General features: G+C 53.3%; 54 protein-coding genes and 3 tRNA genes (2 of these 57 running past the window's edge). 38 read left to right on the top strand and 19 right to left on the bottom strand.

Going from position 1 to position 57,671, the window contains the following annotated elements; genetic code table 11:
* Together pgm and I2123_RS17545 are read left to right on the top strand one after the other, a co-directional pair.
* A protein-coding gene (pgm, locus tag I2123_RS17550; RefSeq protein ID WP_213051133.1) for a phosphoglucomutase (alpha-D-glucose-1,6-bisphosphate-dependent) crosses the window boundary here: on the top strand, nt 1-1,052 show its 3' portion. The gene continues 592 nt to the left of window position 1, outside the view; 1,052 of the gene's 1,644 nt are visible here — the last part of the coding sequence; its start codon lies beyond the left edge, outside the window; the stop codon is at nt 1,050-1,052.
* 172 nt (nt 1,053-1,224) lie between these two features.
* On the top strand, nt 1,225-1,956 hold the full coding sequence (locus I2123_RS17545) for a PadR family transcriptional regulator (RefSeq protein WP_213051132.1): 732 nt from the start codon (nt 1,225-1,227) through the stop codon (nt 1,954-1,956).
* On the opposite strand, the gene kdpE is transcribed toward I2123_RS17545, so the two are convergent.
* The 6 genes from kdpE to I2123_RS17515 are packed head-to-tail and all read right to left on the bottom strand — an operon-like array spanning nt 1,946 to nt 9,889.
* Nucleotides 1,946-2,635 (bottom strand): two-component system response regulator KdpE, encoded by a 690-nt coding sequence (gene kdpE / locus I2123_RS17540; protein ID WP_112168997.1) that lies wholly within the window; start codon nt 2,633-2,635, stop codon nt 1,946-1,948. The genes I2123_RS17545 and kdpE overlap by 11 nt on opposite strands.
* A complete protein-coding gene (kdpD, locus tag I2123_RS17535; protein ID WP_213051131.1) occupies nt 2,632-5,331 on the bottom strand; it encodes a two-component system sensor histidine kinase KdpD in 2,700 nt (899 codons plus the stop codon). The genes kdpE and kdpD overlap by 4 nt, the downstream gene beginning before the upstream one ends.
* A 54-nt stretch (nt 5,332-5,385) precedes the next feature.
* Nucleotides 5,386-5,979: a potassium-transporting ATPase subunit KdpC gene (kdpC, locus tag I2123_RS17530; protein ID WP_112168996.1), complete on the bottom strand. Its 594-nt coding sequence runs from the start codon at nt 5,977-5,979 to the stop codon at nt 5,386-5,388.
* 21 nt (nt 5,980-6,000) lie between these two features.
* Nucleotides 6,001-8,067 (bottom strand): potassium-transporting ATPase subunit KdpB, encoded by a 2,067-nt coding sequence (gene kdpB / locus I2123_RS17525; protein ID WP_213051130.1) that lies wholly within the window; start codon nt 8,065-8,067, stop codon nt 6,001-6,003.
* Between the two features lie 43 nt (nt 8,068-8,110).
* The gene (gene kdpA / locus I2123_RS17520) at nt 8,111-9,799 is read right to left on the bottom strand and encodes a potassium-transporting ATPase subunit KdpA (RefSeq protein WP_213051129.1); all 1,689 of its coding nucleotides are present in this window, start codon (nt 9,797-9,799) and stop codon (nt 8,111-8,113) included.
* Complete coding sequence (locus I2123_RS17515; RefSeq protein WP_101075733.1) at nt 9,800-9,889, bottom strand: K(+)-transporting ATPase subunit F; 90 nt, start codon at nt 9,887-9,889, stop codon at nt 9,800-9,802.
* 304 nt (nt 9,890-10,193) lie between these two features.
* Between I2123_RS17515 and I2123_RS17510 the strand changes: the two genes are divergently transcribed.
* The 5 genes from I2123_RS17510 (at nt 10,194) to I2123_RS17490 (ending at nt 14,770) form a co-directional block, all read left to right on the top strand.
* Complete coding sequence (locus I2123_RS17510) at nt 10,194-10,409, top strand: YbfA family protein (RefSeq protein ID WP_112168993.1); 216 nt, start codon at nt 10,194-10,196, stop codon at nt 10,407-10,409.
* A gap of 182 nt (nt 10,410-10,591) precedes the next feature.
* A complete protein-coding gene (locus I2123_RS17505; RefSeq protein ID WP_112168992.1) occupies nt 10,592-11,545 on the top strand; it encodes a YbgA family protein in 954 nt (317 codons plus the stop codon).
* 10 nt (nt 11,546-11,555) lie between these two features.
* The gene (gene phrB, locus I2123_RS17500; RefSeq protein ID WP_213051128.1) at nt 11,556-12,986 is read left to right on the top strand and encodes a deoxyribodipyrimidine photo-lyase; all 1,431 of its coding nucleotides are present in this window, start codon (nt 11,556-11,558) and stop codon (nt 12,984-12,986) included.
* 35 nt (nt 12,987-13,021) lie between these two features.
* A complete protein-coding gene (locus tag I2123_RS17495; protein WP_213051127.1) occupies nt 13,022-14,002 on the top strand; it encodes an MBL fold metallo-hydrolase in 981 nt (326 codons plus the stop codon).
* 24 nt (nt 14,003-14,026) lie between these two features.
* The gene (locus I2123_RS17490; RefSeq protein WP_213051126.1) at nt 14,027-14,770 is read left to right on the top strand and encodes a type 2 GTP cyclohydrolase I; all 744 of its coding nucleotides are present in this window, start codon (nt 14,027-14,029) and stop codon (nt 14,768-14,770) included.
* Between the two features lie 116 nt (nt 14,771-14,886).
* Here the strand turns inward: I2123_RS17490 and I2123_RS17485 are convergent, their stop codons facing one another.
* The gene (locus tag I2123_RS17485) at nt 14,887-16,275 is read right to left on the bottom strand and encodes an MFS transporter (protein WP_414060274.1); all 1,389 of its coding nucleotides are present in this window, start codon (nt 16,273-16,275) and stop codon (nt 14,887-14,889) included.
* Between the two features lie 289 nt (nt 16,276-16,564).
* Between I2123_RS17485 and pxpB the strand changes: the two genes are divergently transcribed.
* The 6 genes from pxpB to I2123_RS17455 all read left to right on the top strand — a co-directional run bounded on the left by pxpB (nt 16,565) and on the right by I2123_RS17455 (nt 21,974).
* Entirely contained in the window at nt 16,565-17,230 is a 666-nt protein-coding gene (gene pxpB / locus I2123_RS17480) for a 5-oxoprolinase subunit PxpB (RefSeq protein WP_112168987.1), read from the top strand.
* Nucleotides 17,224-18,153 carry a 5-oxoprolinase subunit PxpC gene (gene pxpC, locus I2123_RS17475; RefSeq protein ID WP_213051124.1) on the top strand — a complete coding sequence of 310 codons (930 nt, stop codon included), beginning with the start codon at nt 17,224-17,226 and terminating at the stop codon, nt 18,151-18,153. Before pxpB ends, pxpC begins: the two co-directional genes overlap by 7 nt.
* Nucleotides 18,143-18,877 carry a 5-oxoprolinase subunit PxpA gene (gene pxpA, locus I2123_RS17470; protein ID WP_112168985.1) on the top strand — a complete coding sequence of 245 codons (735 nt, stop codon included), beginning with the start codon at nt 18,143-18,145 and terminating at the stop codon, nt 18,875-18,877. Before pxpC ends, pxpA begins: the two co-directional genes overlap by 11 nt.
* Before the next feature lie 55 nt (nt 18,878-18,932).
* On the top strand, nt 18,933-19,583 hold the full coding sequence (gene pcp / locus I2123_RS17465) for a pyroglutamyl-peptidase I (protein ID WP_213051123.1): 651 nt from the start codon (nt 18,933-18,935) through the stop codon (nt 19,581-19,583).
* Nucleotides 19,583-20,377: an endonuclease VIII gene (nei, locus tag I2123_RS17460; protein ID WP_213051122.1), complete on the top strand. Its 795-nt coding sequence runs from the start codon at nt 19,583-19,585 to the stop codon at nt 20,375-20,377. Before pcp ends, nei begins: the two co-directional genes overlap by 1 nt.
* A 151-nt stretch (nt 20,378-20,528) precedes the next feature.
* On the top strand, nt 20,529-21,974 hold the full coding sequence (locus I2123_RS17455) for a CBM96 family carbohydrate-binding protein (RefSeq protein WP_213051121.1): 1,446 nt from the start codon (nt 20,529-20,531) through the stop codon (nt 21,972-21,974).
* 73 nt (nt 21,975-22,047) lie between these two features.
* Here the strand turns inward: I2123_RS17455 and I2123_RS17450 are convergent, their stop codons facing one another.
* On the bottom strand, nt 22,048-23,331 hold the full coding sequence (locus I2123_RS17450; protein WP_112168981.1) for a citrate synthase: 1,284 nt from the start codon (nt 23,329-23,331) through the stop codon (nt 22,048-22,050).
* Between the two features lie 757 nt (nt 23,332-24,088).
* Here I2123_RS17450 and sdhC point away from each other — a divergent pair.
* From sdhC to pnuC, 24 genes are all read left to right on the top strand, one after another.
* Nucleotides 24,089-24,478, top strand: coding sequence for a succinate dehydrogenase cytochrome b556 subunit (gene sdhC / locus I2123_RS17445; protein WP_101077384.1), 390 nt, complete (start codon nt 24,089-24,091; stop codon nt 24,476-24,478).
* On the top strand, nt 24,472-24,819 hold the full coding sequence (sdhD, locus tag I2123_RS17440; RefSeq protein WP_112168980.1) for a succinate dehydrogenase membrane anchor subunit: 348 nt from the start codon (nt 24,472-24,474) through the stop codon (nt 24,817-24,819). Before sdhC ends, sdhD begins: the two co-directional genes overlap by 7 nt.
* A gap of 3 nt (nt 24,820-24,822) precedes the next feature.
* Entirely contained in the window at nt 24,823-26,589 is a 1,767-nt protein-coding gene (gene sdhA / locus I2123_RS17435) for a succinate dehydrogenase flavoprotein subunit (protein ID WP_213051120.1), read from the top strand.
* 19 nt (nt 26,590-26,608) lie between these two features.
* Nucleotides 26,609-27,325, top strand: a complete 717-nt coding sequence (locus I2123_RS17430) for a succinate dehydrogenase iron-sulfur subunit (RefSeq protein ID WP_112168978.1) — start codon at nt 26,609-26,611, stop codon at nt 27,323-27,325.
* Nucleotides 27,326-27,754: 429 nt separating this feature from the next.
* Entirely contained in the window at nt 27,755-30,562 is a 2,808-nt protein-coding gene (gene sucA / locus I2123_RS17425; RefSeq protein ID WP_112168977.1) for a 2-oxoglutarate dehydrogenase E1 component, read from the top strand.
* 46 nt (nt 30,563-30,608) lie between these two features.
* A complete protein-coding gene (odhB, locus tag I2123_RS17420) occupies nt 30,609-31,841 on the top strand; it encodes a 2-oxoglutarate dehydrogenase complex dihydrolipoyllysine-residue succinyltransferase (protein WP_112168976.1) in 1,233 nt (410 codons plus the stop codon).
* 100 nt (nt 31,842-31,941) lie between these two features.
* On the top strand, nt 31,942-33,108 hold the full coding sequence (gene sucC, locus I2123_RS17415; RefSeq protein ID WP_213051119.1) for an ADP-forming succinate--CoA ligase subunit beta: 1,167 nt from the start codon (nt 31,942-31,944) through the stop codon (nt 33,106-33,108).
* Nucleotides 33,108-33,980, top strand: a complete 873-nt coding sequence (gene sucD, locus I2123_RS17410; protein WP_056771654.1) for a succinate--CoA ligase subunit alpha — start codon at nt 33,108-33,110, stop codon at nt 33,978-33,980. Before sucC ends, sucD begins: the two co-directional genes overlap by 1 nt.
* A 718-nt stretch (nt 33,981-34,698) precedes the next feature.
* Nucleotides 34,699-36,267: a cytochrome ubiquinol oxidase subunit I gene (gene cydA / locus I2123_RS17405; RefSeq protein WP_112168975.1), complete on the top strand. Its 1,569-nt coding sequence runs from the start codon at nt 34,699-34,701 to the stop codon at nt 36,265-36,267.
* Nucleotides 36,268-36,281: 14 nt separating this feature from the next.
* Nucleotides 36,282-37,421, top strand: a complete 1,140-nt coding sequence (gene cydB, locus I2123_RS17400; RefSeq protein ID WP_112168974.1) for a cytochrome d ubiquinol oxidase subunit II — start codon at nt 36,282-36,284, stop codon at nt 37,419-37,421.
* Nucleotides 37,422-37,431: 10 nt separating this feature from the next.
* A complete protein-coding gene (gene cydX / locus I2123_RS17395) occupies nt 37,432-37,545 on the top strand; it encodes a cytochrome bd-I oxidase subunit CydX (RefSeq protein ID WP_013576433.1) in 114 nt (37 codons plus the stop codon).
* On the top strand, nt 37,545-37,838 hold the full coding sequence (ybgE, locus tag I2123_RS17390; RefSeq protein ID WP_112168973.1) for a cyd operon protein YbgE: 294 nt from the start codon (nt 37,545-37,547) through the stop codon (nt 37,836-37,838). Before cydX ends, ybgE begins: the two co-directional genes overlap by 1 nt.
* Before the next feature lie 138 nt (nt 37,839-37,976).
* Complete coding sequence (gene ybgC / locus I2123_RS17385; RefSeq protein ID WP_112168972.1) at nt 37,977-38,381, top strand: tol-pal system-associated acyl-CoA thioesterase; 405 nt, start codon at nt 37,977-37,979, stop codon at nt 38,379-38,381.
* Nucleotides 38,378-39,067 carry a Tol-Pal system protein TolQ gene (tolQ, locus tag I2123_RS17380; RefSeq protein WP_056771666.1) on the top strand — a complete coding sequence of 230 codons (690 nt, stop codon included), beginning with the start codon at nt 38,378-38,380 and terminating at the stop codon, nt 39,065-39,067. The genes ybgC and tolQ overlap by 4 nt, the downstream gene beginning before the upstream one ends.
* Before the next feature lie 11 nt (nt 39,068-39,078).
* Nucleotides 39,079-39,510 carry a colicin uptake protein TolR gene (tolR, locus tag I2123_RS17375; RefSeq protein ID WP_112168971.1) on the top strand — a complete coding sequence of 144 codons (432 nt, stop codon included), beginning with the start codon at nt 39,079-39,081 and terminating at the stop codon, nt 39,508-39,510.
* Nucleotides 39,511-39,625: 115 nt separating this feature from the next.
* Entirely contained in the window at nt 39,626-40,870 is a 1,245-nt protein-coding gene (gene tolA / locus I2123_RS17370) for a cell envelope integrity protein TolA (protein WP_120078215.1), read from the top strand.
* A gap of 129 nt (nt 40,871-40,999) precedes the next feature.
* Nucleotides 41,000-42,292: a Tol-Pal system beta propeller repeat protein TolB gene (gene tolB / locus I2123_RS17365; RefSeq protein WP_112169559.1), complete on the top strand. Its 1,293-nt coding sequence runs from the start codon at nt 41,000-41,002 to the stop codon at nt 42,290-42,292.
* A gap of 47 nt (nt 42,293-42,339) precedes the next feature.
* The gene (gene pal, locus I2123_RS17360) at nt 42,340-42,849 is read left to right on the top strand and encodes a peptidoglycan-associated lipoprotein Pal (protein WP_056771674.1); all 510 of its coding nucleotides are present in this window, start codon (nt 42,340-42,342) and stop codon (nt 42,847-42,849) included.
* Between the two features lie 9 nt (nt 42,850-42,858).
* Nucleotides 42,859-43,656, top strand: a complete 798-nt coding sequence (gene cpoB, locus I2123_RS17355; protein ID WP_213051118.1) for a cell division protein CpoB — start codon at nt 42,859-42,861, stop codon at nt 43,654-43,656.
* Between the two features lie 197 nt (nt 43,657-43,853).
* Nucleotides 43,854-43,929 (top strand) — tRNA-Lys (locus I2123_RS17350).
* A 68-nt stretch (nt 43,930-43,997) separates the two neighbouring features.
* A tRNA-Lys gene (locus tag I2123_RS17345) sits at nt 43,998-44,073 on the top strand.
* A 65-nt stretch (nt 44,074-44,138) separates the two neighbouring features.
* A tRNA-Lys gene (locus I2123_RS17340) sits at nt 44,139-44,214 on the top strand.
* 296 nt (nt 44,215-44,510) lie between these two features.
* Entirely contained in the window at nt 44,511-45,575 is a 1,065-nt protein-coding gene (nadA, locus tag I2123_RS17335; protein WP_213051117.1) for a quinolinate synthase NadA, read from the top strand.
* Nucleotides 45,576-45,614: 39 nt separating this feature from the next.
* Nucleotides 45,615-46,337, top strand: a complete 723-nt coding sequence (gene pnuC / locus I2123_RS17330; RefSeq protein WP_213052553.1) for a nicotinamide riboside transporter PnuC — start codon at nt 45,615-45,617, stop codon at nt 46,335-46,337.
* A 63-nt stretch (nt 46,338-46,400) separates the two neighbouring features.
* Here pnuC and zitB read toward each other — a convergent pair whose 3' ends face one another.
* Nucleotides 46,401-47,354, bottom strand: a complete 954-nt coding sequence (gene zitB, locus I2123_RS17325; RefSeq protein ID WP_213051116.1) for a CDF family zinc transporter ZitB — start codon at nt 47,352-47,354, stop codon at nt 46,401-46,403.
* A 129-nt stretch (nt 47,355-47,483) separates the two neighbouring features.
* Nucleotides 47,484-47,825, bottom strand: a complete 342-nt coding sequence (locus tag I2123_RS17320; RefSeq protein WP_112166647.1) for a protein YbgS — start codon at nt 47,823-47,825, stop codon at nt 47,484-47,486.
* A 200-nt stretch (nt 47,826-48,025) separates the two neighbouring features.
* Here I2123_RS17320 and aroG point away from each other — a divergent pair, with 200 nt between their 5' ends.
* Nucleotides 48,026-49,078: a 3-deoxy-7-phosphoheptulonate synthase AroG gene (gene aroG, locus I2123_RS17315; RefSeq protein ID WP_213051115.1), complete on the top strand. Its 1,053-nt coding sequence runs from the start codon at nt 48,026-48,028 to the stop codon at nt 49,076-49,078.
* Nucleotides 49,079-49,145: 67 nt separating this feature from the next.
* Here aroG and I2123_RS17310 read toward each other — a convergent pair whose 3' ends face one another.
* From I2123_RS17310 to galK, 9 genes are all read right to left on the bottom strand, one after another.
* Nucleotides 49,146-49,619 (bottom strand): GNAT family N-acetyltransferase, encoded by a 474-nt coding sequence (locus tag I2123_RS17310; protein WP_213051114.1) that lies wholly within the window; start codon nt 49,617-49,619, stop codon nt 49,146-49,148.
* Between the two features lie 101 nt (nt 49,620-49,720).
* Nucleotides 49,721-51,376 (bottom strand): methyl-accepting chemotaxis protein, encoded by a 1,656-nt coding sequence (locus I2123_RS17305; RefSeq protein ID WP_213051113.1) that lies wholly within the window; start codon nt 51,374-51,376, stop codon nt 49,721-49,723.
* 427 nt (nt 51,377-51,803) lie between these two features.
* A complete protein-coding gene (gene arsC, locus I2123_RS17300; protein WP_213051112.1) occupies nt 51,804-52,244 on the bottom strand; it encodes a glutaredoxin-dependent arsenate reductase in 441 nt (146 codons plus the stop codon).
* A 26-nt stretch (nt 52,245-52,270) separates the two neighbouring features.
* Nucleotides 52,271-53,563, bottom strand: coding sequence for an arsenic transporter (locus I2123_RS17295; protein ID WP_213051111.1), 1,293 nt, complete (start codon nt 53,561-53,563; stop codon nt 52,271-52,273).
* A 57-nt stretch (nt 53,564-53,620) separates the two neighbouring features.
* The gene (locus tag I2123_RS17290; RefSeq protein WP_213051110.1) at nt 53,621-53,956 is read right to left on the bottom strand and encodes a metalloregulator ArsR/SmtB family transcription factor; all 336 of its coding nucleotides are present in this window, start codon (nt 53,954-53,956) and stop codon (nt 53,621-53,623) included.
* 176 nt (nt 53,957-54,132) lie between these two features.
* Nucleotides 54,133-54,885, bottom strand: a complete 753-nt coding sequence (gene gpmA, locus I2123_RS17285) for a 2,3-diphosphoglycerate-dependent phosphoglycerate mutase (protein ID WP_112166632.1) — start codon at nt 54,883-54,885, stop codon at nt 54,133-54,135.
* A gap of 206 nt (nt 54,886-55,091) precedes the next feature.
* On the bottom strand, nt 55,092-55,424 hold the full coding sequence (locus tag I2123_RS17280; RefSeq protein WP_112166630.1) for a PsiF family protein: 333 nt from the start codon (nt 55,422-55,424) through the stop codon (nt 55,092-55,094).
* Nucleotides 55,425-55,566: 142 nt separating this feature from the next.
* Nucleotides 55,567-56,613 (bottom strand): galactose-1-epimerase, encoded by a 1,047-nt coding sequence (gene galM, locus I2123_RS17275; RefSeq protein ID WP_112166628.1) that lies wholly within the window; start codon nt 56,611-56,613, stop codon nt 55,567-55,569.
* Nucleotides 56,607-57,671 carry the 3' portion of a galactokinase gene (gene galK / locus I2123_RS17270; RefSeq protein ID WP_213051109.1) on the bottom strand. The gene runs 84 nt beyond the window's last position, so the window shows 1,065 of its 1,149 coding nt (coding positions 85-1,149); the start codon falls outside the window, past its right edge; its stop codon occupies nt 56,607-56,609. Before galK ends, galM begins: the two co-directional genes overlap by 7 nt.

The raw sequence follows: 57,671 nt of genomic DNA, 5'->3' as shown, positions 1-57,671 counted from the left end.
AAAGCAGTCATCTGGTCGAACAGGATTTGGTTCAGCCGTTTATCGAAGGCCTGACCGAAATTGTCGACATGGCCGCGATTCAGAAAGCCGGTCTGAAGCTGGGTGTGGATCCGCTCGGTGGCTCCGGTATCGAATACTGGAAGCGTATCGCTGAGCATTACAAACTGGATCTGACGCTGGTGAACGATCACGTCGATCAGACTTTCCGTTTCATGCATCTCGACCACGACGGCGTGATCCGCATGGACTGCTCGTCTGAATCCGCAATGGCCGGTTTGCTGGCGCTGCGTGATAAATTCGATCTGGCCTTTGCCAATGACCCTGACTACGACCGCCACGGTATCGTGACGCCTGCTGGTCTGATGAACCCTAACCATTATCTGGCCGTGGCGATTCAGTATCTGTTCCAGCATCGTCCGCAGTGGGGCAAAGACGTCGCCGTCGGTAAAACGCTGGTTTCAAGCGCAATGATTGACCGCGTTGTCGAAGATTTGGGGCGTAAACTGGTTGAAGTACCGGTCGGTTTCAAATGGTTCGTTGATGGTCTGTTTGACGGCAGCTTCGGTTTTGGTGGCGAAGAAAGTGCAGGGGCTTCTTTCCTGCGTTTCGACGGTACACCGTGGTCGACCGACAAAGACGGCATCATCATGTGCCTGCTGGCCGCGGAAATTACCGCAGTGACCGGCAAGAATCCGCAGGAACATTACAACGAACTGGCCGCCCGCTTTGGTGCGCCAAGCTACAACCGCATCCAGGCGCCTGCGACTCACGCTCAGAAAGCCGCGCTGTCAAAACTTTCCCCTGAGCAGGTGAAAGCCGACACGCTGGCCGGTGACCCGATCACCGCCCGTCTGACCAATGCACCGGGTAACGGCGCATCGATCGGCGGTCTGAAAGTGATGACCAAAAACGGCTGGTTCGCGGCACGTCCGTCCGGTACAGAAGAAGCCTACAAAATCTATTGTGAAAGCTTCCTTGGTGCAGAACATCGTGAGCAAATCGAGAAAGAAGCCGTAGAAATCGTCAGCAAAGTGCTCGCCGACGCAAAATAAGCCGGTTTCTTCATCTCATCAAAAGCGCTGATTACTCAGCGCTTTTTTTTGTCTGCGATTTAGGAAACAAAAAAGATATATCTAAATGCGTCTTCCCGCTTGCCACATCTTAAAATTCGATCTAGTTTAGATATATCGAAATAATTCGATATATCTAAATAGGACATAAAATATGTTTAGCAAAATGTTTGAAGGCCGTCATCGCGGTCACACAAGCAGGGAAGAAGGGCACCGCGGCCATTGCCGTCATGAATCAGACATGAGCGGTCACAGCGAACGTCATGCATTGCGCCGTGACGGACGTCATCGCGGTGAAGAGCATGGAGAAGAAGGGCGTGCGCGTCGCGGTGGTCGTGGCGAAGGTCGCCGGGGCGGTCCTCGCGGCGAACGCGGTGTGCATCGTCTGTTCGAGCATGGTGATTTACGCCGCGTTCTGCTGGCGCTGGTGGCCAAGAAACCGAGTCACGGGTATGAGCTGATCAAAGCCATCGAAGAAGCTTCTTCTGGCCTGTATGTGCCAAGTCCAGGGGTGATTTATCCGACGCTGACCCTGCTGGAAGAACAAGATTTTCTGGAAGCCGTGGCCACCGGAAATGGTCGCAAAAGCTATCAGTTAACCGAGGCCGGTAAAACCGAACTGGCGCAGCATCAGGATGCGGTGGACGTGATCTTTGCCCGTCTGGCCGGAGCTACCCGACCGAAGGAAAACAATCTGGCGGAAAGCATTCATGAGACCATGCATCGCCTGAAACATGCACTGCGCGGCAACATGATGCGTGATGATTTAACACCGGAGCAGGTACTGCGCGTGAGCGCGATTTTGCAGCAGGCGGCAGAAAGTATTGAAGCGGAATTTGCGCCCGTTAAAACCGACAATGACGCACCCGAAGCCCCTACGGCATAAAGCGATAGCCAACGCCGGTTTCCGTCAGTAGATGACGCGGACGGGTGGCGTCGGCCTCCAGTTTCTGGCGTAAATGCCCCATGTAGATGCGCAGATAATGGCTGTGTTCGACGTAATTCGGGCCCCAAACGTGGCTCAATAACTGACGCTGAGTAATGACTTTGCCGCTGTTTGCCAGCAACTCGGCCAGCAGGCGAAACTCGATCGGCGTCAGATGACAATCTTCACCGTTACGCTGAACGCGGCGGTTGATCAGATCGACAGTCACATCGGAAAACGTCACCAGCGGGCTTTCCTGCGAGCTGTTTGCCTGACGGCGCAGCGCCACGCGAACACGCGCCAGCAGTTCACCGACGCCAAACGGCTTGGTGAGAAAATCATCGGCACCGGCATCCAGCGCGGCAATCTTGTCTTCTTCGCGGGTGCGTGCGGACAACACAATGATCGGGATGGCGCTCCAGTGGCGCAAATCGCGAATATAGGTCAAGCCGTCACCGTCCGGTAAACCGAGATCGAGAATAATCAGATCCGGTTTTCGCGTGCCGGCCTCAATCAGCCCGCGCTGCAATGTTTCACTTTCAAACACCCGTAAGCCTTCCGCTTCCAGCGCTGTGCGCACAAAGCGGCGGATTTCTTTTTCGTCTTCAACAATCAAAATATTGATGTGGGATGCGGTCACGGGGCCTCGCCGATGTCTTTTTCCATGTCATTCTCCATATCAGGCAAAGCTTCCAGCGGCAGCCTGAAACGGAAACGCGCACCGCCGTTCAGGCCGTTTTCTGCCCAGATCCGTCCGTCGTGCACCTCAATAATGGCACGACAAATGGCTAATCCCAACCCCACGCCCGGAATGGCCGATTCTTTATTCCCGCGTGCGAATTTCTCAAAGATTTTTTGCTCGGTTCCCGCCGCAATGCCGGGGCCGTTATCCCAGACTTCGATCTCCAGCCATTCCTCCAGCGGCGTGGCTTTGATACCGATGGTTGCGCCGATCCCGGCGTATTTATGGGCGTTCTCCAGCAGATTGATCAGCACCCGCTCGATCAGGCTGGCATCGCAGTTCACCAGCACCATTTCTGGCGGTAAATCGATTTTGATATTGTCGTTCGCCAGCACCGGTTCCAGCATCCGTAACGCGCTGCCGGTGATCTCTTCAACCGACTGCCACTCTTTGCGCAGATTAAACCCGCCCGACTGAATACGCGCCATATCCAGTAAATTGTTCACCAGCCGTGTAGTGCTCAGCACCTGCTGGCGGATCTGGCTGGCCTGCGGTGCGTGCTTCGAGCCTTCCGATGCCAGATCCAGCGTCAGGATTTCCGCCTGTCCGAACAGAACGGTGAGCGGCGTGCGTAAATCGTGAGAGAGGGCCGAAAGCAGTGAGTTGCGCAGCTGCTCGCGCTCGGTTTCCAGCCGTGCAGATTCCGCACGTGCAGCCAGATGCAGGCGGTCGAGGGCATTGGCGATAAGCACGGTAAAGGTCTGCAACAAACGCTGCTGTTCCGGCACCAAGAGCTGGCGAATATTGGTGGGCTCCACCGCCAGCAGCCCGCAGGATCCGCCGGACGCCACCAGCGGCAGTAACTGATACGGCACGCCGGGCAGGGTATCAGTGCCTGCACCGGCGGGCAGTTTCTTATCGAAACTCCAGCGCGCGATGGCGTCGTCTACGACAATCGACGTGACTTCTCCGGCAGGCTGCGCCAGTTCGCCATTTTCCTGCGGCAGCAGAATGGCGGTTTTAGCGTGCAGGCTGGAGGAGATAAAGTGGCGGCTGGTTTGCGCGATGGCTTCCGGCGTCAGCGCCTGACTGAGGCTTTTCGACATCTCATACAGATGTTGTGCGCGTTTTTCGCGGTGGCGGGCGATACGCGCCTGATAACGTACACCGGCGGTGAGATTCCCGATCAGAATACCGACCAACAGCATCACGCCGAAAGTCACCAGATATTGCGCGTCGGTGACGGCGAGCGAGCCGCGCGGCTGCACAAAGAATAAGTCAAAACTGACGACGTTAATCACCGCCGCCAATACGGACGGCCAGCGGCCATAAAACAGTGCGACGATCACCACGCCGAGCAGATACACCATCACCAGGTTGGCCTGATCGAAGGCCGGGATAAGCCACTGTGACAGCACGGTGATCAGCGCACACAGCGCGACGGCCAGCGAACAGCCCCACAGCTGGCGGCTGAACCGGTCGGCAAACGTGCGTGAATCCTGCTCTTTACGTACCGGCGTGGCAGGGGAATCTTCCAGCCCGACGATAATCAGATCGAGATCCGGGCCGATATCCGCCAGCTTGTCGGCAAAGCTGCCGCCGGGTTTCCAGCGTTTTTCACGCCGGCGGCCCATCATGATTTTGCCCAGGCGATGTTCGCGGGCATAGCGCAAAATCGCCTGTTCTTCGTGCGGCTCGGAAAGCGTGGCAGTTTCAGCGCCCAATTCCTGCGCCAGTTTCAGTGAATGTAAAATCGCGCGGCGCTGGCCTTCCGGTAACCGGTGCAGACGCGGCGTTTCGACATAAACAGCGTGCCAGACGCAGCCGAGGCGCGCCGCCAGACGGGACGCGACGCGCACCAGTTTTTCGTTGCCGCCGCCATGCCCGATGCATAACAACAGCGCATCACGGGTGTGCCAGACGCGGTTGACGCCCTGATCGTCGCGGTATTCCCGCATCTGATCGTCAACGCGATCGGCGGTGCGGCGCAGGGAAAGTTCGCGCAGGGCAATCAGATTGCCTTTGCGGAAAAAGTGCTCGATGGCGCGTTCGGCCTGACCGGGAATATAGACTTTGCCTTCTTTCAGGCGCTGACGCAGGGAGTCGGGGGGTAAATCCACCAGCACCACTTCGCTGGCATCATCAAACAGACGATCGGGGACGGTTTCACGAATAATAATGCCGGTCACGCCGCTGACCACGTCGTTCAGGCTTTCCAGATGCTGAACGTTTACGGTGGTAAAAACGTCGATACCGGCATTGAGTAATTCTTCAATATCCTGCCAGCGCTTAGGATGGCGCGAACCGGCGGCGTTGCTGTGCGCCAGTTCGTCCATCAGGATCAGGGCAGGGCGGCGGGCCAGCGCGGCGTCGAGGTCAAACTCCTGCACCTGACGTCCGCGATGGTGAATGCGTTTGGGTGGCAATAGCGTCAGCCCCGGCAACAGAGCCTGCGTTTCCTGCCGCCCGTGGGTTTCCACCACACCGACCAGCACATCGAGACCGGTGGCGCGCAACCTCTGCGCTTCCTGCAACATGGCGTATGTTTTCCCGACGCCTGCGCAGGCGCCGAAAAAGACCTTCAGTTGCCCGCGCGGCTTCTCATTGGCGAGCGCCAGTAAGCTGTCAGGGTCGGGGCGGTTATCTTCTGTCATATTATCCTTCATACTTCGGGCCGCCTTCCTGCGACCCGAATTATTTTGGCTACATTAGTTGGCTTTCAGTTTATCCAGCGCCTGATTGAGTTTCAGCACGTTGACCACCGTCGGGCCGAGGTAACCTATCAGCGGTGATGATGTATTATCATCAATCAATTTATTCACTTGCGCCAGTGGCAACCCGCGGGCGGTGGCAATGCGCTGCCCCTGCCATTGCGCCGCTTCCACGGATATCTGCGGATCCAGCCCGCTGCCGCTGGCAGTGACCAAATCGACAGGCACCGTGGCGGAGCTTTGCGGGTTGGCTTTACGCAGCGCCGCGATACGGTCTTTCACCGCCTGATCCAGCGCCGGATTACTGGCCGCCAGATTGCTGCCCGCTGACGCCATCGGGTTATACGGCGAATCGGACGTGACTGACGGACGGCCCCAGAAGTACTCGTTGCGGGTAAAATTCTGCCCGATAAGCTCCGATCCGATCACTTTGTCGCTGCTGCCATTGATGAGTGAACCCCGTGCCTGCGAGCTGAACACCAGTTCGGAAACGCCGGTGGTCAGCAGGGGATAGGCCACGCCGGTGGCCAGCGTCAGCAGAACGGTCATCACCAGAGCCGGGCGAACATACGCAATACGTGTAACAGACATAATGGTCTTCCTTTTAATCAATCAGCTCAGGTGTAAAACGGTCAGGATCATGTCGATAAGCTTGATACCAACAAACGGCACCAGCAGACCGCCCACGCCATAAATCCACAGGTTACGGCGCAACAGCGATGCGGCGCTCATGGCTTTATAGCTCACGCCTTTCAGCGCCAGCGGGATCAGGAACACAATCACCAGGGCGTTGAAAATAACTGCCGACATGATGGCCGAAGACGGTGAGGTCAGGTGCATCACGTTCAGGGCATTCAGCTGCGGATAAGTTGCCGCGAACGCTGCCGGAATGATGGCAAAATACTTGGCGACGTCGTTGGCGATACTGAACGTGGTCAGCGAGCCGCGGGTCATCAGCATCTGTTTACCGATGTGCACCACTTCAATCAGCTTGGTCGGGTTGGAATCCAGATCCACCATGTTCCCGGCTTCTTTCGCAGCCTGAGTACCGGAGTTCATCGCCACCGCCACGTCAGCCTGTGCCAGCGCCGGGGCGTCGTTGGTGCCGTCGCCAGTCATGGCCACCAGACGGCCTTCCGACTGGTACTGGCGGATCAGCGCCAGTTTGGCTTCCGGCGTCGCTTCGGCCAGAAAATCATCGACGCCCGCTTCGGCGGCAATGGCTGCTGCGGTCAGACGGTTATCGCCGGTGATCATTACCGTTTTGATGCCCATCTTGCGCAGCTCGGCGAAACGTTCCTTGATGCCGCCTTTAACAATGTCTTTCAGTTCGACCACACCCAGCACTTTCGCGCCTTCGGCCACCACCAGCGGCGTACCGCCTTTACGCGCGACGGTTTCCACCAGCCCGTCGACGACTTTCGGGAACGTGCCGCCGTTGGATTCCACATGACGACGGATAGCGTCTACCGCGCCTTTACGGATATTGCGGTCGCCGACGTTCACGCCGCTCATACGGGTTTGTGCCGAGAAAGGGACGAAGGTGGCATTGAGCGAATGAATGTCGCGTTCGCGCAGATTAAAGCGCTGTTTTGCCAGCACCACGATACTGCGGCCTTCCGGCGTTTCATCGGCCAGCGAAGATAACTGCGCGGCATCGGCCAGTTCCTGTTCCGTCACCTGAGGGGCGGGCAGGAACTGCGATGCCTGGCGGTTACCCAGTGTGATGGTGCCGGTTTTATCCAGCAACAACACATCCACGTCACCGGCGGCTTCCACCGCACGGCCGCTGGTGGCAATCACGTTGGCTTCCAGCATGCGGCTCATTCCCGCCACGCCGATAGCCGACAGTAAACCGCCAATGGTGGTCGGGATCAGGCATACCAGCAGCGCGACCAGCACGGTCACGGTGACAGGAATACCGGCATGACTGGCGTCCACACTAAACAGCGAGAACGGATAAAGCGTGGCGGTTGCCAGCACGAAGACCAGCGTCAGGGCGACCAGCAAAATAGTCAGCGCCACTTCATTGGGTGTTTTGCGACGTTTTGCGCCTTCAACCATGGCAATCATGCGGTCGAGGAAAGTGTCGCCGGGGTTGGCGGAACATTGCACCACCAGCCAGTCGGAGAGCACGCGCGTCCCGCCGGTCACCGAGGAGAAGTCGCCGCCGGATTCGCGGATAACCGGCGCAGATTCGCCGGTGATCGCACTTTCATCCACCGACGCGCCGCCGACCAGCACTTCACCGTCGCACGGCACGGTATCCCCGGCTTCGATCAGCACCATATCGCCTTTACGCAGCTCGTCCGCCGCGACTTTAATCACCGGCGAATCCGGGCGCGGTTCATAAATTTTCTTCGCCCAGCTGGTTTTCTGCACGCCTTTCAGGCTCTGCGCCTGCGCCTTACTGCGGCCTTCCGCCAGCGCTTCGGCAAAGTTGGCAAACAGCACGGTGAACCACAGCCACAGCGACACGCTGCCGGTAAAGGCGGCGCTGCCGTCGGTGCGATGCATCAGGATCGCCAGCCAGATAACCGTGGTCAGAATACTGCCCAGATACACCACGAACATTACCGGATTGCGCCACTGAACGCGTGGATCCAGCTTTTTCGCCGCATCCCACAGGGCAGTGCGGATCAGGCGTGGTTCAAACAGCGCACGTTGTTTACGAGTCATTTTATTAATCTCTATATTCATTAATTCAACGAATTACGCAGCATTATTGTGCTGACCAGACCTGCAGATGTTCCGCGACCGGCCCCAGCGCCAGCGCCGGAATAAAGGTCAGCGCACCGACTAACAGTACGGTCCCGACCAGCAGGCCGATAAACAGCGGACCGGAGGTCGGCAGCGTGCCGTTGCCTGCCTGCTGACGTTTTTTCGCCACCAGCGAACCGGCAATCGCCAGCACCGGCAGGATCACGCCAAAGCGCCCGAAGAACATGCAGAACGCCAGCAACAGGTTATAGAACGGCGTGTTGACGCTGAGCCCGGCGAACGCGCTGCCGTTGTTGTTGGCGGCGGAAGAGACCGCATACAACACTTCGCTAAAACCGTGCGCGCCGGGGTTAAGAATACCCGCGCGACCTGCATCGGTGACCAGCGCCAGCGCGGTGCCGAGCAGTACCAGCGTAGGAGTGACCAGGATCGCCAGCGCAGTCATCTTCATGTCATAAACGTCGATTTTCTTGCCGAGATATTCCGGCGTGCGGCCAATCATCAGCCCGGCGATAAACACCGTCAGCAGAACGAACAGCAACATGCCGTACAGGCCTGAACCCACGCCGCCGAATACCACTTCACCAATCTGCATCAGCCACATCGGCACCATTCCACCGAGCGCGGTGAAGGAGTCGTGCATCGCGTTGACCGCGCCACAGGAGGCTGCCGTCGTCACCACCGCATACAGGCTTGAGGCGAGAATGCCGAAGCGACTCTCCTTGCCTTCCATATTGATGTTGCTGCTGGCTCCGAGCGCCGTGAAGTGCGGGTTACCCTGCAATTCGGCGTACATCACCACCACCACCGACACCACAAAAATCACCGACATCGCCCACACCAGTGCGTTGCCCTGACGGTTGTCACCAACCACGCGACCGAACGCAAAGCACAGGGCGCAAGGGATGATGAAGATCGCCAGCATCTGCACCATGTTGGTCAGCGCTGTCGGGTTTTCAAACGGATGCGCCGAGTTAGCGCCGAAGAAGCCACCGCCGTTGGTGCCCAGCATTTTGATCGCTTCCTGCGACGCCACCGGCCCCATAGGCAACGTTTGTTGCAGGCCTTCCAACGTGGTGATGTGCTGATAAGCTTCAAAATTCTGAATCACGCCCTGACTGACGAAGAACAGTGCCAGCAGGAAGGCCACCGGCAGCAGCAAATACACCGTGATGCGCCATAAATCCGTCCAGGCGTTACCGATGGTTTGCGCAGAAGGGCGCGCAAAGGCGCGGATCAGGGCAAACGCCACGGCGATACCGGTCGCAGCCGACAGGAAGTTTTGAACGGTCAAACCGACCATCTGGCTCAGATAGCTCAGCGTGCTTTCGCCGCTGTAGGCCTGCCAGTTGGTATTGGTGACGAAACTGACGGCGGTATTAAACGCCAGATCCCACGACAATCCGCCAAAATGCTGCGGGTTCATCGGCAACGCACCCTGAGCCATCAGCATGGCCATCAGCACGATAATCCCCAGAATGTTGAACACCATGATCGCCAGCGCGTACTGCCACCAGTTCATTTCAGCATCGCTGCTGCCAGATGTGCGTAATACCCCGTTTTCTACGCGCTGCAAAAATGCGCCAGGCTGTCCTTCAATAAGTTGAGCAATAAAGTTACCCAGTGGTTTTGCCAGCAGCAAAAGCACCAGCATAAAACTGGCAATCAGTAAGAATCCGGTTGCGGCCATTTAAAAATCCTCCGCATTCAGCAAGGCATAAACCAGATAGCCGAGCAGCAGAAGAACCAGCAATGCGCCGCAGATTACGCCAACAGTCACAATCCACCTCCACAGGTGTGTTTTTATGTTGGGAGGAGAATAAGAAAACGCGGGCAAAGATCCTGAAAAGAAAGGGGGCTTCGGTGTAAAGAAAGTATAAAAATGCGCAAATAAAAAACTAAATAGAAACGTTATAGCTGTATTTGGTTAACCATTTTGTAACTCAATTACACCGTCAGGTGGAAAATGGCGAAAATTTACACTTTAAAGTGGTCAGATGAGTGGTAAAATTTCAGCAATTGCCGTAAAATTTTTCACAACTTCCAGTTTCCATAAACTTTCCAAATTTCACAGGAGCAACGCGATGAAAGCTACGTCTGATTACACGCCTTACACCATGACCCGTATTTTGGCCCGCCGCGCTTTTGTGCTGGCCGCCGGTCTTCTCGCCTTACCGGTCATGCTGTTCCGCGCCGATCGCGCCCGTTTTTACAGCTATTTACACCGCGTCTGGATGAAGACCAGCGATAAACCGGTCTGGCTGGCACATGCTGAAATGGCAACACAAGATTTCTACTGATTTGTGAACTGAATCGATTTAACACACAGCCTTTTTAAACCCCGTCCTCCAGACGGGGTTTTTTATTGCCCTTTCGGAAAACCTGTACAACATTATTTTTATGTATAACTTATACTGAGTAATACATGAGAGTGATGAATCACTGACACTCCCTTTTTTCACTTCAACGTCGGGAGCTGACAATGACAAAAACAATCCCTATCGGCATCAGCGCATGCCTGCTGGGCGACAAAGTCCGCTTCGATGGCGGCCACAAGCGGTACGCCTTTGCCGTAGAGCAGCTGGCGCCTTATGTTCGCTTCGAACCGATCTGCCCGGAAATGGCTATCGGACTGCCAACACCGCGCCCTGCATTGCGGCTGGTCAGAATGGACGAAGGCGTCGCGATGCGCTTCAGCAATGATGAAACCATCGATATCACTGAAAAAATGCAGAGCTACGCTGAAAAGCGCGTCGCGCCGTTAACGCAGCTTTGTGGTTATATCGTCTGCGCCAAATCTCCGAGCTGCGGCATGGAACGCGTGCGGGTTTACAGCGCCAACGGCAAAGATGCCAAGAAGAGTGGCGTGGGTATCTATACCGCCGAGCTGATGAAACAGCATCCGTGGCTGCCCGTGGAAGAAGACGGGCGGCTGAACGATCCGGTCATTCGCGAGAATTTTGTCGAGCGCGTATTTACCCTTTTCGAGCTGAATCAGCTGCGTGAAAGCGGCCTGACACGCGGCAAACTGATGGCGTTCCACAGCCGTTACAAACTCTCTTTACTGGCGCATTCGCAGCCGGCATACCGGGAACTGGGGCGTTTTGTCGCCGCGATGGCCGAATGGACATCGCTGGAAGATTATTTCGTCGAATATCGCCAGCGGCTGATGACTCTGCTTAATCACAAAGCCACCCGACGTAATCACACCAATGTGCTGATGCATGTGCAGGGCTATTTCCGTAAACAGCTCACTTCTGCACAGCGTCAGGAACTGGCGGGGCTTATCGACCGCTATCGTCAGGGAATGCAGCCGCTTCTGGCCCCAATCACGTTGCTCAAACATTACATGTCCGAATACCCGGATGCGTATCTGGCCGATCAGCGATATTTCGAGCCCTACCCGGAAGCTCTGCGCTTGCGTTACGGACACTAAAGGGAATGTTATGACCACGCATTTAGTCTGGTTTCGCAATGACTTACGTATTACCGATAACCGCGCGCTGCACGCCGCCTGTGAGGATCCGCAGGCGCGGGTGATCGCTCTCTTTATCGCCACGCCTGAACAGTGGAAACAGCATGAAATGGCACCGCGTCAGGCGGCGTTTATTTATCAGCATCTTCAGTCGCTACAACATTCTCTGGCGGAACGCGGGATCCCGCTGCATTACCATCAGTGTGATGACTTCGCGGCAAGTGTGAACTGGATGAAAGGTTTCTGCGAAACGGAAACGGTGGATGCGCTGTTTTACAATAAACAGTATGAAATCAATGAGCGTCTGCGCGATGACGCGCTGGAAAAAGCCGTCGGCGCTGACGTTTTATGCCACGCATTTGACGACAGCCTGCTGCTGCCACCGGGATCGGTTACCACCGGCAATAACGAGATGTACAAAGTCTACACGCCGTTTCGTCGTGCCTTTTTATCCCGCCTGACGGAATCCGACAGCCGCTCCCTGCCCGCACCAAAAGCGCGAGAGCACGGGCAGAAAACGGTGATGCATAAGCTGATGCCGTTCGATTATCCGCTGGAAAACATCGACGAGAATTTTGCTGTCGGCGAAGACGCGGCGCGCAATCAGTTGCGCAGTTTTTGCCGTGAGCAGGTGCAGGATTATCTTCAGCAGCGCGATTTACCCGCCGTTGATGGCACCAGTTCGCTCTCGCCCTATCTGGCGATTGGCGTGCTTTCGCCACGTCAGTGTTTCAACCGGCTGCGCACCGAATGCCCTGACGTGCTCGACAGAACTGACGGCGGCGCGTTTGGCTGGCTGAATGAGCTTATCTGGCGCGAGTTTTACCGGCACCTGATCGTCGCATGGCCGAAACTCTGCAAACATCAGCCGTTTGTCGGCTGGACCGACGGCGTGCACTGGCGGCACGCGCCGGAAGAGTTACAGGCGTGGAAAGAGGGGAAAACAGGCTATCCGATAGTCGATGCGGCGATGCGCCAGCTCAACGCCACCGGCTGGATGCACAACCGTCTGCGCATGATCGTCGCCAGTTTTCTGGTGAAGGATTTGCTGATCAACTGGCGCGAAGGCGAACGCTATTTTATGTCGCAGCTGCTCGACGGCGATCTGGCCGCTAACAACGGCGGCTGGCAGTGGGGCGCGTCGACAGGGACCGACGCCGCACCGTATTTCCGCATTTTCAATCCGACAACGCAGGGCGAACGCTTTGACAAAGCGGGACGATTTATCAAGGCCTGGATCCCTGAACTGTCGGACGTGCCGGAAAAAGACATACACACACCGCATCGCTGGGCGGAAAAACAGCATCGCGTGCTAGACTACCCGTTGCCGATCATTGATCACGCAAGGGCACGCAAAGACACGCTTGCGGCGTTTGAGGCGGCAAAAAACCGGTCAGACTGACCTTTTTGCTAATCACCACGACAAGGAGCGATGTGATGAAAAAACACCTGCTGGCGCTGATGCTGGCGTGCTGGGCGAGCCAGGCCGTGGCGGCCTTTGATGTGGTCGCACTGGGTGTCAACGGTGGCGTTGAGGAAGGAAATCTGACGTCATATCTGGTGCGCAGTGACGATCAAAAACTGTATCTCGGGCTGGACGCCGGTTCCGTATTGCCGGGCATCCGTAAAGGGCTGGAGAAAGGCAGTTTCCCCGAAGTGACGACTGAAAATGCCGCCCCCTACACTCCGCAGGGCGCGGTATTTCGCAACCTGATCGGCGGCTACTTTATCAGCCACGGTCATCTCGACCATCTGGCCGGGCTGATCATCAGCTCGCCCGAAGACACCAAAAAACCGATTTATGGCACCGCCGACACCATCGGCACGCTGCGTCAGCATTACTTCAATGGCCGCGTCTGGCCGAACTTTACCGATTCCGGCAGCGGCCTGCGTATCGGCACTTATCGCCTGAACTTACAGCGTCCGGATCAGCGATTCTCCCTTGGCCTGACCGGTCTCGATGGCCGCATTTACCCGCTCAGCCACGGCGGTACGCCTTCGAGCATGATTCTGGTCAGCCGCAATAATCAGTCCTTCGCCTTCTTTGGCGATACCGGCCCGGATGAGGTCGAGAAATCAAAAAATCTCGACGCCGTCTGGCGCGTGCTCGGCGATGAAATCAAAGCAAAACGGCTGATGGGACTTATCATCGAAACCTCATATCCCGATGACGTACCCGACAGCAAACTGTTCGGCCATCTCACGCCGCACTGGCTGCTGAAAGAGCTTGGCAATTTGCAACAATACGCCGGTGGTGAAGGGGCGCTGAAAGATCTGACGGTGATCATCAGCCACGTGAAACCCAGCCTGAAAGCCGGTGCGGACCCCGAAAAAGAGATCATGCAGCAGCTGGAGAAAGGCAATAATTTGGGCGTGAAGTTTGTGCGGATGCAGCAGGGTGATAAATTAACGTTTTGATAAGCCATTCTACCGGGAATAACCATGAATAATCTCCAGCTTGAAGCCCTGATAAACCAGAAACTGGATGTCAGTAATTTCCATGATTACGCGCCTAACGGCCTGCAGGTCGAGGGGCGTCGTAATGTGCAGCGCGTGGTTACCGGGGTGACCGCCTGTCAGGATCTGCTGGATGCCGCGATTGCTGTCGAAGCCGACGCAATTTTGGTGCATCACGGTTACTTCTGGAAGAACGAACCGGCGGTTGTACGCGGTATGAAGCGCAACCGGCTAAAAGCCCTGCTGGTGAATGATATCAATTTGTATGGCTACCATTTACCGCTCGATGCGCACCCTGTTCTCGGTAACAACGCGCAGCTTGCCGAGTTATTTGGCATTGCTGTACAGGGGGAAGTCATGCCGCTGGTGCCTTACGGCGAGCTCGAAAAGCCGTTATCCGGCGAAGAATTACGTCAGCGAATTGAAGTGATTTTAGATCGCAAAGTGCTGCACAGCGCGCAAGGCGGGCCGGAAGAAATTCGTCGCATCGCCTGGTGCTCCGGCGGCGGTCAGGGCTTCATTCAGCAGGCGGCAGAGTTTGGCGTGGATGCATTCATCAGCGGCGAAGTCTCAGAGCAAACTATCCACATCGCCCGCGAAATGGGGCTGCATTTCTATGCCGCTGGCCATCACGCCACCGAACGTTATGGCGTGAAAGCTTTAGGCGAATGGCTTGAGTCAGAGCATGGGTTAGATGTGATGTTCATCGACATCGATAACCCGGCTTAGGGCCATCTTATTTACCCTGTTGAATCCGGGCAGTGCTCGTGACAGTCGCGTACAGTAAGTATGCTCCTGTCCCTGCGCGCTGTCCGAATCCACAAGGGCTGCAACGATGACGCCCCTCACTTTTGTAACGTCTTATCTGAGCTTTCTTCCGGCACGCTGTCTTCAAGCAATGTAAATGCCCGCTGCAAGCCGGTATCCACTTCGGGGTCTGCACCCTGCGGCGGATACGGGCTTTCTTCCTCTTCTTCTGTCACTTCGCTTTCTTCTACCGCTGGTTCTGTGACGTTTTCTGGCGCAGGCATCGTTTCCTGAATCATTTGCTCGTCAAAGGCCGGGTTCAGTGCAGGCGACAGCGGTGAACTGCTCAGACTGTCCGGCATAGCGATGTGCGGCAGAGGCGCATCGACTGCCATCACCGTTTCTTCTTCTTTCGCCGAGGTCCGGCTGAGCGCAACGATTGCCGCTCCGCACAGGGCGAAAAAGGCATACAGAATATTGCCACCGAGCGGTTCCATCAGCGCACCCACCGCCAGCGGACCGATACAGGCACCGACGCCAAACGCCATCAGCAGACAGGCGGAAAGCGAGACGCGGCGCTCCGGTTCAATCATGTCATTGGCGAGTGCGACCACCAGCGGATACAGCGTGAACTGCATCAGGCTGACGACAAAACCGATGCCGAGCAGCACGGGGAACGAAATATGCGTGAGCAACGCCAGCGGCAGGGCGGCGACCGCCAGCAGGATCGCGTTGATGCGCATCAGCATATTTCGGTTATAGCGATCTGACAGCCAGCTCAGCGGAAACTGCGCCAGCAGCCCGGCGAAGATCGCCAGCGCCATAAACAGACCGGTTTGCTGAGTGGTCAGCGATTGCTGGCTGGTGTAAATCGGCGCCATCCCGTAAAAAGAACCGACCACCATGCCGATGACGAGCGTTATCGCCAGCACCTTAGGGATCGCACCGATAAAGAATTTAAGCTCCATCGGCGCCGGGGACATATGGCCAACGTTGGTACGCGTCGTCAGCGCGATGGGGACCAGGCAGAGCGCGAAACACAGCGCGATCATGATGAGCGTACTGACGCCAAGGCCGCTGTCGAGCATCAAAACGACCTGACCGAGCGACATCCCGAGGTATGACGCCACCATGTAAAATCCGAAGACTACGCCGCGCTGATTGGCCTCGGCCTGATCGTTCAGCCAGCTTTCCAGCACCATGTATTGCACCATCATGCACAGACCGATGATCAGCCGGAGCACCACCCAGACGGGAATAATGTCAGTCAGACCGTGCCCCAGAACGGCGGCGGTAATGATGCCGGAGCACGAGACGTAGGCGCGAATGTGGCCGACGCGGGCGATCAGGATATGGCCGACTTTACCGCCGATCACCAGCCCGATGTAGTTGGCGGCGATAATCGCCCCGATCATCGCGCCGCTGACGTGTATCGCCGACAGTCGCAGGGAAATGTAAGTGGTGAGCAGGCCGGAACCGAGCAGCATCAGTAATGTGGTGGTATAAAGCGGAAAAAAGAGTGCTAAAGGTTTTCTCACGGGCTGTCCCTTTCATTTTGTAAATACTGCGTTATCCAAACGCTAAAAAACTGCAACACCTCTGAGAGTAGCAGGTGCGGGCGATGGGCGAAACCTTCGCCGCCCTTTGGTCGTCTTTGACAAGTTGACATCCTCTGTCGCTTTCCCGCATAACTACCCTTAATCTACATACCCTTATCGGGACATTGAGTTCATGAATAACTCAATGATCCACAACCCTTCTTTGAGGAGTGTCTGAGTGCAACGAGCACGATGTTACCTGCTGGGTGAACGCGCGGTAGTGCTGGAACTGGAACCGCCTGTGACGCTGGCCAGCCAGCAGCGGATCTGGGGTCTGACCCAACGTTTACAGGATCGCGCGGCCTATCCCGGCGTTCGCGAAGTCATTCCCGGTATGAATAATCTGACGGTCTTACTCACCGATGCGCAAAGCTCCGCGCTGGACGCGATTGAGCGCCTGCAAACCTGGTGGGAAGAGAGCGAAGCCATTGAACCGGTTTCCCGACTGATTGAAATTCCGGTTATCTACGGCGGTGAGCAGGGGCCGGATCTGGAGAGCGTCGCCCGCCATACCGGTATGACGCCACGTGAGGTGGTCGGATGCCATTCGGGTATCGATTACACCGTCTATTTCCTCGGTTTCCAGCCCGGCTTCCCGTACCTCGGCGGAATGCCGGAGCAACTGGCTATGCCACGCCACGGTGAACCGCGGCTTTCCGTACCCGCGGGTTCCGTTGGCATCGGCGGCAGCCAGACCGGTATCTATCCGCTGGCCACACCCGGCGGCTGGCAGCTTATCGGGCAGACGCCGCTGGCGATGTTTGATCCCACGCGTTCATCCCCGACCTTATTATTACCCGGTGACCACGTGCGCTTTGTGCCACAGAAGGAGGGCGTATGCTGAAGGTTTTACGCGCAGGGATGTTTACGACGGTGCAGGATTTAGGCCGCAACGGTTACCGCCAGCAGGGGGTCAGCCATTCCGGCGCGCTGGATGCGCCAGCTTTGCGCATCGCCAATCTGCTGGCCGGCAATGATGAGAACGCCGCCGGGCTGGAGATTACTCTCGGGCAGTTCAGCGCCGAGTTTCATCGCGAAGGCTGGATGGCGCTGACCGGCGCAGGATGCCACGCGCAACTCGACGGCAAAGATGTCTGGACCGGATGGCGCTACGCCGTGAAGCCGGGTCAGGTGCTCACCATGAAAACACCGACGCGTGGAATGCGCAGTTATCTGGCGATTTCTGGCGGGATCGACGTGCCGGAAGTGATGGGCTCGCGCAGCACCGATCTGAAAGCAAAATTCGGCGGTTACAACGGACGTCCGCTTCAGGACGGCGATGTGTTGCCCACCGGTGACAGTTTCCATATGCCAAAAAGCGCAGGCGGCATCAAACAACTGCTGTTTGGTAATCGTATCCGCGCCATAGCGGGGCCGGAGTATCAGGAGTTCAGCGCCGAAGCGCGTGATGCCTTCTGGCGTGCGTCGTGGCAACTGAGCCCGCAAAGTAACCGCATGGGTTATCGCCTGCACGGCCACGCGCTGAAACGGGAAACCGACCGCGAGATGCTTTCTCATGGCCTGTTACCGGGCGTGGTGCAGGTGCCGCACGGAGGTCAGCCGATTGTATTGATGGCCGATGCCCAGACCACCGGCGGTTATCCGCGTATTGCCTGCGTGATCGAAGCCGATCTCTACAATCTGGCGCAAATCCGCCTGGGGGAACCGGTGCATTTCGTGAAATGTACGCTGGAGGAGGCGCAGAAAGCTTTGCGGGAGCAGTCACTGTTTATTGAACAGATCAAGCGGGGGCTGTATGAGCGTTGATCTCAACGCCGATCTCGGTGAAGGCTGTGCCAATGACGAGGCGCTGTTGCAACTGGTCAGTTCCGCCAATATCGCCTGCGGCTTTCACGCCGGAGACGCGCAGACGATGCAGCAATCAGTGCGCTGGGCGCTGAAGTATGACGTGGCGATTGGCGCGCACCCGAGTTTTCCCGATCGCGAAAACTTCGGTCGTACCGCCATGCAGTTGCCGCCGGAAACCGTTTATGCGCAGGTGGTCTATCAGCTCGGCGCACTGGCGGCCATCACCCGTGCCGAAGGCGCAAAGATGGTGCACGTCAAGCCGCACGGGATGTTGTATAACCAGGCGGCGACCGATACGCAATTGGCTGACGCCATTGCCCGCGCAGTCTGCGACGTTGACCCGACGCTGCGTCTGGTGGGGCTGGCGGGCAGCGAGCTTATCCGCGCCGGTGAGCGGTACGGGCTGGCAACGCGGCAGGAAGTGTTTGCTGACCGCCGCTATTTGAGCAACGGTTCGCTGGTACCGCGCAGTCAGCCCGATGCAATGATCGACACCGATGAACAGGCGCTGGAACAGACACTGGCGATGGTGCAACAACAAAAAGTGCTCAGTCGCGAAGGCGTCTGGGTTCCGGTTCAGGCCGATACCGTCTGCCTGCATGGTGACGGTGAGCACGCCCTGACATTTGCCAAAAAACTGCGCGAGGCATTTGGTGAGCAGGGGATTGAAATCCGATCATAATTACCTCATAGCTAACAGATGAGATATCAGTCTTGCCCTACAACAAGGATCTATCATGCGTAAAGTCTTAGTGACCGGTTTCGACCCGTTTGGCGGCGAGCGTGTCAATCCGTCGTGGGAAGTGGTGAAATTACTGGGTGATCTGGAACTGTCGGGCGCGCAGATTGTGGTGCGGCAGCTGCCTTGCGTGTTTGGTAAAGCGATTGACGCGCTGAATGCGGCGATTGATGAAGTGCATCCGGAAATGGTGCTGTGCGTCGGTCAGGCTGGCGGGCGCAGTGATTTCAGCGTTGAGCGTGTGGCAATCAATATTGATGATGCGCGGATCCCAGATAACGAGGGCAATGAGCCGGTGGATGCACCTATTGTTGCCGACGGCCCGGTGGCCTATTTTTCTTCGCTGCCGATCAAAACCATCGTGAACGGCTTGCGCGAATCGGGTATTCCGGCGTCAGTGTCGCAAACGGCGGGCACTTATGTGTGCAATCACGTGATGTACGGGCTGATGCACCGGCTGGCACATCCTTCCTGCAGCGTGGTGAAAGGCGGCTTTATCCATATTCCTTATCTGCCTGAACAAGCCGCGAAACATCCCGGCGAGCCAAGTATGTCAGTACACACTGTGCTCAATGCCCTTGAACTGACTATCGCCATTGCCCTGCATACTGAGCAGGATCTGCGAATTGCCGAGGGTGCGACTCACTGATGCCTGAAGGTCCTGAAATTCGCCGCGCGGCCGATTTACTGGTGCGCGCGGTCGTCAATAAACCGCTCACGGATGTCTGGTTTGCTTTCCCCTCATTGAAACCTTACCAGTCGGCTCTGCGTGGTACGAAAATCACGGCGATTGAAACGCGCGGTAAAGCACTGCTGACCCACTTCTCCAACGGCCTGACGCTTTACAGCCACAATCAACTTTATGGCGTCTGGCGGGTAGTGAAGGGCGGTGAAACACCGAAAGAAACCAAACGTTCGCTGCGGGTGCAGTTGCAGACCACCGATGCGGCGATCCTGTTGTACAGCGCGTCTGAAATCGGGATTTATGATACGGCGGAAATAGAAAATCATCCGTTCCTGCAACGTATCGGCCCGGATGTGCTGGACGAAACGCTGACGGTCGCGCAGGTACGTGAGCGGTTAATCTCGCCTAAATTCCGTAACCGGCAACTGGGCGGTATGTTGCTCGATCAGGCGTTTCTTGCTGGTCTTGGAAACTATCTGCGGGCAGAAATTCTCTGGCTGGCGAAACTGCTGCCGGAACACAAGCCGAAAGAGTTGAACGAAACAGAGCTGGATGCGCTGGCCGATGCCTGTTTGTCTGTGGCGCGATTATCCTACGCCACGCGCGGCACGATGGATGAAAATGTGCATCACGGCGCGTTGTTCCGGTTTAAGGTTTTTGGCCGCACGGGCAAACCCTGCGAGCGTTGCGGCGACCCCATCGTCAAAAGCAGCGTGTCATCGCGGCCATTTTTCTGGTGCCCGGTGTGTCAGGTGTAAGTGAGTTATTTTTATGATTAATAAAAATTATAAGAAATGATATTTGTGTGCATATTTCAGGCGTATTAACGCCAGTGCTTATTATATGCTTTTTAAATTGCAGGTAAGTTTGCAATAGGTGTAATAATTGATTTTACTGGCGAGGTTTCCCATGAATAAATACAAAGCAGGCTTATTTGTCTCTCTTTGTTGTACAGGTATCGTACCCTTTATGGCGCAGGCTGATGATTATCAGACCAGCGTTCAGTGCGCTTATCACCACACTTTAGGTGATGACGCTATTTTAATGTTTGGTATGCCTAATCACGCGATGTGGCATGATTTTTTTGGTAATACGTCTACGGACGCATCCACAACATATGAAACATTGCAAAATAAACCTGCCACAACCTGTACCGATTTAGCCGATTCCTCAGCTTATTGGGCACCCTCATTAAGATTACCTGATGGCACAGAAGTGCGACCGCTCTATCAGAAGACGTATTATCAAACTGCGGGCAGTGAAGCAAATCCGTTAATACCGTTCCCGGCGGGTTTACAGCTTTTAGCCGGTGACCATAAAGGCACTACGCAAAACCCACGTATTAGTTTTTTATGTAATGACGGTACGGGTTACAGCCAAAGTGACCAGCGCACATGTAAACAGCCTGCAGACGGCAGCACTCTGCAATTTAATATCGGCATTCAATTTCCCAACTGCTGGGATGGTAAGAATATCGCGGCAAAACCGTCAGGCTCCCCCCGCAAACCGAATGCCGTGTATTCAGATGATAACGGCGTCTGCCCGGCTGACTACCCCAAACATATTCCTACCGTTAACATGAATATTGCCTATCAGTTTCCAGGCGCTACCTCTCTGGATTTGAGAACGGTTCAGTTATCTCTGGATCCGATCATGGAAGGGGAAAAGCGTATTGATCAATGGGGGACACTCTATACCGCGCATGGTGATTTTATTAATGGCTGGGCACCTGATGCTGCAAAATTCATGACAGAACGCTGCATGAATAATAACTATGATTGTACAAGCTATATGCCATATACCTATCTTGATACCAGCGCTGATACTTATGTCAGTAATAAAGAGGAGAGTGATAAAAACTTTGGCGACAGTCAGCAGTTGTTAGTTCAGGGTGATACCTCAAATTCTGCGGAAGCGGGTAATGATGAAAAAATCACATTGTTGAAATTTAAAATCCCCGCACTACCTACTAACTATCCGGACTCACAGTTAGCCTTATTTAAATATAACGTGCATCTTTTTGGCGGAAGAAGTACATCAACCGGCGCGCAGATGATTTATATTTATCCGACGACAACTGACTGGGACGAAAAGAGTGTGACATGGAATACCAGGCCGGTGTGTAACTATAAATCCTATGCAGGGTTATATCTTGATGAAGCACAGAGGTATCGTGATATTGATGTGACCAGTATAGTGAAACAGGCGCAGCAGCAAGGGCAAACGGAAATCGCATTTTGCCTCAGTGGTGACTCGAAGAAAAAAGGGGATATATATACGTTCAGTGCCAGGGAAAATGAACATTACCCTTCACAATTGACGATCTACGGTGCACAGGAACAACAATACCAATAATTGCTGAAACAGTCGTAAATAAAAGCGCCAGCATAAATGCTGGCGCTTTGGATTATAGTGAAAAAAGAAGAGATTATTTTTTCAGCTGAGAATGGAAATCACGTTTGTCGTAGCCGGTGTAGAGCTGACGAGGGCGGGCGATTTTAATGCCGTCCTGGTGCATTTCGCTCCAGTGTGCAATCCAGCCCACGGTACGCGCCATCGCAAAGATAACGGTAAACATGGAAGACGGAATGCCCATCGCTTTCAGGATGATGCCGGAGTAGAAATCGACGTTCGGATACAGTTTCTTCTCGATGAAGTACGGATCATTCAGCGCGATGTTCTCGAGCTCCATCGCCACTTCCAGCAGGTTATCTTTCAGATCCAGCTCTTTAAGCACTTCATGACAGGTTTCACGCATTACGGTGGCGCGCGGGTCATAGTTTTTATAAACACGGTGACCAAAGCCCATCAGGCGGAACGAATCATTTTTATCTTTTGCGCGTTTAACGAACTCAGGGATGTGATCCACGCTGCTGATTTCTTCCAGCATTTTCAACGCGGCTTCGTTGGCACCACCGTGAGCCGGTCCCCACAGAGAGGCGATACCTGCAGCGATACAGGCGAACGGGTTAGCGCCACTTGAGCCAGCGGTACGCACTGTTGACGTTGAGGCGTTTTGTTCGTGGTCGGCGTGCAGGATCAAAATTCGGTCCATCGCACGTTCCAGAATCGGGTTCACTTTGTATTCTTCACACGGGGTGGAGAACATCATGTGCAGGAAGTTGCCAGCATAGGACAGGTCGTTGCGCGGATACACGAACGGCTGGCCGATAGAATATTTGTAGCACATCGCGGCAACGGTCGGCATTTTGGACAGCAGACGGTAAGCGGCGATTTCGCGGTGACGTTCGTTTTCGACGTCAATGGAGTCGTGATAGAACGCGGCCAGCGCGCCGGTCACGCCGCACAGGACGGCCATCGGGTGAGAGTCACGACGGAAACCGTGGAACAGACGGGTGATCTGCTCGTGCACCATAGTGTGACGGGTCACATTGGTTTTGAATTCTTCGAATTGCTTCGGTGTCGGGGTTTCGCCGTTCAGCAGCAGGTAGCTCACTTCCAGGAAGTTAGACTCTTGCGCCAGCTGATCAATCGGGAAACCGCGGTGCAGCAGAATGCCTTCTTCACCATCAATGTAGGTGATTTTGGATTCGCAGGATGCAGTAGACGTGAAACCGGGATCATAGGTAAAAAGGCCTTTTGAACCGAGGGTGCGGATATCAATTTCATCCTGGCCCAGCGTGCCGGACAGCACATCCAGTTCAATCGGGTCGTGACCTTGTAGGGTAAGTGTCGCTTTCTTATCAGCCATTTACAGTCTCCTTAGCGCCTTATTTTTAAAAATCGATAACAACAGAAATGCCTGGAAGCGACGCCTTGTAAGGTCATTATTATTATCAGCCTTAACTCTGCGATCGTATCGGAAGGGAACGTAGAGCTGAGTCGAATTGCAGTCTCAGACTGCTCTGTGACAAACAAGCGGCGTTTCATCGTTGTTAAAGATTCGGTAAATCATTACTGTTCTGTCGCTCAGTACCAATGAAGAGGTTGAGGATTTACACAATCACCACTTTTGCATAACTTGGCCCGACAGGGAAGACCCCGTCTTACGATTGTGTGATCCACTGATTCTCTTAATACTTTCCCCTTTTTGGTGCGTGAGGGTAAAGCCGGTATGTGCTCAGTATCACAGTCCTATAGGGATGATTCATATGTAATGGAAATGTTGATCAAATGTCAAACTCGATAATTTATTTTGTGCGATTTATTGAATTTGGGAGCTAACTCACTGTTTCGCAGAAATGTGAATAAAGCATTTGTAGGGCAATTGTAATAAGAATGTGATCAACCTATACTTCGACGAGGTCTCCGGGCAAACCCTGAAGTAGGAGCACCCAGCGTTATTTTCTGAGCATTTCGCGTTTCCCAAACGTAAAAACTGAGAAAATGCATCACGCGCCGTTTAAGCACATTGGATGTCGTTGTTTGAGCGCGAGGGATGAAGGCTTACAGTCTTAATGCTGTCTGACACTGCTCCAGACCGGAGGAAGTAAAATAATAAGAGCTGTGTGGGCAAAACCGTGAAAAAACAAAGACCTGTCAATCTGGATCTGCAAACGATCCGGTTTCCCGTTACTGCGATAGCGTCCATCTTACACCGAGTCTCTGGCGTAATAACCTTCGTCGCCGTCGGTATCCTCCTCTGGCTGCTAGGCCTGTCACTCTCTTCTCCTGAAGGGTTTGCGCAAGCGGCTGCCATCATGAATAGCTTCTTCGTCAAATTCATCTTCTGGGGAATACTCACTGCGCTGGCCTATCACGTCTGCGGTGGCATCCGCCACTTGCTGATGGATTTTGGCTATATCGAAGAGAGTTTGGCTGCCGGTACCCGTTCTGCCCAGGTGGCAATCGGTCTGACCGTCGTGCTGTCAATTCTGGCTGGAGTCCTCGTATGGTAAGCAATGTTTCTGCATTAGGGCGCAATGGTGTGCACGACTGGCTGTTACTTCGTGCTTCCGCAATTATTCTCACCCTGTACATCCTTTATATTCTGGGCTTCGTGGTTCTGGCCCAGGAACTGACGTTTGATGTCTGGCATGGCTTCTTCGCTTCCTCCATCACCAAAGTATTCACACTGCTGGCGCTGCTGTCGATTTTGATTCATGCGTGGATCGGCATGTGGCAGGTGTTAACGGACTATGTCAAACCGGTAGCTGTTCGACTGGTGCTGCAACTGGCCATCGTCGTCACGTTAGTGGTTTACCTACTTTACGGAACAATTGTTGTTTGGGGAGCGTAGTAAATGAATCTGCCAGTCAGAGAGTTTGATGCTGTAGTGATCGGTGCAGGTGGCGCCGGTATGCGTGCAGCATTACAGATTTCACAAACGGGCCAGACCTGTGCCCTGATTTCCAAAGTCTTCCCGACCCGCTCCCATACGGTGTCAGCGCAGGGCGGTATTACCGTCGCGCTGGGCAACACCCATGAGGATGACTGGGAATGGCATATGTACGACACCGTAAAAGGTTCCGACTACATCGGTGATCAGGACGCCATTGAATATATGTGTAAAACCGGGCCGGAAGCGATTCTGGAACTCGAACACATGGGTCTGCCTTTCTCCCGTCTTGAAGATGGCCGTATTTATCAGCGTCCGTTTGGTGGCCAGTCGAAGAACTTCGGCGGCGAGCAGGCGGCCCGCACAGCAGCAGCCGCTGACCGTACCGGCCACGCATTGCTGCACACGCTGTATCAGCAAAACCTGAAAAACGGCACCACGATTTTCTCCGAATGGTATTCACTGGATTTAGTGAAGAATCAGGACGGCGCGATCGTCGGCTGTACGGCTATCTGCATCGAAACCGGTGAAGTGGTCTACTTCAAAGCCAAAGCGACCGTGCTGGCAACCGGCGGTGCAGGCCGTATTTACCAGTCCACCACTAACGCACACATCAATACCGGCGACGGTGTGGGTATGGCGCTGCGCGCTGGCGTGCCAGTGCAGGATATGGAAATGTGGCAATTCCACCCGACCGGTATCGCCGGTGCGGGCGTTCTGGTCACAGAAGGCTGCCGTGGTGAAGGCGGTTATTTGCTCAATAAAGACGGCGAACGTTTCATGGAACGTTATGCGCCGAATGCCAAAGACCTTGCGGGTCGTGACGTGGTGGCACGTTCCATCATGATCGAAATCCGTGAAGGCCGTGGCTGCGAAGGTCCGTGGGGCCCGCACGTAAAACTGAAACTCGATCATCTGGGGCGTGAAGTGCTGGAATCCCGCCTGCCGGGCATTCTCGAACTCTCCCGCACCTTTGCCCACGTGGATCCCATCAAAGAGCCGATCCCTGTACTGCCAACCTGCCATTACATGATGGGCGGTATTCCGACCAAAGTGACCGGTCAGGCACTGCGTGTGAACGAGAAGGGCGAAGACGTGGTGATCCCAGGGCTGTTCGCGGTCGGCGAAATTGCCTGTGTTTCCGTTCACGGTGCCAACCGCCTCGGTGGCAACTCGCTGCTGGATCTGGTGGTGTTTGGTCGCGCTGCCGGTATGCACTTGCAGGAATCTATCAATGAGCAGGGCGACAGCCGTGAAGCCTCTCAGGACGACATTGATGTGTCTCTTGAGCGTCTCAATCGCTGGAACAATACCCGTTCCGGTGAAGATCCGGTGGCTATCCGCAAAGACTTGCAAGCCTGTATGCAGAACAACTTCTCGGTATTCCGCGAAGGCGATGCGATGGCTGAAGGTCTGGAACAGCTGAAAGTGATCCGCGAACGTCTGAAATCGGCCCGTCTGGACGATACCTCGACGGAGTTCAACACTCAGCGCGTGGAATGTCTGGAGCTGGATAACCTGATGGAAACCGCGTTCTCGACGGCTGTCTCCGCAAACTACCGCACCGAAAGCCGTGGCGCTCACAGCCGCTTTGACTTCCCGGATCGTGATGATGCGAACTGGCTGTGCCACACGCTGTATCAGCCGGAAACCGAAAGCATGACCCGCCGTGAGGTGAACATGCAGCCTAAGCTTCGCGCGGCGTTCCCGCCGAAAGCGCGTACTTACTAGGGCGTAGCGGAGACAGAATATGAAACTCGAATTTTCGATTTATCGCTATAACCCGGACGTCGATGACGTCCCGTACATGAAAGACTATGTGCTGGAAGCCCAGGAAGGGCGCGACATGATGTTGCTTGATGCGCTGATTTTGCTGAAAGAGCAGGATCCGACGCTGGCCTTCCGCCGCTCTTGCCGTGAAGGCGTTTGTGGTTCAGACGGTCTGAACATGAACGGGAAAAACGGCCTGGCCTGTATCACGCCGGTCTCGACGTTACGTCATGGCAGCAAGAAGATTGTTATCCGTCCGTTACCTGGGTTACCGGTTGTGCGCGACCTTGTAGTGGACATGGGGCAATTCTATAAGCAGTATGAGAAGATTAAGCCTTACTTGTTGAATGATGGGAAAAATCCTCCGGCGCGTGAACATTTGCAGATGCCGGAAGAACGCGAAAAACTCGACGGATTGTACGAATGTATTCTCTGCGCCTGTTGCTCGACGTCGTGCCCGTCCTTCTGGTGGAACCCGGACAAGTTTGTCGGTCCGGCAGGTCTTCTGGCCGCTTACCGTTTCCTGATCGACAGCCGCGATACCGAAACACAACCGCGTCTCGACGATCTGAATGATGCTTTCAGCGTATTCCGCTGCCACAGCATCATGAACTGTGTGAGTGTGTGTCCGAAAGGGCTAAATCCGACCAAAGCTATCGGCCATATCAAATCGATGCTGCTACAACGCGGTGCCTGACAAGATAAGCCATGCCACAGCGGGAACTCAGGTTCCCGCTGTTATTTACTCATAAGCGCTACTTACAATAGTTACAAATGTGCTAACTGAGGCGCTGATAGCAAATAAGTAAATTTTTAATAACAAAGTAGCAACAAGTGCAACAAAGTTGCGCCTGACTGGAGTAAGATAGTTGGGTAAAAATCAGGGACATCAGTTTCAGCTGTTTTTACAGATAAGTGGCCTAAAAGGTGTCGCCAGGGGGAGAAAGATAAGCAGGGCAACTTCAAAAGTCAGTCACGCGCATGGCGGATTTTTGAAGGTTCCTTGAAGAGCCAAACGCTCAACCAACGAACTGTTTTAGTAAGGAAAACCGTTTTACCGCGGTGTATCACGGTCATTATTATTAACCACGGCGAAAACTAAAGCTTCAAAGCTTAAGGGATCACGATGCAGAACGGCGCAATGAAGGCCTGGCTGGATTCCTCCTATCTGGCGGGTGCGAACCAGTCTTACATAGAACAACTCTATGAAGACTACTTAACCGATCCTGGTTCCGTTGACGATAGCTGGCGTTCGATTTTTAAACAGCTACCAACAGTGGGTGTGAAACCAGAGCAACTCCATTCTCAAACACGGGACTACTTCCGCCGTCTGGCGAAAGACGCGTCACGTTATAACTCCTCCATCAGCGATCCTGAAACGGATGCCAAGCAAGTTAAGGTGTTGCAGTTAATCAACGCCTTCCGCTTCCGTGGCCATCAGAACGCGAACCTTGATCCCCTCGGCCTGTGGAAACTGGACGATGTGCCCGATCTTGACCCTGCGTTCCACCATCTGACCGAAGCTGATTTCCAGGAAACCTTCAACGTCGGTTCTTTTGCCATCGGCAAAGAAACCATGCAGCTCGGCGAGCTGTATAAAGCCCTGAAGCAAACCTATTGCGGCTCCATCGGTGTGGAATACATGCACATCACCAACACCGAAGAGAAACGCTGGATCCAGCAGCGTGTCGAATCCGTGGTCGGTCGTGCAAACTTCACCAATGAAGAAAAGAAAACGTTCCTGAAAGAGCTGACCGCAGCAGAAGGTCTGGAACGTTATCTGGGCGCGAAATTCCCGGGAGCTAAACGCTTCTCCCTGGAAGGTGGCGATGCGCTGGTTCCGATGCTGAAAGACATGATCCGTCACGCGGGCAAAAATGGAACGCGTGAAGTGGTGCTGGGTATGGCGCACCGTGGTCGTCTGAATGTGTTGATCAACGTGCTGGGTAAAAAACCTCAGGATCTGTTTGACGAATTCTCCGGCAAACATAAAGAACACCTGGGCACCGGTGACGTGAAATACCACATGGGCTATTCGTCTGATGTGGAAACCGAAGGCGGTATGGTTCACCTGGCGCTGGCGTTTAACCCGTCGCATTTGGAAATCGTCAGCCCGGTCGTCATCGGTTCTGTCCGTGCTCGTCGCGACCGTCTGGACGAAGCGCGCAGCAACATGGTTCTGCCAATCACCATTCACGGTGACGCGGCGATTACCGGTCAGGGCGTGGTTCAGGAAACACTGAACATGTCGCTGGCGCGCGGTTATGAAGTGGGCGGTACTGTGCGTATCGTCATTAATAACCAGGTGGGCTTCACCACCTCGAACCCGAAAGATGCGCGTTCTACCGATTATTGTACCGATATCGCGAAAATGGTGCAGGCGCCGATTTTCCACGTCAATGCGGATGACCCGGAAGCTGTCGCTTTCGTGACCCGTCTGGCGCTGGATTTCCGCAATACCTTTAAACGCGATGTCATGATTGATCTGGTTTGCTACCGTCGCCACGGCCATAACGAAGCCGATGAGCCAAGCGCAACGCAGCCACTGATGTACAACAAGATCAAGAAACACCCGACACCGCGCAAAATCTATGCAGACATTCTGACTGAGCAGAACGTTGCCAGCCTGGAAGATGCGACCGAAATGGTCAACCTGTACCGCGATGCGCTGGATGCCGGTGAGTGTGTGGTGGAAGAGTGGCGTCAAAATGACATGCACACGTTCACCTGGTCACCGTATCTGAACCACGAGTGGGACGAAGCTTACCCGAATAAGGTGGAGTTCAAACGTCTGCAGGAGCTGGCGCGTCGCGTCAGCCATGTACCGGACGCTATCGAAATGCAGTCCCGCGTGGCCAAGATTTATGGCGACCGTAACGAGATGGCTGAAGGCAACAAGAAGTTTGACTGGGGCGGTGCCGAAAATCTGGCTTACGCCACGCTGGTCGACGAAGGTATTCCTATCCGTCTGTCCGGTGAAGATACCGGCCGCGGAACCTTCTTCCACCGTCACGCGGTGATCCACAACCAGAAAAACGGTTCTGTGTATGTGCCGCTGTCGAATATTCACAACAGCCAGGGCGAATTCAACGTCTGGGACTCCGTGCTTTCCGAAGAAGCGGTGCTGGCGTTTGAATACGGTTATGCCACGGCTGAACCGCGTACGCTGACTATCTGGGAAGCGCAGTTCGGCGATTTCGCCAACGGTGCTCAGGTGGTCATCGACCAGTTCATCAGCTCCGGCGAGCAAAAATGGGGCCGCATGTGTGGTCTGGTGATGCTGCTGCCGCACGGCTACGAAGGGCAGGGGCCGGAGCACTCCTCCGCGCGTCTGGAACGCTATCTGCAACTTTGCGCTGAGCAAAACATGCAGGTATGTATCCCGTCTACCCCGGCGCAGGTTTATCACATGATCCGTCGTCAGGCGCTGCGCGGTATGCGTCGTCCGCTGATCGTGATGTCACCGAAGTCTCTGTTGCGTCATCCGCTGGCGGTTTCCACGCTGGACGAACTGGCCAACGGCAGCTTCCTGCCGGCCATTGGTGAAGTGGACGAACTGGATCCGAAACAGGTTAAGCGCGTCGTGATGTGTTCAGGTAAGGTCTACTATGATCTGCTGGAACAGCGTCGTAAGAACGAAAAAACTGACGTCGCGATCGTCCGTATCGAACAGCTGTATCCGTTCCCGCACAAGGCCATTCAGGAAGTGCTGGAACAATACGCGCACGTTCATGATTTCGTCTGGTGTCAGGAAGAGCCGCTGAATCAGGGCGCATGGTACTGCAGCCAACACAATTTCCGTGAAGTGATTCCTTTCGGGGCTTCTTTACGTTACGCAGGACGCCCGGCCTCTGCCTCTCCGGCAGTCGGCTACATGTCCGTTCACCAGAAGCAACAGCAAGATCTGGTTAACGATGCGCTGAACGTTAAATAACCGCGTTGGTGTCAGTTAACCATATGGAACATAAGAAGGATTGATAATGAGTAGCGTAGATATTCTGGTCCCTGACCTTCCTGAATCCGTTGCGGATGCGACGGTTGCCACCTGGCACAAAAAGCCGGGCGACAGTGTTGAGCGTGACGATGTACTGGTAGAAATCGAAACCGATAAAGTGGTTCTGGAAGTGCCGGCGAGCGAAGCCGGTATTCTGGACAGCATCATCGAAGACGAAGGCGCAACGGTGATTTCCCGTCAGATTCTGGCGCGCATTCGTCCGGGTAACAGCTCTGGTAAGCCAAGCACTGAGAAAAGCTCCGATAAAGAAGCGACTCCTGCGGCACGCCACACAGCTGCGCTGGAAGAAGAGAGCAGCGACGCCCTCAGCCCGGCGATCCGCCGCCTGATTGCAGAACATTCTCTTGATGCCAACGCCATTAAAGGCAGCGGTGTGGGCGGTCGTCTGACCCGTGAAGACGTTGAGCAACACCTGGCGAAAGCCAAAGATGCGAAACCTGCAACCGCACCTGCTTCAGCGCCTGCTGCCAGCGAAACACCGGCACCGGCTCTGGGTTCTCGCAGCGAAAAACGTGTACCGATGACCCGTCTGCGTAAACGCGTTGCCGAGCGTCTGCTGGAAGCCAAGAACAGCACTGCGATGCTGACCACCTTTAACGAAATCAATATGAAGCCAATCATGGATCTGCGTAAGCAGTACGGTGATGGTTTCGAAAAACGTCACGGTGTGCGTCTGGGCTTCATGTCTTTCTATCTGAAAGCCGTGGTTGAAGCGCTGAAACGCTATCCGGAAGTGAACGCCTCCATTGATGGCGAAGATGTGGTTTACCACAACTACTTCGACGTCAGCATTGCCGTTTCAACGCCACGTGGCCTGGTGACCCCGGTTCTGCGTGATGTGGATACGCTGGGCATGGCGGATATCGAGAAGAAAATCAAAGAGCTGGCGATCAAAGGCCGTGACGGCAAATTGAAAGTTGAAGAACTGACCGGCGGTAACTTTACTGTGACCAACGGCGGCGTCTTTGGCTCCCTGATGTCTACTCCGATTATCAACCCACCGCAGAGCGCGATCCTCGGCATGCACGCCATTAAAGATCGTCCGATGGCAGTGAATGGTCAGGTCGTGATCTTGCCAATGATGTATCTGGCACTGTCCTACGACCACCGTCTGGTTGATGGCCGCGAATCGGTCGGCTTCCTGGTGACCATTAAAGAGATGCTGGAAGATCCGGCTCGTCTGCTGCTGGACGTTTAGTCCCCGGTTGCCGTAAGTAAAAGAGATCTCGACCCTCAGTGGCACGGTTCGCTGTGCCACTGATAAAGCCCTCCTACTGAATAAGAATGGATAGAACATCATGAATTTACATGAGTATCAGGCGAAACAGCTTTTCCTGCGCTACGGCCTGCCAGCACCATCAGGCTTCGCCTGTTCCACCCCGCGTGAAGCGGAAGAGGCTGCATCGAAAATCGGTGCCGGTCCGTGGGTGGTGAAATGTCAGGTTCATGCCGGTGGTCGCGGTAAAGCGGGCGGCGTGAAAGTGGTGAAAAGCAAAGAAGAAATTCGTGCATTCGCTGAACACTGGCTGGGTAAACGTCTGGTGACTTACCAGACAGACGCACAGGGCCAGCCGGTTAACCAGATCCTGGTTGAAGCGGCGACTGACATTGATAAAGAATTGTACCTCGGCGCGGTAGTCGATCGCAGCTCCCGTCGCGTGGTGTTCATGGCGTCTACTGAAGGCGGCGTGGAAATTGAAAAAGTGGCGGAAGAAACCCCGGACCTGATCCACAAAGTGGCACTGGATCCGCTGGCTGGTCCGCAGCCGTATCAGGGCCGCGAACTGGCCTTCAAACTGGGTCTGACCGGTAAGCAGGTTCAGCAGTTCACTAAGATCTTCATGGGTCTGGCGAACATCTTCCTTGAGCGCGATCTGGCGCTGATCGAAATCAACCCGCTGGTGGTGACCACCGCCGGTGACCTGATTTGCCTCGATGGCAAACTGGGCGCGGACGGTAATGCCTTGTTCCGTCAGCCAGAACTGCGCGAAATGCGTGACCACAGTCAGGAAGATGCTCGCGAAGCTCAGGCTGCACAGTGGGAATTGAACTACGTGGCGCTCGACGGCAACATCGGTTGCATGGTGAACGGTGCCGGTCTGGCAATGGGCACTATGGACATCGTGAAACTGCACGGTGGCGAACCGGCTAACTTCCTCGACGTGGGCGGCGGTGCGACTAAAGAACGCGTGACCGAAGCTTTCAAAATCATTCTGTCGGATGAAAAAGTGAAAGCCGTCTTCGTTAACATCTTCGGCGGTATCGTTCGTTGCGACCTGATCGCCGACGGTATCATCGGTGCGGTGGAAGAAGTGGGCGTCAGCGTGCCGGTTGTGGTGCGTCTTGAAGGTAACAATGCCGAGCTGGGTGCCAAAAAACTGGCGGACAGCGGTTTGAACATCATTGCAGCGACCAGCCTGACGAATGCGGCTCAACAAGTTGTCGCGGCAGTGGAGGGGAAATAATGTCGATTTTAATCAACAAGAACACCAAAGTTATCTGCCAGGGTTTCACCGGTAGCCAGGGGACTTTCCACTCCGAACAAGCCATCGCTTATGGCACAAAAATGGTCGGCGGCGTGACGCCGGGTAAAGGCGGCACCGAACATCTGGGTCTGCCAGTATTTAACACCGTGCGTGAAGCGGTAGAAACCACCGGCGCCACCGCGTCTGTGATTTATGTTCCGGCACCGTTCTGCAAAGATTCCATTCTGGAAGCGCTGGATGCGGGTATCAAGCTTATCATCTGTATTACCGAAGGCATCCCGACGCTGGATATGCTGGTTGTGAAGATGAAGCTCGACCAAAGCGATGCGGTCATGATCGGGCCAAACTGCCCGGGCGTGATCACACCGGGCGAATGCAAAATCGGCATCATGCCGGGCCACATTCACCTGCCGGGCAAAGTGGGCATCGTTTCCCGCTCCGGTACATTGACTTATGAAGCCGTTAAGCAGACGACTGATTACGGTTACGGCCAGTCCACCTGCGTCGGTATCGGCGGTGACCCGATCCCGGGTTCTAACTTCATCGATATTCTGAAGCTGTTCCAGGAAGATCCGCAGACTGAAGTGATCGTGATGATCGGTGAGATCGGTGGTAATGCGGAAGAAGAAGCGGCAGCTTATATCAAAGCACACGTGACTAAACCGGTTGTGGGTTATATCGCTGGTGTGACTGCGCCGAAAGGCAAACGTATGGGCCACGCTGGCGCCATCATTGCCGGTGGTAAAGGCACTGCAGATGATAAATTTGCTGCGCTGGAAGCGGCCGGTGTAAAAACCGTTCGCAGCCTGGCTGATATCGGGGAAGCAGTAAAATCACTGCTGCCACAGTAAGTACGACATCGCCTGCCAGAAAAATTCTGGCGGGTTGAAAGCGACAAAGATTCGACATGTTGGTCACCTTCGGGTGACCTTTTTTATTGCTGCTATAATGTTTAACAATAACCGATTTAAGTCATAATTATTAACAACGCACGATAGGTTCACTGGGAATGGAAAGTTAATAAATAGGGATTTTAAAGTAGCTGGATGGGTATTATTGCCAACCATATAAACACAATTAATTAACAATAAAGTCATCATTAAAGTGTATTGAAACCCATCAGTAACATCCGGAAATATTTTTTTGGAATTTGCGGTATCTTATATAGAAATAAACAATGAGATGGGCTTAAATTGCGTCAGATCAATTTCACCCGATGAGGCGGATCTGAGCGCTAATTGACCTGTATGCGTAAATCCGCTTTGGGTCACTAAAAAACCTATTTATTGTGTGGAATTAGTGGCGTAACATATCAGCCCTGTAACATCAGTATTTTGTATGTTTACTTTTCCCGAAATTTTTCCTGTCCGCAAAGCCCTGTTCGAGGCTGAAAGGTCGGTTTTTTGTCGGGTATCAGAGTGCCTGCGAGCCGGTCTTACTCCGTCATATCGCAGACATTTCTGTTCTGCACACATTTGATTTGAATTCTGGTAGTCATGAGGCGTTCCGGGTGACCGATTCGTCAGAGATCGCAAGTTGGGGTCTTCCTCCGAGGAGCAAGGGGTCAAGATGTTTGATATCGTTGAACTGTCGCGTTTACAGTTTGCTTTAACAGCCATGTACCATTTCCTATTTGTCCCATTAACGCTGGGTATGGCGTTTTTACTGGCAATTATGGAAACGGTTTATGTGCTTTCGGGCAAACAAATCTATAAAGATATGACCAAATTCTGGGGCAAACTTTTTGCAATTAACTTTGCACTTGGTGTCGCCACCGGTTTAACCATGGAATTCCAGTTCGGGACCAACTGGTCATATTTCTCACATTACGTCGGTGATATCTTCGGTGCGCCTCTGGCGATTGAAGGTTTAATGGCGTTCTTCCTTGAATCCACATTAGTCGGCCTGTTCTTCTTTGGTTGGGATCGTCTGTCTAAAGTTCAGCATATGACGGTGACCTGGTTCGTTGCCCTCGGGTCGAACTTATCAGCATTGTGGATCCTGGTGGCGAACGGCTGGATGCAGAACCCGATTGCATCAACCTTCAACTACGAAACCATGCGCATGGAAATGGTCAGCTTCTCTGAGCTGGTTTTGAACCCGGTTGCGCAGGTTAAATTCGTTCACACCGTGGCATCCGGTTATGTGACTGGCGCGATGTTCATTCTGGCCATCAGCTCTTATTACCTGCTTAAAGGCCGTGACATCGGTTTCGCGAAGCGTTCATTCGCTATCGCCGCAAGTTTCGGTCTGGCGGCTGTGCTTTCCGTTATCGTGCTGGGTGATGAGTCCGGTTACGAAATGGGCGACGTACAGAAAACGAAACTGGCTGCCATTGAAGCCGAGTGGGATACCCAACCTGCACCAGCCAGCTTCACGCTGTTCGGCATGCCGAATCAGGACAAAATGGAAAACGAATATTCTATTCAGATTCCATACCTGCTGGGGCTCATCGCAACGCGTTCGGTTGATACGCCGGTCACCGGTCTGAAAGACCTGATGGCGCAACACGAAGTGCGTATCCGCAACGGGATGAAAGCGTACACCCTGCTGGAAGAACTGCGTTCAGGTAACACTGACCCGAAAGTACGCAGCGATTTCGAAAGCGCCAAGCAGGATCTGGGCTACGGTATGTTGCTCAAACGCTATACCGATAACCCGGCTGATGCGAGTGATGCACAAATCCAGAAAGCCACCAAAGATTCTATTCCTCGCGTTCTGCCGTTGTATTTCGCATTCCGTATCATGGTTGCTTGCGGCATCCTGATGTTAGTGCTGATCGGTCTGTCCTTCTTCGCGGTGATCCGTGGCAAGATTGGTCAGAAACGCTGGCTGCACCGCGCGGTGTTCCTCGGCCTTCCATTACCGTGGATTGCTGTGGAAGCGGGCTGGTTTGTGGCGGAATATGGTCGTCAGCCTTGGGCGATTGGTGAAGTGCTACCGACTGCGGTTGCGCACTCTTCACTGACGGTAGGTGATGTACTGACGTCGATGATTCTGATCTGCGGCCTGTACACCCTGTTCCTGATCGCTGAGATGTTCCTGATGTTCAAATATGCACGCCTGGGCCCAAGCAGCCTGAAAACAGGTCGCTATCACTTTGAACAAACTCCAGCGCCACTTGAGCAAACTCGGTAAAAGGGAGTCCAAATATGTTTGATTATGAATCGCTAAGGTTCATCTGGTGGGTGCTGATTGGCGTGCTGTTTATCGGCTTCGCAGTCACCGATGGATTCGATATGGGCGTAGGCATTCTGGTGCGTATTATCGGCAAAACCGATACCGACCGCCGGGTAATGATCAACGCCATCGCCCCGCACTGGGACGGTAACCAGGTCTGGCTCATCACCGCCGGCGGCGCGCTGTTCGCTGCATGGCCGATGGTCTACGCCGCGGCATTCTCCGGTTTCTACGCCGCGATGGTGCTGGTGCTGTGCGCCTTATTCTTCCGTCCGCTCGGTTTTGACTATCGTTCAAAAGTCGATAGCGCACGCTGGCGTGGCATGTGGGACTGGGGCATCTTCATCGGGAGCTTCGTGCCGGCATTAGTGTTCGGCGTGGCATTCGGTAACCTGTTGTTGGGCGTTCCGTTCCACATTGATAACGATCTGCGTCTCTTCTACACCGGCAACCTGTTGCAGCTGCTGAACCCGTACGGCATTCTCGCCGGTCTGGTCAGCCTGACCATGCTTATCACGCAGGGCGCAACCTATCTGCAAATGCGTACCGTGGGTGAACTGCACCTGCGTACCCGTGCAGCATCCCAGATTTCCGCGCTGGTGATGATGGTGTGCTTCCTGCTTGCCGGTATCTGGTTAGTCAAAGGGATTGATGGCTTCACCGTGACTTCAGTGATGGATCACGCGGGCCCGTCGAATCCTCTGCGCAAAACGGTATCTCACGAAGCGGGCGCATGGCTGGCTAACTTCAATAAAACACCGGGCCTGTGGGCTATCCCTGCGCTCGGCGTTATTCTGCCGCTGCTGACCATTCTGTTCTCACGCATCAACAAGGGCGCACTGGCGTTTATCAGTAACTCACTGACTATCGCCTGTGTGATCCTGACTGCCGGTATCACCATGTTCCCGTTCGTGATGCCGTCCATTACTGAGCCGAATGCCAGCCTGACCATGTGGGATGCGACCTCCACACTGCTGACGCTGAGAGTGATGACCGTTGTAGCCTGTATCTTTGTGCCACTCATCCTGATTTACACCTCATGGGCGTATTACAAGATGTTCGGTCGCCTCGATAAAAACTACATCGAGAACAACAAGCATTCGTTGTATTAAGGAGAACACCATGTGGTATTTTGCCTGGATCCTCGGCACCTTACTGGCTTGCTCGTTTGGTATCATTACCGCGCTGGCGTTTGAGCACAGCGAAGCCAATAAAGCTGCCAAAGAAGAGAAGTAATGAGTGTGATCGCGGATAAGATTTACGCCCTCACCGATAAGGGCCCCTTGCGGGCCCTTTCACTGGTGATGTCGCTGGTTCTTGCCGGCTGTGTGTTCTGGAAACCGGGTATGTTTGCCTCGTCGACCAGTCAGCTGGAAGTGTGGCATGGGATCATTCTGATTTGGGCGGTGTGTGCTGGCGTGATCCACGGTCTGGGATTCCGCCCGCATAAGTCGATTTGGAAAGCATTCTTTTGCCCGTTGCTCGCTATGATTGCCTTAGCTGCTGGTCTTCTATACTTTTTTAGCTGAATAAATACACAGATTTACATTCAAAATCTTATGGGCCGTTCTGGCCCATAATTATTTTCAATACATCAATGCAACCCATTCCCAACCCCAGCCCTCTTGAGTATAGTAGTGCCGTCAAATTGCATTACGGGATGTACAGTGAGTAATTCGTTGTTCCGATGGCCGGTTCGTGTCTACTATGAAGACACAGACGCGGGAGGTGTGGTCTACCACGCTCGATACGTCGCCTTTTATGAAAGGGCTCGCACAGAGATGTTGCGCCAACGCAATTTTCACCAGCAACAGTTGCTGGGCGAACACGTCGCTTTTGCTGTCCGCCGCATGACGGTCGAATACTTTGCACCAGCTCGTCTAGATGACATGCTGGATGTCCAGAGTGAGATTACGTCCATTCGCGGAGCTTCTCTTACTTTTGCACAACGAATTCTTGATTCGCAAGGAAACCTTCTGAGTTCTGCGGAAGTGTTAATTGCGTGCATTGATCCACACCAAATGAAGCCACGAGCGCTTCCTAAGTCTATTGTCGCGGAGTTTAAGCAGTGACTGACATGAACATGCTTGATTTATTTTTAAAGGCCAGCATCCTGGTTAAGCTGATTATGCTTATCCTGGTGTGCTTCTCTGTCGCGTCTTGGGCAATCATCATTCAACGTACGAAAGTGCTGAATGCCGCCACCCGTGAGGCAGAAGCGTTTGAAGATAAATTCTGGTCCGGTATTGAGCTTTCCCGTTTGTATCAGGAAAGCCAGGGCCGTCGCGAAACCCTGAGCGGGGCAGAGCAAATCTTCCATTCCGGTTTTAAAGAGTTCGCACGTCTTCATCGTGCCAACAGCCATGCACCCGAATCTGTGATTGAAGGTTCTTCGCGTGCGATGCGTATTTCTTTTAACCGTGAACTCGAATCCCTTGAAATGCACATTCCATTCCTCGGCACTGTCGGTTCCATCAGCCCGTACATCGGTCTGTTTGGTACGGTCTGGGGCATCATGCACGCCTTTATCGGCTTAGGTTCTGTGAAACAGGCTACCCTGCAAATGGTTGCACCGGGTATTGCAGAAGCACTGATTGCTACTGCGATCGGTTTGTTTGCTGCTATCCCTGCGGTTATGGCGTATAACCGCCTCAACCAGCGTGTGAACAAGCTTGAGCAAAACTACGATAACTTCATGGAAGAATTTACGGCCATCCTGCACCGTCAGGCTTTCTCTCGCGAAACCAGCAGTAACTAAAGGGGGAGAGTATGGCTCGTTCACGAGGTCGTCGTAACCGTCGCGAAGGTAAGTCGGAGATCAACATTGTTCCGCTGCTGGACGTACTGCTGGTTCTGTTACTGATTTTTATGGCAACAGCACCGATTATTACTCAGAGCGTGGAAGTGGATCTGCCTGACGCGACGGATTCCAAAGCGGTATCCAGCGATGATAACCCGCCAGTGATTGTTGAAGTCTCAGGCGTCGGTCAGTACACCATTGTGGTGGATCATCAGCGTATGGAACAGTTGCCTGAACAGCAGGTTATCGCAGAAGCGACCAGCCGTATTCAGGCCAATCCGAAGACGGTCTTTCTGATCGGCGGTGCAAAAGATGTGCCTTATGATGAAATCATCAAGGCGCTGAATATGTTGCATCAGGCCGGTGTGAAATCTGTCGGATTGATGACACAACCTATCTGAGGATAGGTAATTTGTAACACTTATTTGAAACCCGGCTTTCCCTGCCTTGTTAAAAGAGAACGACAGGCACTGAAGGGATCCGGGTTTTTGGTAATCCTGTCTTGGGAAATCTATTTTGGTAAAGGCAACTGCAACTGAACAAAACGATAAGCTCAAACGCGCCGTTATTGTTTCGGTCGTTCTGCATATCATCATTATAGGCCTGCTGATTTTGGGATCGCTGGACGAAGATACCAGCATGAGTGGCGGCGGTGGCGGTAGTGATATATCCGCGGTAATGGTCGATCCCAGTGCAGTGGTCGATCAGTACAACCGTCAACAGCAGCAACAGGCTGATTCCCAACGTGCTGCAGCAGCACGTCAGAAAAAATCAGAGCAACAGGCTGAAGAATTACAGCAGAAGCAGGCGGCAGAACAACAGCGCCTGAAAGAGTTAGAGAAAGAGCGTCTGCAAGCGCAGCAGGATGCGAAGCAGCAGGCTCAGGAACAGGCCCAGCAGCAGAAACAGGCTGAACAAGCCGCTGAGCAGGCCAAAGAACAACAGAAACAAGCAGAAGCGGCTGCGGCGCAAGCCAAAGCGGAAGCAGCGAAAGAAGCTGCCGTTCAGGCTAAAGCCGATGCGGCGAAAGAAGCCGCCAAAGCCCAGGCTGATGCACAGAAAAAAGCCGCTGCTGCCGAAGCGAAGAAACAGGCTGAAGCAGAAGCGACGGCTGCCGCTGCAGCTGCCAAGAAACAGGCAGAAGCAGATGCGAAGAAAGAAGCCGCTGCCGAAGCGAAAAAAGCCGCTGCTGCCGAAGCGAAAGCACAGGCCGCTGCAGATGCTAAAGCTCAGGCTGATGCCGATGCCAAAGCCGCTGCGGATGCTAAAGCGGCTGCGGCAGCAGAGAAGAAAGCTGAGGCAGCCGCCGCCGCGAAGAAGGCTGCTGCTGATAAGAAAGCGGCCGCAGCTGCGGCGGCAAAAGCCGCTGCGGATGCCGATAATTTATTCGATGGTCTTGCTGATTCGAAGAACGCGCCTAAAGGTTCAACGGGCGGCGGCGGGGCATCGGCTCCGGCAGGGAAGGGCGCCAGTAAGAAAAGCGGTGCTTCCGGGGCTGAGATTGACGGGTATCTTGGTCAGGTTACAGCGGCTATTCAAAGTAAATTCTACGACAGTGGTTTATATGCGGGGAGGACCTGTGATCTTCGTATCAAGTTGGCTCCCGATGGTATGCTGATTAGTGTCACACCTGAAGGTGGAGATCCTGCACTCTGTCAGGCTGCAGTTACCGCAGCTAAGCAAGCGCGGATCCCTAAGCCACCGAGTCAGGAAGTGTATGAAGTCTTTAAAAATGCACCAATGAGATTTAAACCACAGTAAAAGATGAAAATAATAACTTTTCAGATTTTTACGATAGATTGCAGTGTGTAATTCTAGTTTTGTATGCGTTGGTTTGTTAAAATTCTGCTAAATTATCGCGGGCAGATACGTCCAGATAAGGGAGATACAATGAAGCAGGCATTTCGAGTAGCGTTCGGCCTTTTAATGATGTGGGCATCTGTAGCACATGCAGAAGTTCGTATTGAAATTACCCAAGGGGTAGATACCGCCCGTCCGATTGGCGTTGTGCCATTTAAATGGGCAGGTCCTGGTACTCCACCTGAAGATGTCGGTGGCATCGTTGCTGCTGACTTACGTAACAGCGGCAAGTTTAATCCTATTGATGCATCCCGTATGCCTCAGCAGCCGGCCACCGCAGCAGAAGTCACTCCTGCCGCCTGGACAGCTCTGGGTATCGATGCTGTGGTTATCGGTCAGGTTCAGCCTGCAGCCGATGGCAGCTACGTGGTATCTTACCAACTGGTCGATACCTCTGGCGCGCCGGGCACCGTACTGGCACAAAACCAGTATAAAGTGACCAAGCAATGGCTGCGTTATTCCGCCCATACCGCCAGTGATGAAGTGTTCGAAAAACTCACCGGTGTGAAAGGCGCATTCCGTACCCGTATCGCTTATATCGTGCAGACCAACGGCGGCAAGTTCCCGTATGAACTGCGCGTAGCTGACTACGATGGTTACAATCAGTTTGTCGTTCACCGCTCACCAGAGCCGCTGATGTCTCCGGCCTGGTCTCCAGACGGTAGCAAACTGGCGTACGTGACCTTTGAAAGTGGCCGTTCTGCGCTGGTTGTACAGACGCTGGCAAACAGCAGCGTTCGACAGATTGCTTCTTTCCCACGCCACAATGGTGCACCTGCATTCTCACCTGATGGCAGCAAACTGGCTTTCGCACTGTCTAAAGACGGTAGCCTGAACCTGTATGTGATGAACCTTGGCTCTGGCCAAATCAGCCAGGTGACTAACGGTCGCAGCAATAATACTGAACCTACCTGGTTCCCGGACAGCCAGAACCTGGCCTTCACATCGGATCAGGGTGGGCGTCCACAAGTTTATAAAGTGAATATTAATGGCGGTGCGCCTCAGCGTCTGACCTGGGAAGGCTCTCAAAATCAGGACTCTGACGTAAGTGCAGATGGCAAATTCCTGGTAATGGTGAGCAGCGCCAGCGGTACACAGCACATCGCTAAACAAGATCTGGCAACGGGAGCCGTTCAAACATTGACGGACACGTTCCTGGATGAAACGCCTAGCCTCGCTCCTAATGGCACCATGGTTATTTACAGCTCTTCACAGGGTCTGGGTTCCGTGTTGCAGTTGGTATCGACTGATGGACGTTTCAAAGCGCGTCTTCCGGCAACTGATGGACAGGTCAAATTTCCTGCCTGGTCGCCGTATCTGTGATGCATATACAACTATGTATGGCAAAAAATTATAAAAGGATCGAATAGATGCAACTGAACAAAGTTCTGAAAGGGCTGATGCTGGCATTGCCTGTACTGGCAGTCGCTGCTTGTAGTTCACACAAGAACGCAGACAACGACCAATCAGGTATGGGTCTGAACACTGGCGCTGGCACTGAAAACGCAAACATGTCTTCAGAAGAGCAAGCTCGTCTGCAGATGCAAGAATTGCAGAAAAACAACATCGTTTACTTCGGCTTAGACAAATACGATGTGTCTTCTGAATTCGCTCAGATGCTGGATGCACACGCAGCTTTCCTGCGCAGCAACCCGTCTTACAAAGTGACCGTAGAAGGCCATGCTGACGAACGTGGTACTCCAGAGTACAACATCGCCTTGGGCGAACGTCGTGCTACTGCTGTTAAAATGTACCTGCAAGGCAAAGGCGTTTCTGCTGACCAAATCTCTATCGTTTCTTACGGTAAAGAAAAACCAGCTGTACTGGGCCATGACGAAGCGGCTTACGCTAAAAACCGTCGTGCCGTACTGGTATACTAAGAGAGTCGCATGAGCAGTAACTTCAGAACTCACTTGTTGAGTCTGTCGTTACTGGTTGGCGTAGCGGTCCCATGGGCCGCTACTGCCCAAGCGCCAATCAGTAATGTCGGCTCAGGCTCGATTGAAGATCGGGTCACCTCTCTGGAGCGTATTTCTAACGCTCATAGCCAGCTATTAACTCAACTCCAGCAGCAACTTTCTGATTCCCAACGTGATGCAGATACTCTTCGTGGTCAAATCCAGGAGAATCAGTATCAGTTGAACCAAATCGTTGAACGTCAGAAGCAAATGTATCAGCAAATGGACAGCCTGAGTCAGGGGTCTGCCGGAGCCGCCAGTACGGGCGCTGCCGCCACCACGGGTGATGCCTCTGGTTCTGCTAACGCAGCAGCAGCGCCTGATGCCGGTGCAGCTCAGGCACCTGCAAGTACGGGTGATGTGAACAGTGACTACAATGCGGCTGTTTCATTGGCGCTGGAAAAGAAACAGTATGATGAGGCCATTGCGGCTTTTCAGAGTTTCGTCAAAAAATATCCTGATTCAACTTACCTGCCGAACGCGAATTATTGGCTAGGTCAGTTGTATTACAACAAGGGTAAAAAAGATGACGCTGCGTATTATTTTGCAGTCGTGGTCAAAAACTACCCTAAGTCTCCAAAAAGTTCTGACGCGATGTACAAGGTTGGGGTGATCATGCAGGAGAAAGGTCAGGCTGATAAAGCCAAAGCCGTCTTTACGCAGGTCGTAAAACAGTACCCAAATACCGATGCGGCAAAACAAGCTCAAAAACGTTTATCTGCAAAGTAAAACCTTATTCAGGTCCAGAAAGTGTACATATCGTGCATTTTCTGGGCTTGAGTGTGTGAAGAACCAGCAGTCAGGCATCTTTGTGAAAATTAAAGTTGCACTGAAAAGTTAAATAAGTAATATATGCCGCCGTTGCCCAGACAACTCCAAACGGCTCAAGCTGTTAGAGAATCAGGCAATTTGCAGCAGGTTTAGATGGGCCGTTAGCTCAGTTGGTAGAGCAGTTGACTTTTAATCAATTGGTCGCTGGTTCGAATCCAGCACGGCCCACCAATCTAAACAGCACGCAAGTGGATTGCACACCAACTGCAATTCGCAAGGTAGTCAGAAGTATTCAGGAAGGGCCGTTAGCTCAGTTGGTAGAGCAGTTGACTTTTAATCAATTGGTCGCTGGTTCGAATCCAGCACGGCCCACCACTTTTTAGGTGGAACCTTCTGAAGATTTTGAAAGCCAAAGATAGAGCAGTACATAGTATTTAGATGGGCCGTTAGCTCAGTTGGTAGAGCAGTTGACTTTTAATCAATTGGTCGCTGGTTCGAATCCAGCACGGCCCACCACTTTCAAGTGGAATACATCTAAATCTAAGAATTCAGGAAAAAGCGCCTTTTGGCGCTTTTTTCGCATCTGAACCTCGAAACTTCATTTATCCCACCCGCGATTTACCTCGGTGCGGAATTAAAATCCATCACTTTTAAGTCCAGTAAACATTTTGAGCTTAACGGCTAAAATACCGACGACTTTTCTCCTTTTTTGCGTTATTTTGTTTAGCATACAAAACCACTCTGTTTCTGATTGAATCCAGGGGTGGCTTCCAGCCTTCAGGCATGACGCCTGACTGAATGAGATGATGAGTATGAGCGAAACATTGGATCTGAATGCGACGGTATACCCTTTCCCGCCTAAGCCCGCTGTTCTGAATGCAGATGAAAAGATTTTCTACAAAGAGAAGATTAAGAAACTGCTGAAGGAGCGTAATGCCGTGATGGTCGCGCATTACTATACCGATCCTGAAATTCAGGCGCTGGCAGAAGAAACCGGCGGTATCGTGGCAGACTCATTGGAGATGGCTCGTTTCGGCAGTCAGCATCCTGCGTCGACTTTACTGGTGGCCGGTGTGCGCTTTATGGGAGAGACCTCTAAGATCCTCAGCCCGGAGAAAACCGTGCTGATGCCGACACTCCATGCGGAGTGCTCTCTGGATCTCGGTTGCCCTGATCAGGCATTTTCGGATTTCTGTGACAGTCACCCCGATCGTACCGTGGTGGTCTACGCTAATACCTCGGCAGCGGTTAAAGCGCGGGCAGACTGGGTAGTGACCTCCAGCATCGCCGTCGAATTGATCGAGCATCTGGATAGTCTGGGCGAAAAAATCATTTGGGCACCGGACCGTCATCTGGGCAATTACGTGCGTAAACAGACCGGTGCAGATGTGCTGTGCTGGCAGGGCGCCTGTATCGTCCATGACGAGTTTAAAACTCAGGCCCTGACCCGAATGAAAGGTTTGTACCCAAACGCCGCTGTGCTGGTGCATCCGGAGTCCCCACAGGCGATCGTCGACATGGCGGATGCGGTAGGGTCGACCAGCCAGCTGATTCAGGCGGCGAAAACATTGCCCAATAAACAGCTGATCGTGGCGACTGACCGGGGCATTTTCTACAAAATGCAGCAGGTGTGTCCGGATAAAGAATTATTCGAAGCGCCGACGGCGGGTGAAGGGGCCAGCTGTCGTACATGCGCACATTGTCCGTGGATGGCGATGAACGGCCTGAAAGCCATTGCGGAAGGGCTTGAGCATGGCGGCGCGAAACATGCTATTGAAGTGGATGAAGCGCTGCGCGTGAAATCCCTGATCCCGCTTAACCGTATGCTGGCGTTCGCAGCTGAGCTCAAACTGCGTACTCAGTCTAAAACGCTGTAAGCCTGTGCTTTGTAACTGACGAAAGGAAAGGATGAGATGATGGATTTTTTCAGTACCAGCAATATCCTGGTGCATATTCCGCTGGGGAAAGGCGGCTATGACCTGTCGTGGATCGAAGCCATCGGAACCATTTTTGGTCTGTTGTGTATCTGGTTCGCCAGCAAAGAAAAGCTGATCAACTATCCGTTTGGCCTGATCAACGTTACGCTGTTTGCGATCATTTTCTTTCAGATTCAACTTTATGCCAGCTTGCTGCTGCAAATATTCTTCTTTGGTGCCAATATTTACGGCTGGTACGCATGGAGCCGCCAGACGGCAGATCAACAGGCTGAGCTGCAAATTCGCTGGTTAACGCGCGGAAAAGCGCTGCTTTGGGGCGCGATTTGTGTCGCTGGCATTCTGCTGATGTCCTTCAATATTGACCGTGTGTTTGCCGCGCTCACGCTGCTGGCCGTTAATTTGATGCAGGCGCTTGGGCTAAATGTACAGATGCCGGAGCTGCAGCCCGATGCGTTCCCGTTCTGGGATTCATCAATGATGGTGCTGTCGATTGTGGCGATGCTGCTGATGACACGCAAATACGTCGAGAACTGGCTGCTGTGGGTGGTGATTGACGTCATCAGCGTGGCAATTTTTGCGTATCAGGGCGTGTACGCGATGGCGCTGGAATATGTATTGCTGACGCTTATCGCGCTGAACGGCTCCTGGCTGTGGATCAAAAGCGCGAAGCAAAACGGTTCGCTCCCGCTGCACGCCGCCTGATGACCTGCCAACGCAAAACGCCTCCAACCGGAGGCGTTTTGCATTATGAAACATGTTAATCAATCAGTGATGATGCGCATGGCTATGGCCGTGATGATCGTGACCGCCGCTGGCGACAGGCACTTCATTAATCTCACAATCCGGCGTTTCACAATGGCCGTATTCCATCTGAATCGTCGCATGACCGATGCGGAATTTCTCGAGCAAATGATGCTGAATGCGCCCGAGGAGCGCGTCGTGGTCATGCGGGGGTACCACCTGAACATGCAACGTCATCAGTCGCTGTTCACCTATCTGCCAGACGTGAACATGATGCACGTTCCGCACTTCGGGAATACTGCGCGACAAATCCTTACGCAGCTCATCAATATCGATCTCCTCCGGCGTGCCCTCGAGTAATTCGTGGAAGCTCTCACGCAGCAACCGCCACGCATTATTTAGAACTAAACACGATACCAGCACCGACAAAATGGGGTCGATTGGCGTCCAGCCGGTATACATAATGATCAGCGCTGCGGCGACCGCACCAATTGAACCAAGCAAATCCCCGAGGACGTGAAGTGCTGCGGCCCGCACGTTGATATTGGCTTTTTCTTCTCCCTGATGCAGCAGCCAGAACGCCAGAATATTGGCGAACAGGCCGGCGATGGCGATCACCAGCATCGTGGTGCCCATGACCGGTTGCGGGTTGAAGAAGCGGGCGATAGCCTCCCACACAATCAGCACGACGATCACCAGCAATGCCGCCGCGTTCACGAAGGCCGCCATGGTGGTCAGGCGCAGATAGCCAAAGGTATGGCGTGAGTTGGGCTTACGTTTTGCGAAACGCACCGCTATCAGTGCGACAAGCAGCGCAGCGGCATCGGTAAGCATATGCCCGGCATCGGCCAGCAGGGCCAGCGAGCCGGAAATCAGACCACCGATCACTTCGGCGACCATAAAAGTGACGGTAATCAGGAACGCGAGCAGCAGTCGGCGACTGTTTTTGTCCTGAGGTAAAAATGATGATGCAGACATAATTGTATTCACAAAAATGATGAATAGAGGCAATTACAATAACGTAATCATGAAGTGTTGCAAGAAGGGGGCAGGGCGAAAAAAAGAGGAACCGAAGTTCCTCATGATTCTTTGCTGTGAAGGCGGGGTTTAATTGCCCGTCGCTTTAGACTGGTTAGTGCCTGGAACCTGATCCGGGCAGCGACCGTCCTTACACATTGCCTTTTTATGATCGACAGTTTTCTTACTCATATCGTGATGAGCTTTATCCGTCGTTTTGTGAGTCTTTTTATGGACTTCATTAACGGGTTTGTCGGTTTCATTGATTTTGTTGTTATCGACGCCGTTAGGCGCGATTTTCTGAATAGAGCCAGGGCTGTCGGACTGATTAGCTGCGCCGTTGTTAGAACCAGCATCGGTGCCTGCTGCAAGCGCGGCACCTGAAGTCAGGGCCAGAGCTGCGGTAAAGAATGCGATTGCGAACTTATTCATATTGTCATCTCCATTGTTACAGAAGGATCCGTCGTCGTTTTCGTATGGACAGTTAAAGGTTAGCTAATGAATTCATGTCCTGAATCAAAATGAGACTATTCGTAAGTGTAAAAGTAGATTTACACCGACACCCAATACGGCTAGATTGAACGCGGTCAGCGTTTCGCTTTGTCTCTTATGAATACCCGAATGGAACAGTTATGAATTATCAAAACGACGATTTACGTATCAAAGAAATTAAGGAACTTTTGCCACCTGTCGCGCTGCTGGAAAAATTTCCTGCGACCGACAAAGCGGCGAAAACAGTCTCTCAGGCACGCAATGCCATTCATAAGATTCTGAAAGGAAACGATGATCGTCTTCTGGTAGTGATCGGCCCTTGCTCTATCAATGATCCGAAAGCCGCAAAAGAGTACGCGGCGCGCCTGATGAAAATGCGTGAAGAACTGCAGGGCGAGCTGGAAGTGGTGATGCGCGTTTACTTTGAAAAACCGCGTACCACGGTGGGCTGGAAGGGGTTAATTAACGACCCGCATATGAATAACAGTTACCAGATTAACGACGGTTTACGCATCGCGCGCAAATTGTTACTGGATATTAATGATACTGGTCTGCCTGCGGCGGGCGAATTCCTGGATATGATCACGCCACAATATCTGGCGGATTTAATGAGCTGGGGCGCGATTGGCGCACGTACGACAGAATCTCAGGTTCACCGTGAGCTTTCCTCCGGTTTATCCTGCCCGGTCGGATTTAAGAATGGTACCGACGGCACCATCAAAGTGGCGATCGATGCGATCAACGCAGCCGGAGCGCCACACTGCTTCCTGTCGGTCACCAAATGGGGTCATTCCGCTATCGTGAATACCAGCGGTAACAACGATTGCCACATCATCCTGCGCGGTGGGAAAAAGCCAAACTACAGTGCGCAAGATGTGCAGGAAGTTAAAGAAGGCCTGAAAAAAGGCGGTCTGCCTGCACGTATCATGATCGACTTCAGCCATGCGAACAGCAGCAAACAATTCAAGAAACAGATGGAAGTTTGTGAAGACGTTTGCGCTCAGGTAGCGGGCGGTGAACAGGCGGTGATGGGCGTGATGGTAGAAAGTCATCTGGTGGAAGGTAACCAGAGCCTCGACAGCGGTGAGCCGCTGGTTTACGGCCAGAGCGTGACCGATGCCTGCATCGGCTGGGAAGATACTGAAGTGCTGCTGCGCAGCCTGGCGAACGCAGTAAAAGCGCGCCGCGGATAATCTCATCCCTCTATTTATCTGATATAAAGCCCCGTTAATTCGGGGCTTTTTCATTTTCGAATCAACATTATAATTCGCAGCGCATATCCATACAGCGCAGGTCAGCTTTTGCCATCCCGGAGCGATGCAGACTTTCCCTGACCAGACTGAACCCATTCTTTTGATAAAACGTAAAGGCGTTAGGCGTGGAGGATAAGGTCAGTGCAACCAGTCCTCGCTGTTTCGCTTCAGCTTTGATGGCGTCAAGGATCCGGCGGGCATAGCCTTTCCCGGTGAAATCAGGCAGCGTGAAAATGGCTTCCACGCTGTGATTTTGCAGATCAAGATAACCGGTCGCCACCGGGATTTTCCCCTCAGGCGAATCGACAACGAAAAAAGGATTACTGGCCACCGCTGTGCGGTATCCCGGCGGCATCAGGTCAGGCGTCCAGGCAAGGATAACCTGTTCATCATAGGTATTTTTGCATCCATGGCGGATGGCCTTATTCCTGATCTCCCAGAGTTTTTCTGCTTCATCCGGTGAGGCGAGTCTGACGGGCATGGGTTTCTCCTTTTTCGGGCTGCGTTAAGCCATGCTCCGATATTAGGATTGCCATGTCTATGTTTTATCTCGAACGCCTGACGTCACAGTTATCCCTGAGATTAAAACTGGGTCCAGCCGCCCTGATCGGTCACTAATGGTGGACTTTTGGCACGCATATCCGGCCTTTTAAGCATCGGGATGTCGGCGCGTTTCTCAGAGCCCCCAATTTTAAAGATGGAGACGATCTCAGTCAGGTGTCTGGCCTGCTCTTCCAGAGAGGCCGCTGCCGCTGCCGACTCCTGCACCAAAGCGGCATTTTGCTGAGTGACGCTGTCCATCTGTACCACTGCTGTACCAATCTGGCTGATCCCTTTACTTTGCTCTGTAGAAGCCGCAGCAATTTCGCTCATGATTTCACTGACGTGGCTGACAGAGCTGACGATTTTCTCCATCGCTTCACCCGCGCGCGTCACCTGATCTGACCCGGATTTAATATTTTCAACCGAGTCATTGATAAGGACGCCAATTTCTTTAGCGGCCTGCGCGCTGCGTTGAGCCAGATTACGCACTTCACTGGCGACGACGGCAAAGCCACGCCCTTGCTCTCCCGCACGGGCAGCTTCCACCGCCGCGTTCAGGGCAAGAATATTGGTCTGGAAGGCAATACTGTTGATGACGCTGATGATGTCGACAATCTTATGTGAGCTGCCGGTAATTTTGGTCATGGTGCTGATGACACCGCTGACGATATCGCCGCCGGTGTGTGCTTCCTGAGTCGCATGGCTCGCCAGTGTGCTTGCCTCTCCGGCGTTATCCGCATTTTGTCTGACGGTTGACCCCAACTGCTCCATGCTGGCGGCTGTCTCTTCCAGTGCGGAAGCTTGTTCTTCAGTCCGTGAAGACAGGTCGGTATTGCCGATGGAGATTTCGCTGGAACCTTTATAAATGGAATCTGCGCTGTTACGAATATCGCGTACGGTCTGCGCCCAGTTGCCCTGCATTTTATCGATGTAAGGGACTAACTGACCGATACAGTTTCTTCCCTGTTCGACAATTTTTTTGTCCAGTACACCAGTGGCCAGAGATTCCAGATGGGCTTTTATGATATTTAGGGGTTTAACGAGAAAATTAACTAAATAACGATCGCTCGCCATCATGATGAGTACGCTTATCATCAGTGCGCTAATGAGAATATACTGGCACCACGTCACCCAACGCGTAATCCTTTCATTTGCCTCAGCGTTTAAAGAGATTATTTTATTGTTGTATTTATCAATTGCCGCACTGAAGTTACGCCTAAGAGGAAGATACTTATCATTTTTAATTTTCTCGAAGTCGCCGATTCTTTTATCTTTAGCAGATCCAAACAGGGGCAACACAGCGTCATTGTAAAGATTAAATGAACTGTTATAAATATCATCTATTGTTGGTGCATCAAGATTGCCATGATTAATCGCTTTAAATTGCATCAACCCTTTTTGCAGACTCTCTAATTCTATCGCCGTCGCCTTCATTTCGAGATCAAAAATGGCGTTATCGTTTTTGTCTATGCCTCCCATAGCACGTTCAAGCGAAGTGACAGCGCGATAGTACTGCGCGTTCGCGCCATTGATGATATCGCCATTATTTTGCTGAATAGTAGTCACACCCAGTTCGAGTTTTAACTCTTTAAGGGAATATAACGCAAATCCGGATGCTCCTGCCCAGAGCAATGAGAAAATAATGAGAATGAGTACGAGTGCCGTTCTTATTTTAATGTTTTTTAGAAAGCTCATGGTATTTAACCCCGGTGGCACATGCTTCAAGGTCGTCTGATAACGGATTTTAATAAGGGTAAGTAATCAGTTAAAGGGCGATTCATACTATCAGGGATGTAATTTCCCCTTTCAGTATTATCGGGTGGATTTCTTTTATCTTTAGGTGTTTTGTCGGATTATCTTAATTTTAGAAAAAAACAAATTTTGAAAACTTAAATGATTATTCAGATGAGGGGATAACCATAAGTATATTTAATGCTATTTATTCTTAATTACAATGAATGGTAATGTTCATAACCGGTATTTCTGTGTTTTTTGGAATGGATATTTCTCGTCGCGATATCCACCCCAAATCGACGGTTCCGGGCCTGTCAGCCCTGCATCACCTCTTTGGCGACGGACGACTGATTGTATAAATGAACATATGAGTCCAGCGACTGATCATTCATAAGCTGCCCCCCTTAATAATTAACTGTCCGGTTTCATCAATCACTTTCTCACCGTCTTCCTTGGTGAAAGCGCCTTTTTGCGCATCCGGCAAAATATCCAGTACGATTTCGGAAGGGCGGCAAAGCCGGGTTCCTTTCGGTGTCACGACGATCGGCCGGTTGATTAAAATCGGGTATGCCAACATGGCATCCAGCAGCGCGTCGTCAGAAAATTTATCGTCGCTCAGTCCGAGCTTTTCATAAGGCTCAACGTTTTTACGCACAAGTGCGCGTACGCAGATGCCCATACCGGCAATCATTGTGATCAGTTCATCACGTGATGGCGGGTTTTCCAGATACAAAATGATAGCGGGTTCAACGCCGCTGTTGCGGATAAGCGCCAGCGTGTTGCGCGACGTGCCGCAGGACGGATTGTGATAAATCGTGATATCGGTCATTGCGAGTTCTCTGTCAGGCGTGTGGTTCAGGCCACATGAAATGATAAGCGGACAGCCAGGGCTGCCAGCGTAACGAACAGTACCGGCAGGGTCATGACGATGCCGACGTAAAAGTAATAACCCCAGGTGATGGTGATATTTTTTTGTGCCAGAACGTGAAGCCACAATAACGTCGCCAGGCTGCCAATCGGCGTAATTTTCGGTCCGAGATCGCTGCCGATAATATTGGCGTAAATCATGGCCTCTTTGATGACGCCGGTTGCAGTGCTGCCCTCAATGGAAAGCGCGCCAATCAGCACCGTTGGCATATTGTTCATCAGTGAGGAGAGCAGGGCGCTCAGGAACCCGGTGCCCAGCGTGGCGACCCACAATCCGTGGACGGCGAAAGTATTCAGCACGCCGGACAACCACTCCGTCAGGCCAGCGTTGCGCAGGCCATACACCACCAGATATATCCCCAGTGAGAATATGACGATTTGCCACGGCGCTTCTTTCAGCACTTTACCGGTATCGATAATGTGACCGCGACGGGCGACCAGCCAGAGAATAAACGCTGCGAAAGCAGCCACCGCACTGACGGGTATGTCCAGCGGCTCAAGGGCAAAGAAACCCACCAGCAGCAGAATCAGGACCAGCCAGCCGGTTTTAAATGTGCGCATATCGCTAATCGCATCACGCGGGCGCCTGAGCCTGGCGACATCGTAGGTTTTCGGAATATCCTTGCGAAAGAACAGGTGCAGCATGATGAGCGTCGCCACGATAGCGGCGATATCGACGGGCACCATGACCGAGGCGTAATCATTGAAGCCAAGCTTGAAAAAGTCGGCAGAGACAATATTGACCAGATTGGAGACGATCAGCGGCAGGCTGGCAGTATCAGCAATAAACCCGGCTGCCATGACAAAGGCCAGCGTCGCGCCCCGGCTGAAACCAAGCGCCAGAAGCATGGCGATGACAATGGGGGTCAGGATTAACGCCGCGCCGTCATTGGCGAACAGCGCAGCGACGCTGGCGCCGAGTAAAATAATGTAGGTGAACAACCATCGGCCTTTGCCGTTTCCCCAGCGCGCGACGTGCAGCGCGGCCCACTCGAAGAATCCCGATTTATCCAGCAACAGGCTGATGATAATCACGGCGATGAATGTCGCCGTGGCGTTCCAGACAATTTCCCATACCACCGGAATATCACCGGGATGTACAACGCCGGTCGCCAGGGCCAGCACCGCGCCCAGGCTCGCGCTCCAGCCAATGCCTAATCCACCGGGCTGCCAGATAATCAGTACCAGGGTAAAGATAAAAATCAGACCTGCGAGCCACATAGTGTTCTCCGATTTATATATGTTATTTCATATATGATTGAGTAAATTTTTAACGCATTATTGGCAAGCGACGCTGCCTTGTTGCAGCCGTTTGGTGAGCTGAGTGATTTGTACAAACTGGCATTGGGCGGTCTGCCTGATGATTTCGGCTGCCCACGCAGGAATGTGCGGTGAAAGGCGATAGTGGATCCATTTCCCTTCGCGTCGGTCTAATAACAGGCCGGTTTCGCGCAGCATCGCCAGATGACGCGAGGTCTTAGGTTGCGACTCTTCGATGGCGACGGTGATTTCGCATACGCACAGTTCACCCATTTCATGCAGCAGCAGCGTGATCCCCAAACGGGTTTCATCCGAAAGACATTTGAAGAGCTGAAGCGGGGTAAGCTCGGGCATAGACACTCCTGATGTGGTAGGGGAATATTACCCGCCAGAACGGGAGAGTCAATAACATATTCGAAAAAATGAATGTGTACTGGCGCGAAAAAACGTAAGTCATCCTGCCTTAAAAACAAAAAAGGCACGCTTGCGCATGCCTTTCATCCTTTACTGAACAGGTCAGTAAATATTAATTACTTCGCTTTACCCTGGTTTGCCACGGCCGCGGCTTTCGCTGCGATTTCGTCGGCATTGCCCAGATAGTAATGTTTTACAGGTTTGAAGTTTTCGTCGAATTCGTAAACCAGTGGAACACCGGTAGGGATGTTCAGTTCCAGAATTTCGTCTTCGCCCAGGTTATCCAGGTATTTGACCAGCGCACGCAGGGAGTTGCCGTGTGCAGCGATGATCACGCGCTCGCCGCTTTCGATGCGAGGTTTGATAACTTCAGTCCAGTAAGGGATAACGCGTTCGATGGTCAGCGCCAGGCTTTCCGTCGTTGGCAGTTCTTCCTGAGACAGTTTTGCGTAACGCGGATCGTGGCCAGGGAAACGCTCGTCTGAACGGTCCAGCTCTGGCGGAGTCACGGCAAAGCCACGACGCCATTGTTTCACTTGCTCGTCACCGTATTTTTTTGCGGTTTCAGCTTTATCCAGACCCTGCAACGCGCCGTAATGACGTTCGTTCAGTTTCCAGGATTTTTCTACCGGCAGCCAAGGCTGATCCAGTTCGTCCAGAACGCTCCACAGAGTATGGATGGCACGTTTCAGCACGGAGGTGTAGGCGAAGTCAAAGTGGAAGCCTTCGTCTTTCAGCAGCTGACCGGCCGCTTTTGCTTCGGTACGGCCCTTTTCGGACAGTTCAACATCATGCCAGCCGGTAAAACGGTTTTCTTTGTTCCACTCACTTTCACCGTGTCGTACCAGCACCAGTTTGGTTACAGCCATAGCTAAACTCCTCAGTTAACTGAATTTTCAATGATAACAATTATCATTATAGGGTCTTGGCATCCTCATCGGCAATCGGTATGTACCCTGATCGCCGTTGTGTCACACCGTTTGAGGTTAAACATAACGAATTTGCTGCGGGGATGTAAAACAAAACGCGCAGACGGTCGCCCGAACCACGCGTTTTGTATAAAAGTGCAGCGTAATTAGCTGGCTTTTTTCAGGCAGGTGCTCATGAAAGTTTTACGTGCATCGCCTTTCAGCTCTTTCTTCGCCGCATCGGCATTACAGGTTTTCATTTTCTCCTGTTGCGGGCTCAGTTTTTCAGTGGCGTTACTTTCCGCTTTCAGGCAATTACTCATGAATTTTTTGCGGTCCTCGCCTTTGAGGGATTGCGTGGTGGCCTGCGAATTACAATCGGTCATTTTCTGTCGTTGCGCAGTCTGTGCCGCAGAAGGTGCTTTGACCGTATCAGCGGCCAGCGCAGAACCCGCCGCACACAAGGTGGCCAGCAGGGTTAATACAACGGGTAAACGCATAACGAACTCCTTATTAAACGTCCTTTTCGCAGGACACTTACTAAGCGTAGATGTGGCTGAACTCTTTAGCTGAAAATGTGCTGACGCAGATGCGGGGTAAGTCACAAAACAGGACAGGATCTGGCGATCCTGTCCATCAGGATCACAGCGCGAAGAACTGGTAGGTCGTGGCAGATTTATAGGTCTGACCCGGTTTTATCCAGCAGCTGGGCTGCGGCCAGGTGGCGTGATTCGGGCTGTCGGGCAGGAATTCACTTTCCAGCGCCACGCCGCTGTAGCTGGCATATTCGCCGCCGGTGCGGTTCGGCGTACCACCGAGGAAATTGCCGCTGTAAAGCTGCAACGCTGGCGCAGAGGTGAAAACAGTCATCTGCACTTTACCGTCGGCAGACCACAAATGCGCCGCCGGGAATTCCCCGGAATTGCAGGTGCGGTTGAGCAGATAGGCATGGTCATAGCCCTTCACACGCTGCTGATCGCGATCGCTGAGGAAATCCTTCGCCAGCGTTTTCGGCGCGTTGAAGTTCATGCCGGTGTTTTCTACCGTGGTCGGATCGGCGCACGGAATACCGTCGCTGTCGACCGGCAGGAAGCGGTCGGCGAACAGTTGCAGCTTGTGCTGACGCGCATCGGTGCCTTCGCCATCGAGGTTGAAATAAGCGTGATTGGTTAGATTGACCGGGCACAGCTTATCGACCGTCGCGTCGTAACGGATTTCCAGACGATTATCGTCGGTCAGCTGGTAATGCACCGTGGCGGTCATATTGCCAGGAAAACCCTGATCGCCGTCGGCGGAGAACAGCTGGAAACTGACTTTCTGCGTACTTTGAGACAGGATCTTCCAGCGGCGCGCATGGAAACCTTCCGGCCCGCCGTGCAACTGGTGTACGCCCTGATTGGCGACCACCAGATGCGGTTTACCCTCGATCTCAAACTGCGCACGGGCAATGCGGTTGGCATAGCGCCCGACGGTCGCACCGAGATAGGCGCTCTGATTCATATAATCGTGCGGTGACTGGCAGCCAAGCAGCAGTTCGCGCGTGGTGCCATCGGCCAGCGGCAACGTGAAGGACAGCCAGGTCGCGCCCCAGTCCATGAACGTGGCGGTAGCGCCCGCCGCATTCTGTAGCGTCACCTGTTCAAACGGCTGGCCATCGGGCGCCAGCTGCGTATTTTCAGGTTTTAACATACGCCAGCTCCCTGAGATGCGGTGCAAACGTAGAAGGTTTCTTTCAGGCCGCTGTGCGCCTGATATTGTTCTTCCACTGCGTGACGCACTTTTTCCACCATGTCTTGCGGAACCAGTGCCACGATGCAGCCGCCGAAACCACCGCCGGTCATGCGCACGCCGCCTTTGTCGCCAATCACTTCTTTGACGATTTCAACCAGCTTGTCGATTTGCGGTACGGTGATTTCAAAATCATCGCGCATGGAGGCGTGAGATTCTGCCATCAGCTCGCCCATGCGTTTCAGGTCGCCGCTGGCCAGGGCGTCAGCCGCAGCCAGTGTACGGTCGTTTTCGGTGATGACGTGACGAGCACGGCGTGATACCACCGGATCCAGTTCATCCTCAATAGAGAAGAACAGGGCAGGATCTACGTCGCGCAATGCTTTCACGCCGAAGAAACGGGCAGCGACTTCACACTGTTCGCGACGCGCGTTGTATTCACTGTCCACCAGACCGCGTTTGACGTTGGAGTTGATGATAACCACCGCGGCGTTTGTCGGCATGGAGACCGCGCGGGTTTCCAGTGAGCGGCAGTCGATCAGCAGGGAATGATTTTCTTTGCCGAGCGCAGAAATCAGCTGATCCATAATGCCGCAGTTACAGCCGACAAACTGGTTCTCCGCTTCCTGACCGTTCAGCGCCAGGGCAACGCCGTCCAGCGGTAAATCATACAGAGATTTCAGCGCCTGACCGACGGCCACTTCCAGCGACGCCGAGGAGCTCAGACCCGCGCCCTGCGGCACATTGCCGCTTATCACCATGTCCGCGCCGGAGAAATCTTTGTTACGCAACATCAGATGTTTCACCACGCCGCGTACGTAGTTGGCCCACGGATGTGCGTCGCTGTGCAGGATGGGTTCGTCAAGTGAGAAGCTGTCTTCTTCGTTGTCGTAATCTGCGGCGATGACGCGGATCTGGCGATCGTTACGCTGGGCGCAGGCGATCACTGTTTCATAGTCGATGGCGCACGGCAGCACGAAACCGTCGTTGTAGTCGGTATGTTCACCGATCAGGTTCAC

This window comes from Rahnella inusitata (assembly GCF_018288855.1).
In the GTDB taxonomy this organism is placed as follows: domain Bacteria; phylum Pseudomonadota; class Gammaproteobacteria; order Enterobacterales; family Enterobacteriaceae; genus Rahnella; species Rahnella inusitata.
The sequence above is the reverse complement of the archived record's forward strand: the minus strand, read 5'-3'. Positions and strand labels throughout refer to the sequence as shown.

Excerpts from the sequence above, each read along its gene's own strand:
- I2123_RS17545 (WP_213051132.1), top strand. The coding sequence starts at position 1,225 with ATGTTTAGCAAAATGTTTGAAGGCCGTCATCGCGGTCACACAAGCAGG.
- kdpD (WP_213051131.1), bottom strand. The coding sequence starts at position 5,331 with ATGACAGAAGATAACCGCCCCGACCCTGACAGCTTACTGGCGCTCGCC.
- kdpC (WP_112168996.1), bottom strand. The coding sequence starts at position 5,979 with ATGTCTGTTACACGTATTGCGTATGTTCGCCCGGCTCTGGTGATGACC.
- kdpB (WP_213051130.1), bottom strand. The coding sequence starts at position 8,067 with ATGACTCGTAAACAACGTGCGCTGTTTGAACCACGCCTGATCCGCACT.
- kdpA (WP_213051129.1), bottom strand. The coding sequence starts at position 9,799 with ATGGCCGCAACCGGATTCTTACTGATTGCCAGTTTTATGCTGGTGCTT.
- I2123_RS17510 (WP_112168993.1), top strand. The coding sequence starts at position 10,194 with ATGAAAGCTACGTCTGATTACACGCCTTACACCATGACCCGTATTTTG.
- I2123_RS17505 (WP_112168992.1), top strand. The coding sequence starts at position 10,592 with ATGACAAAAACAATCCCTATCGGCATCAGCGCATGCCTGCTGGGCGAC.
- phrB (WP_213051128.1), top strand. The coding sequence starts at position 11,556 with ATGACCACGCATTTAGTCTGGTTTCGCAATGACTTACGTATTACCGAT.
- I2123_RS17495 (WP_213051127.1), top strand. The coding sequence starts at position 13,022 with ATGAAAAAACACCTGCTGGCGCTGATGCTGGCGTGCTGGGCGAGCCAG.
- I2123_RS17490 (WP_213051126.1), top strand. The coding sequence starts at position 14,027 with ATGAATAATCTCCAGCTTGAAGCCCTGATAAACCAGAAACTGGATGTC.
- I2123_RS17485 (WP_414060274.1), bottom strand. The coding sequence starts at position 16,275 with ATGCTGCTCGGTTCCGGCCTGCTCACCACTTACATTTCCCTGCGACTG.
- pxpC (WP_213051124.1), top strand. The coding sequence starts at position 17,224 with ATGCTGAAGGTTTTACGCGCAGGGATGTTTACGACGGTGCAGGATTTA.
- pxpA (WP_112168985.1), top strand. The coding sequence starts at position 18,143 with ATGAGCGTTGATCTCAACGCCGATCTCGGTGAAGGCTGTGCCAATGAC.
- pcp (WP_213051123.1), top strand. The coding sequence starts at position 18,933 with ATGCGTAAAGTCTTAGTGACCGGTTTCGACCCGTTTGGCGGCGAGCGT.
- nei (WP_213051122.1), top strand. The coding sequence starts at position 19,583 with ATGCCTGAAGGTCCTGAAATTCGCCGCGCGGCCGATTTACTGGTGCGC.
- I2123_RS17455 (WP_213051121.1), top strand. The coding sequence starts at position 20,529 with ATGAATAAATACAAAGCAGGCTTATTTGTCTCTCTTTGTTGTACAGGT.
- I2123_RS17450 (WP_112168981.1), bottom strand. The coding sequence starts at position 23,331 with ATGGCTGATAAGAAAGCGACACTTACCCTACAAGGTCACGACCCGATT.
- sdhD (WP_112168980.1), top strand. The coding sequence starts at position 24,472 with ATGGTAAGCAATGTTTCTGCATTAGGGCGCAATGGTGTGCACGACTGG.
- sdhA (WP_213051120.1), top strand. The coding sequence starts at position 24,823 with ATGAATCTGCCAGTCAGAGAGTTTGATGCTGTAGTGATCGGTGCAGGT.
- I2123_RS17430 (WP_112168978.1), top strand. The coding sequence starts at position 26,609 with ATGAAACTCGAATTTTCGATTTATCGCTATAACCCGGACGTCGATGAC.
- sucA (WP_112168977.1), top strand. The coding sequence starts at position 27,755 with ATGCAGAACGGCGCAATGAAGGCCTGGCTGGATTCCTCCTATCTGGCG.
- odhB (WP_112168976.1), top strand. The coding sequence starts at position 30,609 with ATGAGTAGCGTAGATATTCTGGTCCCTGACCTTCCTGAATCCGTTGCG.
- sucC (WP_213051119.1), top strand. The coding sequence starts at position 31,942 with ATGAATTTACATGAGTATCAGGCGAAACAGCTTTTCCTGCGCTACGGC.
- sucD (WP_056771654.1), top strand. The coding sequence starts at position 33,108 with ATGTCGATTTTAATCAACAAGAACACCAAAGTTATCTGCCAGGGTTTC.
- cydA (WP_112168975.1), top strand. The coding sequence starts at position 34,699 with ATGTTTGATATCGTTGAACTGTCGCGTTTACAGTTTGCTTTAACAGCC.
- cydB (WP_112168974.1), top strand. The coding sequence starts at position 36,282 with ATGTTTGATTATGAATCGCTAAGGTTCATCTGGTGGGTGCTGATTGGC.
- cydX (WP_013576433.1), top strand. The coding sequence starts at position 37,432 with ATGTGGTATTTTGCCTGGATCCTCGGCACCTTACTGGCTTGCTCGTTT.
- ybgE (WP_112168973.1), top strand. The coding sequence starts at position 37,545 with ATGAGTGTGATCGCGGATAAGATTTACGCCCTCACCGATAAGGGCCCC.
- tolR (WP_112168971.1), top strand. The coding sequence starts at position 39,079 with ATGGCTCGTTCACGAGGTCGTCGTAACCGTCGCGAAGGTAAGTCGGAG.
- tolB (WP_112169559.1), top strand. The coding sequence starts at position 41,000 with ATGAAGCAGGCATTTCGAGTAGCGTTCGGCCTTTTAATGATGTGGGCA.
- pal (WP_056771674.1), top strand. The coding sequence starts at position 42,340 with ATGCAACTGAACAAAGTTCTGAAAGGGCTGATGCTGGCATTGCCTGTA.
- cpoB (WP_213051118.1), top strand. The coding sequence starts at position 42,859 with ATGAGCAGTAACTTCAGAACTCACTTGTTGAGTCTGTCGTTACTGGTT.
- nadA (WP_213051117.1), top strand. The coding sequence starts at position 44,511 with ATGAGCGAAACATTGGATCTGAATGCGACGGTATACCCTTTCCCGCCT.
- pnuC (WP_213052553.1), top strand. The coding sequence starts at position 45,615 with ATGGATTTTTTCAGTACCAGCAATATCCTGGTGCATATTCCGCTGGGG.
- zitB (WP_213051116.1), bottom strand. The coding sequence starts at position 47,354 with ATGTCTGCATCATCATTTTTACCTCAGGACAAAAACAGTCGCCGACTG.
- I2123_RS17320 (WP_112166647.1), bottom strand. The coding sequence starts at position 47,825 with ATGAATAAGTTCGCAATCGCATTCTTTACCGCAGCTCTGGCCCTGACT.
- aroG (WP_213051115.1), top strand. The coding sequence starts at position 48,026 with ATGAATTATCAAAACGACGATTTACGTATCAAAGAAATTAAGGAACTT.
- I2123_RS17310 (WP_213051114.1), bottom strand. The coding sequence starts at position 49,619 with ATGCCCGTCAGACTCGCCTCACCGGATGAAGCAGAAAAACTCTGGGAG.
- I2123_RS17305 (WP_213051113.1), bottom strand. The coding sequence starts at position 51,376 with ATGAGCTTTCTAAAAAACATTAAAATAAGAACGGCACTCGTACTCATT.
- arsC (WP_213051112.1), bottom strand. The coding sequence starts at position 52,244 with ATGACCGATATCACGATTTATCACAATCCGTCCTGCGGCACGTCGCGC.
- I2123_RS17295 (WP_213051111.1), bottom strand. The coding sequence starts at position 53,563 with ATGTGGCTCGCAGGTCTGATTTTTATCTTTACCCTGGTACTGATTATC.
- I2123_RS17290 (WP_213051110.1), bottom strand. The coding sequence starts at position 53,956 with ATGCCCGAGCTTACCCCGCTTCAGCTCTTCAAATGTCTTTCGGATGAA.
- gpmA (WP_112166632.1), bottom strand. The coding sequence starts at position 54,885 with ATGGCTGTAACCAAACTGGTGCTGGTACGACACGGTGAAAGTGAGTGG.
- I2123_RS17280 (WP_112166630.1), bottom strand. The coding sequence starts at position 55,424 with ATGCGTTTACCCGTTGTATTAACCCTGCTGGCCACCTTGTGTGCGGCG.
- galM (WP_112166628.1), bottom strand. The coding sequence starts at position 56,613 with ATGTTAAAACCTGAAAATACGCAGCTGGCGCCCGATGGCCAGCCGTTT.